Here is a 53,010-nt window from a genome sequence, read left to right as displayed (position 1 = left end):
AACCTCCAGCAGCTCCTACAGGTCTCGCGGCAGTCAGACACCTTGGTCTGCCCGATCTGGGCGTGAGTCTTCCAACTGTTTGAGGCATGCCACAGGGCTTGATTGCAAAGCAGGACCTGTGGGAGACGTCCGAGGTTACGAGGGCAGCGAATGCGGCGTGTCGGTCACCGCCGATGTACCTGTCCCACCGCATTCGCCACTGTCGTAACCTCCAGCAGCTCCTACAGGTCTTGCGACAGTCTGACACCTTGATCTGGGCGTGAGTCTTCCAACTGTTTGAGGCATGCCACAGAGCTTGATTGCAAAGCAGGACCTATGGGAGACGTCCGAGGTTACGAGGGTATGGGCCGCACTTCGGACGAATGCGATAGGTCAGCTACATCAATGGTGAATGACAGTCCGCATTCGCCAGCAAGCCGGCTTACAGGTTTGTGTTCGCCACGTAGCGTTACACGCCGTAACACCGATAAAGGCCTTGCTGCTAAACTCGCACGCCCTTATTCCCGCACCAAGGCGCCGTGCATGTCTTCGTTGAATCAGGCGCTCAGCGTCGCCCTCGAGAACCGTCAATCCCTGCTCGCTGAGCTGCATGCCCAGGGCACCGACTGTTATCGCCTGTTCCACGGCAGCCAGGAAGGTGCGAGTGGCTTGACCATCGACCGGTATGGCCCGCAACTGTTGGTGCAAAGCTTTCACACCAGCCTTGATCGCGACGCGCTGCTGGCGCTGCACAGCGCCGTCAACGCGCATCTGGGTCTGGAGCTGCTGCTGGTCTACAACGACCGCTCCCAGGGCAACTCCCGGATCGACCGCAGTGATGCCGTTTACAAGGCAGACGATGCAGCGCTGGCGGATCTGGTCGGCCATGAATGGGGTTTGAACTATCGCGTCCGTGGCCGCCATGCCGGCCAGGATCCTCTGCTGTTTCTTGACCTGCGCAACGCCCGGGGCTGGGTCAAGGATCACGCTAAAGGCAAAAGCGTACTCAACCTGTTCGCCTACACCTGTGGCGTTGGCCTGAGTGCTGCTGCCGGTGGCGCGAGCGAGGTCTGCAATCTGGACTTCGCCGAGGGCAATCTGGCGGTGGGTCGCGAGAACGGCCATCTCAACCCGCACTTGGCGCCAATGCAGTTCATTCAGTCCGATTACTTTCCGGCGATCCGCCAGCTCGCGGGCCTGCCCATCGCATCGCGCCGCGGGCAGAAGCTGCCGTCGTATGCGCGACTGGATCAACGCCAGTTCGACCTGGTGCTGCTCGACCCACCGGCGTGGGCGAAGAGTGCCTTCGGCACTGTGGACTTGCTGCGCGACTACCAAAGCCTGCTGAAACCGGCGTTGCTGACCACCGCTGAAGACGGCGTACTGATCTGCTGCAACAACCTGGCAAAAGTGAACATGGATGAGTGGCGCGACCAAGTGCTGCGGTGTGCGAGCAAGATCGGCCGTCCCGTGCGTGACTGTCAGACCCTCGCACCCGGCGCCGACTTTCCGTCGTTGGACCAACAACCACCGCTCAAGACGTTGATCTTGCAGCTCTGATCACTTACTGACTGCAAGGAAATTTCCCACACGGATTGCGGACGACGCCTTCGGAACCAGATTGACGTGCCATACTCCAAGGCACCTCACATCGAGAGAGTTGGCGACCTACATGCCCAAAGGATTGAAACGCGCCATTGGCGCCTTGCTGGCCGTCTTCGCAATTTACAGCGTGTTGGGATTTCTGATCCTGCCGGGTATTGCGTTGCGGGTGATCAACCAACAGCTGGCCAATTACGCCACGGTCCCGGCCAGGCTGGAGCGTCTGGAGCTCAATCCCTACAGCCTTGAAGTCACGTTGTGGGGCCTGAACATCGGTGCGCCGGGCAAGGAGCAGATTGGTTTCGAGCGCCTCTACGCCAACCTGCAGATCGACAGCCTGTGGACCAAAGCGCTTCACCTGGACGCTGTCGAACTCGACAAACCCAAGACCGAGCTGCTGTTCTCCAAGGACGGCACGTTAAATTTGGCCGGCCTGTTCAAACTCCCGCCAAGTGACCCCGCCAAACCTGACGAGCCACCGAGCAAGCCGTTTCCGTTACGCATCGGTGAAATCAAACTGGCGAACGGTTACGTGCACTTTCAGGACATGCGCCCCAGCGAGCCGATCGAATTCCTCTACGACGAGCTGAATTTCGAACTGAAAAACCTCAGCACCCTGCCCGAAGACAATGCCGACATGACCCTGGTGGCCGCTGGCCCCGCAGGTGGACAGATCGACTGGGTAGGTCGAATCAGCCTGGTGCCGATCTCATCCGAAGGCACGTTGAAAGTCACTGACGGCCAGATGAAAGTCTGGTGGCCGTACGTGCGCGATGCGTTACCGCTGGTACTGAAAGACGGCGTGCTCAACTTCAATACCCATTACAAGCTCAGTCTGGCCAAGGAAACCGAGCTGCTGCTGGACAAGACGTCCCTCAGTGTCGCGCCCTTCGCCATCGACGCGCCGGACGGCCGCCCTCTGGTGCGCCTGAAGAATCTGGACGTGAGCGATACCTCGATCGATCTGGCGAAACAACTGGTGACGGTAGGAAAAATCCGCAGTCAGGGCCTGGAAACCTGGGCCGCCCGTGAGTCCGACGGCCAGCTCGACTGGCAAAAACTGTTCGCAAGCCAGCCGTCAAAGACCCAGGAAAAGAAAGCCGAGGCGGCTAAAAAGGAGCCCGCCACGGCAACCGGTTCCGAGACCACAGCGAAAACCGAAGCCGCAGCGCCGAGCAAACCCTGGCAGGTGTTGCTGCGTGATACCCAACTGCGCGATTACCGCATCCATCTGGCGGACAAAGTGCCCAAGGAGCCCGTGGCAATCGACGTCGGGCCTCTGAATCTGGACCTGACCAACTTCGACAGCCTCAACAAATCGCCCTTCAACCTCAAGCTCGACACCGGCTTGGGCAAGCAAGGCAAGCTGACGGCCGAGGGTGAAGTGAATCTGGCGCCGGTTCGCGCCAAACTCAACGTGACCACACGCGACATCGACCTGCGCGTCGCGCAATCCTATGTCACACCGTTCATTCGTCTTGAAGTGCGCAGCGGCATGCTCAACACCGACCTGGCCGTGGACCTGAAAAGCACCGAGCCGCTGGCGCTGGGCATCACCGGCAAGGCGCAGGTGGATCAGTTGCACACGCTGGATACCCTCAAGTCGCGGGACTTCGTGAAATGGGAGCGCGTCAACGTCGAGGGGCTGAACTTCCAGCTGGGCGACAGCCTGAGCATCGCCTCGATCAACCTGGAACAACCGTACGCGCGCTTCGTGATCGCCGACGACCGCACCACCAACATCGACGATTTGTTGATACCGCAGCCTGCTGACAGCAAGCCAGCGGCCGCCAAAACCAAGTCAACCGCCAGCGCCGACAAACCGATGGGCATTCATATCGGTGAAGTGAACATCAACAACGGCTCGGCCAATTTCGCCGACTTCAGCCTCACGCCCAATTTCGCGACAGCCGTGCAGCAGCTCAACGGGAAAATCGGCACGCTGGACAACCGTCAGGACAAACCGGCCGCTGTGGACATCAAGGGCAAGGTCGACCGCTATGCGCCTGTGACGATCAAAGGCGCGCTCAACCCGTTCAACCCCCTCGCCAGCCTGGACATCGCGACCAGTTTCAAGCGTGTCGAGCTGACCACATTGACGCCCTACTCTGGCAAGTTCGCGGGTTATCGCATTCGCAAAGGCCGACTGAACCTGGACCTGCATTACCTGATCACCAAGGGTCAGCTCAAAGCCGAGAACAAGGTTGTGGTCGAGCAACTGCAACTGGGTGAAAAGGTCGACAGCCCGGATGCCGTGAACCTGCCGCTAAAACTGGCGATTGCCTTGCTCAAGGACGTTGACGGCAAAATTTCAATCGAATTGCCGGTCACCGGGGATTTGAACAACCCGCAGTTCAGTGTGATGCCGATCGTCTGGCAGACCCTGCGCAATCTGGTGGTGAAAGCCGCTGCCGCACCGTTCAAATTCATCGGCGGTTTGATCAGCGGAGGCGGTTCGGAAGACTTGGGCACCGTGTCGTTCGCTGCAGGTTCCGACGCGTTGTCCAGCGACGCCCAGGCCTCGCTGGACAAGCTGGCTGCAGCGCTCAAAGCACGCCCGGCACTGCGTCTTGAGATCGAAGGCACCAGCGCGGAAGCGAGTGACGGCCCGCTGATCGCCCAACAACGTCTTGAGCGCGAATACCAGAGCACCTACTACAAGATTCTTCAGCGCCGAGGCGACAAGGTGCCAGCGCAAGCCGCCGACCTGAAAGTGCCGGACGATGAAAAGGCGCCGATGCTCGAAGGCATTTATCGCACGCGCCTGAAGGGTCAGCCGCCAGCCGAGTGGGTTGATCTCGGTAAGGAAGAGCGGCAGAACAGGATGCGCGACGCCGTGCTCAAATCCTGGAGTTCAAGCGCGCTGTTGCTGCGTCAGCTTGGCCAGGCCCGTGCCGGCAGTATCAAGGACTATCTGGTGGACAAGGGACAATTGGCGGACGAGCGGGTCTACTTCGTTGACGCCAGTCTCGGTCAACCGGAAAAAGACGGTCGCGTCGTCAGCCCCCTGCATCTGGACAGTGAGTAACGACTTTTGAAGAAGGTGTTAGCGAAGACCGTGCTGATGCTCGGTCTGACAGCAACGGCGGTCGTCGCCCATGCGGCGACCGACACGTTGAGGTGTGGCAGTCAGCTGATCAGCGTCGGCGACCGGATGTTTGAAGTGCAACAGAAATGCGGCCAGCCCGTCAGCCAGGACATCGTTGGCTACAAGGAAACGGTCAACCACTTCCGTCAGGTCGATCAGGTGCAGGTCCAGGAATGGATCTACGGCCCGAACAGCGGCATGTATCAGTATTTGCGGTTCGAAGGTGGCCGGTTGGTTCGGATCGACAGCAAGCGGGGACGGTAAGCCTCCACAGGACTTCGAACATCACTACCGTCCGTGTGGGAGTGAGCTTGCTCACGAAGGCTGAGTTCCATCCGATGAAGATGTTGCGGATGTACCGGCGTCTTCGCGGGCAAGCGTGCTCCTACAAGGGCTGGCGGCGCCCAAGCACGCGTTAAATCCTGAACTGCTTCACCAACCCGCCCAGCCGATCACCCAGTTCCGTCAGGCTGCGTGCCGTTTGCGCGCCGCTTTGGGCGTCGTCGGCCACGGTGTCCACGGCTTGGGCAATCTGGGTCATGCTGCGGCTGATTTCCTCAGCGACCGCGGTCTGTTCTTCCGATGCGCTGGCGATCTGCGCGTTCATGTCGTTGATGGTCTCGATCAACTGGCTGATCGCGTCCAGCGACGTCCCCGCCTCGTTTGCCAAATCACCCGTGGTCTTGCCGGTGTCGCTGGAACGGCTCATGGCAACCGTGGCTTCCTGCGCGCCGCGTTGCAGCGAGGTGATCATTTCGTGGATTTCCTGGGTGCTTTGCTGAGTACGGCTGGCCAGGGCGCGAACCTCATCGGCGACCACCGCAAACCCACGCCCTGCGTCCCCTGCCCTCGCCGCCTCAATGGCAGCGTTCAGCGCCAGCAGGTTGGTCTGTTCGGCCACCGAGCGAATCACATCCACCACGGTCGCAATGGACTGCACATCCTGGCGCAAGTGATCCAGCGAGGAACTGCTTTCGCCGATCTCGCCGATCAGCGCATGAATGCTGTCGATGCTCTTGTTCACGACAGACTTGGCGTCCGAGCCGACGTCGCTGGTCTTGCGTGCTGCCTGGGAAGCGCCTTGCGCACTGATGGACACCTGATGCGCTGCCGACGACATCTCATGAATGGCCGTCGCGACCTGGTCGGTTTCCTGACGTTGACGACCCATCGCCTCTTCCGACCGCTGCGCCTGCGAGGACATGTCGTTGACCAACCCGTTCAACTGGCCGGTCATTTCAGCAATCTGCCGCACCAGCCCGTGGATTTTCTCGACGAACTGGTTGAACGACTTGGCCAATGCACCCAGTTCGTCGTTGCTGGTTTCCGGCAGACGGCGAGTCAGGTCACCGTCACCTGCGGCGATGTCATCCAGGTTCTGCTTGATCACCAGCACCGGCTTGACCAGCCCGTTGCCAATCAGCACGCCGACCAGCGCCACCACCGCCAGGAACACCGCCACAATAGCCACGATCAGCGCGGCCGAAGAGCCAATCCGGCTTTGGGTCGACGCCTCGATGGCAGCCACCTGATTGTCGATGTCGTCCAGGTTTGCCTGCGTCCCGAACGCCAAGTCCCATTTCTGTAGATAGCTGGTGTAGCCCAGCTTCGGGATCGGCTTGTCGCTGCCCGGCGTCGGCCAGTCGTAGCGGAAGAAATGCGTCCCGTCTTTGGCTTTGTCCACCAGGCCACGAATCACGTACACGCCGTTGGCGTCTTTGGCTTCGGAGAAGTTCTTGCCGATGTCCAGGTCCTTGTCCGACCAGAACACCCGCACGTACTGCGAGTTGTAGCCAAAAAAGTAACTGGCCTTGTCATATTGCAGGCTCTTGAGCACTTTGAGCGCCCGATCCCGGGCGTCCATGTCGCCCGGCGCTGAGGCGTCGTAGATCGGCTTGATCGCCGCTTCGCCAATCTGCTGATAGTTCTTGAGCGACAGCTTGCGCTCCTCCAGCAACAGCGCGCGGGTCTGCTCGACTTCCTGAGCAGCGAGTTTTTGCAGCACGACCCAGGTGATGCAACTGATCACTGCGGCCAGCAAGAGGCTCGGAATGATGGCGAGGAGAATGACCTTACGGCGTAGGTTCAACGTCACGACGATTTCCTTTGTATGCAGGAAGTATCATTTTTGATGATAAAAAATGACCAGTAGCTCTTGTGGTTAATGGCCGCGTTGACGACAGGTTCAACTCACCGTATCGCTGGTTTGCCCCAGATCTTTAGGGGAAAACGCAATAAATTACGACCAAAATATGTCACAAGGCTACTATCCATCAGGATGATCGACAGCCGTGATGGAAGCGTGATGGGTAGGGGTTGGATGAGGGAGTGTGGCGGGATGATACGGACTGCTGTTGATTCTGGCCGCAGCCCGCAGGGCCAAGCTTGCCCGCGAAGACTTGGTATCAGTCACTGAATGCGTGTCTGATTACCGACCTCTTCACGAGCAAGCTCGCTCCCACAGGATCGCGTGACGCAAAAAAATTCAGGCGATCAACGCTCGTGCAACGCCTCGGCGCGTGCCTTCAGGACCGGCTTGAGCAGGTAGCTGAGGATGCTTTTCTTGCCGGTGATGATGTCCACCGACGCGACCATGCCGGGAATGATCACCAACGGATGCTCATCGGTGCCCAAATGGCTGCGGTCGGTGCGCAGCTTGATCACGTAGAACGTGTTTTTCTTTTCTTCGTCTTGAATGGTGTCGGCGCCGATCTGTTCCAGCTTGCCTTTGAGGCCACCGTAAATGGTGTAGTCATAGGCCGTGAACTTGATCATCGCTTCTTGCCCCGGATGCAGAAACGCAATGTCCTGCGGACGGATGCGCGCCTCGACCAACAAGGTGTCGTCCAGCGGCACGATTTCGGCGATGTCGCTGCCCGGCTGGATGACGCCACCCACGGTGTTGACCAGCATTTGCTTGACGATACCGCGCACCGGCGAGGTGACCATCGTGCGGTTCACCCGGTCTTCCAGGCCTTTGGCCGTCGACTGAGCCTTGGAAAGATTGGTGCGTGCCTCGTTCAACTGGGTCAGCGCGTCGCTGCGAAACTTGCCGCGCGTCTCGTCGATCTTGCGCTGCACTTCGGCAATCGCGGCCTGGGCGCGGGGAATCGCCAGCGTGGTGCCGTCCAGTTGACCGCGCGTCTCCACTTCCGAACGCTTCAGACGCAGGATGTCCACAGGCGAAACAGCACCCTGAGCCACCAACGGCTCGGACATGCCGATCTCCTGACGCAGCAGGCCCAGGCTGTTGCGGTATTGCTCCTGCTTGGAACCGAACTCACGCAGTTCCTGCTGGCGCTGAATCAGTTGCTGTTGCAGACCGCCGACTTCGTCGACCAGTTGCTGACGACGACTCTGATACAGGGACTCTTCGTTGGCGGCCTGTTTTGGCGCCGACTTGCGAGCGTCGGCACTAATGTTCAACGGGCGATCATCGACCTCGGCGCTCAGGCGCTCGACGCGCAGTTCCATGGCCACGCGATCAGCCTCGGTTTCACCGACGTTGGAAGCGAAGCGGGTGTCGTCCAGACGAATCAGCGGCGCGCCCGCGTCAACGATCTCGCCATCACGGGCATAGATCTGCGCGACGATACCGCCTTCAAGGTTCTGGATCTTTTGGATCTTGGTCGACGGGATCGCCTTGCCCTCGCCCTTGGTCACTTCGTCGATGACGGCAAAGTTGGCCCAGAGCACCAGGAAGGTGAAGAACAGAATGACCGCCCAGATGGTCAGCCGGACGATACGCGGGGCGTCATCGACCAGGGCTTTTTTGACTTCAGGCATCGGCTGCCCGTCAAGGGACGGCGAGCCTTTGAAATAGCCGAACAGACCACCGCCGGAATTTGGACCCGATTTAAGCAACACTGATCTGCCCCTTCTTCAACGCTTCCATCACGGCGGCTTTCGGGCCGTCGGCGAGAATCTGGCCACGGTCGATGACCAACAGGCGGTCGACCAGCGTGAGCAGCGAGGCTCGGTGTGTCACAAGAATCACGGTCTTTTTCTCGATAACGGCTTGCAGACGCTGCTTCAAGCGCTCCTCACCGGTGTTGTCCATGGCGCTGGTCGGTTCGTCCAGCAACAGAATCGGCGGGTTCAGCAACAGGGCCCTGGCCAGCGCAACGTTCTGACGCTGACCACCCGACAGGTTCTGCCCACGCTCGCCGACTTGCAGCTCGTAACCTTGCGGGTGCAGACGGGCAAACTCATGCACGCCTGCCAGCTCACCGGCTTGCAGCACCATTTCATCGTCCACATAGCGCGCACCGGAAATCAGGTTGTCGCGCAGCGTACCCGCCAGCAACTGAATGTCCTGAGCGACGTAACCGATGTTGTGGCGCAATTCACTGACGTCGATCTGGCGAATGTCCACGCCGTCGACCAACAGCGAGCCTTCGTCCGGCTGATACAGACCGACCAGCAGCTTGGCCAGCGAGCTTTTGCCCGAGCCGCTGCGGCCGATGATGCCGATCCGCTCGCCCGGACGAACCACCAGGTTGATGTTCTTCAGCGCCAGGGTTTGCTGGTTCGGGTAGGTGAAGTCGACGTTGCGGAATTCCATCGCGCCCTGCAGCACCTGACGGCTCAGCGGACGCTCTTCGAAGTTGCGCTCTTGAGGCAACTCCATCATCTGGTCGACCGACACCATGGTCACTTTGGCTTGCTGATAACGCGTCAGCAGACCCGACAACTGCGCCAACGGGCCGAGTGCGCGACCACTGAGCATGTAGCACGCCACCAGGCCGCCCATGCTCAGATTGCCGTCGATGATCATGTACACACCGAAGCAGATCATCGCCACGCCGGCCAGTTGCTGGATGAGCAACGTGATGTTCATCGCCAGGCCGGACAAGATCTTGACTCGCAGCTCCAGGCGGCTAAGGGTGCCGATGGTCTGTTCCCATTGGTACTGACGTTCGCTTTCAGCGTTGTTGACCTTGACCGCGTCCAGCCCGGACAGGGTTTCGATCAGACTCGACTGACGCTCGGCGCCCAGCGCCATGGTGCGTTCCAGAGTGGCGGTCAGCGGCTTCTGCAGCAAATGGCCGATGCCCAGCGCGAGCGGGAACGCGACAATCGGAATCCACACCAGGTGCCCACCGAGCAGCGCGATCACCAAGAGGATGATCAGGGTGAATGGCAGGTCGATAAGGCTGGTCAGGGTCAGCGACGTCAAAAAGTCGCGCATGCCCTGAAACTCATGGATGTTCTGGGCGTAGCTGCCGACACGTGCCGGGCGGAATTTCATCGCCATGCCGACGATGCGTTCGAACAGCGTGGCGGAAATGATCAGGTCGGTTTTCTTGCCCGCCAGGTCCAGGCACAGACTGCGCAGGCCTTTGAGCAAGAGGTCGAACAGGTAGGCGCCGCAGATACCGGCCGCCAACACCCACAACGTCGCGGTCGCCTGGTTCGGCACCACGCGGTCGTAGACGTTCATGACAAACAGAGGCGCAGCCAGCGCGATCAGGTTGATCACCAGGCTTGCAGCGATCGCGTCGGCGTAGAGCCAGCGCGACAGCTTGAGGGTGTCCTTGAACCAGGACCGCGCTCGAGGAATGAGCGAGCCTTGGGTCACGTCGAATTTGTGTTGCGGTTGGGCGAAGAACACCTTGCCGCTGTAATCCTGAGCCAGCGCTTCGCGCTCAACCCGGACTTCGCCGCCGTCGCTTTCGCTGATCAGCAGCCGCGCCGCATCGCCTTCCCAACCCAGCAATACCGCGCAACGCCCTTCCTTTAAAAGAAGCATCGCAGGCAAGGCAATGGCGGGAATCTGTTCGAGCTTGCGCACCAACAGACGCCCTTGCAAACCGGCCCGAGCGGCTGCGCGTGGCAGCAGATCGGGGCTCAGGCGCTGGTCCGGCAACGGCAGGCCGGTGCTCAGCATCGCCCGGCTCGCCGGTTTGTGGTGCAAGGCGCAGAGTGTCAGCAGGCCATCCAGCAACGGATCATCATGCTGGCTGCGTGGGTCATGACCTAGTTGGGCAGAAGGTAATTCCAAATCCACGCTGACACTCTCTTTAGCTCTAACAGTTAGAAGAAGCTGGCTCCTGACACACGCGCGTCAAGAATCAGTTCATGCCCGGCAGTTTTACCGTCGGTTTAATATCGTTCTGCACAACCGATGCCAGCGGAGCCACGACGCCCTGGCTTTTCAGCAAGGTGCCGATGTCGGCTTGAATGCGGTATTGGGTGTACGTTTTCAGGCTCTGCAGTTGCACCAGACGCTGTTGCGCGGTGAACAATTCGTTCTCGCTGTCGAGAAGATCGAGCAGAGTACGCTCTCCGAGGCTGAATTGCTGCTGATACGACGTACGGACGCTCGTCGCCCGATCAACGTACTGCTGAGCGATCGGCACTTGCTGGGAGGCGTTGTTGAAGGCGTTCCAGGCCAGGCCCAGTTCTTCGTTCAACTGACGCAGTGCGTTGTTGCGGATGTCCAGCGCCTGCGATGCCAGGTACGACTTGGACGTCAGGTCGGCCTTGTTGCTGCCACCGGCATACAGGTTGAACTGCATGCGCACCATCGCTTCCCAACCATTGTTGTGGCCTTCGTCGCCGCCGACGTTGTTGTCGGCGTTACGGCCCAGGTCCAGGTCGAAGCGCGGGGAAAAGGTCGACTTGGCCGCGCTGTACTGCTTCTCGGCCGCGGCGATGTCCGCTTCAGCCGAGCGCAGCACAGGGCTGTTGTCCAGCATCTGACGACGCGCTTCCTGCAGATCGGCTGGCATCAGCGCGAACGGCGCCGGCTTTTCCAGCTGATCCGGCACGATACCCACGGCGCTCAGGTAGTTGGTCTGGGCGTCAGCCAGGTTGGTCTGTTCGGTGATCAGGTTGTTCTGGGCCTGTGCCAAACGGGCGTCGGCCTGATCCATGTCGGCCATTCGTCCGACACCACGACTGGTGCGCAACTTGATCTGGTCGTAGATACGCTGGTGACTTTTAAGATTTTCTTCGGCCAGGCGAACCATCTCGCGCTGTGTAAGAACATCGATATAGACCTGCGCAACTGTCAAAGCAGTGCGCTCGGAAGTATTCAACAAAGAGTACGCCCGAGAATTGGCGGTGGCTTGTTGACGCCCAACTTCGTTACTTGTCGCGAACCCATCAAAGAGCATCTGACGAAGACGTATGGCAGACTCGCCGCGGTTCATGGTCTTCCAGTCGTTGTTGCCACTTTCCGCACGCGTCGACGGGGTGTCAGATCCCGCACGGCCGTACCCCGCTGTCACATCGACACGCGGCAGGTAACCCCCCTTCGCTGCACGAACCGCGTAGTCCTGCGCGATACGGGCGTTGACGCCTGCCTGGACCTCAGGGTGTTCCTGCATGGCCTTCTGCATGGCTTCTGGCAGGGTTTGTGCCTGCACGAAGCCGACTGTCAGAACAAAGGGTACAGCAGTGAGAAATTGCACACGCATGTTGGTTCTTCCCGAGAACGTACTTGTTCGAAAACGCAGTATTGATAACTGCATTGCAAGAGAGGCTTGTGTAGGAGATCGGCGGCGTCAGGCTGTTCTGAAGGGTCTCTGGGAGCGAACAACAGAAATACACGATCTCAGAAAATATCAATGTGACATTACGGGGGCGATTGTTTAGGATGTCGCCGAATAGGTCAATAGTTTGGCAGAAAGTTAATGAGTATCCGGAAAAAAGGATGCTAATAAATTGACGTCAAATAATTAACAACAACTAAATCAAACCCTTAGTTGTTTGACGTCAATGTTTTGAACAATTTACGTACTCCAATATGAAGCAGCCCACCTTGGGCAGGCCGGCATGATGGATACCAACTGATCGGTAATCTCGGAGAGTCACCCCCATGAGCAGTGTTGTTGCCATCGTCAAAAGCATTGTTGGCCAAGTAGTCGCAGTCTCCCCGGAAGGGATTCGTCGTGTGCTGATCGAGGGTGACCGGCTGTTGGCCGGCGAGCAGGTGCTGACCGGGCCGGAAGGTTCGGTCACCCTGCAACTGCCTGATGGTCGTCAATTGGACATGGGCCGTGACAGTCAGTGGAGCTCAGACGCCCCGACGTCCACCACCAACCTGGCGGAAGCCACCGAGCAGGCCGCGCCTTCGGTTGCTGAACTGCAACAAGCCATCGCCGCGGGCGCCGACCCGACCAAAGACCTGGAAGCCACCGCTGCCGGCCAGACCACCGGCTCTACCGATGGCGGCAACGCCGGCGGCGGTCACAGCGTCGTGATGCTGACCGAAACGGCAGCCGTGGTGAACCCGAACATCGGCTTCAACACCAACGGCTTGGGCAACAACGCAGCCACCGCCACCGAACAGGACGCTGGCGTTCCGCAGCGCGCCTCGACGTTGAGCCTGACCGCAACGCCAACCCTGACCGAAGCCGGCGGCGCGCTGGTGTACACAGCATCCGTCACCCAGGCGCCGCTCAGCGACCTGACCATCACCCTGTCCAACGGCTCGGTGATCGTGATTCAGGCAGGCCAGACCTCCGGCAGCGTGACTGTGCAGATCCCGAACGGCAACACGCCGTACCTGGACGCCCACGACGTCACCACCACCATCACCGGTACCACCGGCGGTTCGGGCCTGGTGCTGACCACCAATCCGGCCCCAGCGGTCACGACGATCACTGACACCATCGACACCACCGTTGCCACGATCACCGGCAGCACGCAGGTCACCGAAGGCCAGACGGCGACGTACACCATCAGCCTGAGCAACCCGGCGCAGACCGAGGTCACCGTTAACCTGACCTACAGCGGCACAGCGGCCGACGGCAGCGACTACACCAAAGTCGTCAGCGTGAAGATTCCGGCCGGTGCCAGCAGCGCCACGTTCGATCTGGCAACGCTCAACGACACGATTCCGGAAGGCGTTGAAAACGTCACGGTCTCGATCGGTGGCATCACCGGCGGCAACTTTGAAAACGTCGTCGTCAGCGGCACTAACGGCAGCGTCACCACCACCATCGTCGATAACGATGCGCTGCCCGTGGTTGACCTGAACGGTTCCGCAAATGGCATCAATAGCGAAACCACCTTCACCTAAGGCACCAATGCCGGTGTTCCGATCGCCGCAGACATCAAGGTCAGCGACGTCGACAGCCCTAACCTGCAAGGCGCCAAGGTCACCCTGACCAATCCCCAGGACTCTGACAGCCTGGTCGTCGGCAGCCCGAACCCGAACATCACGGTCACCACGACGACCGTCAATGGCCAGATCGTTCTGACTCTGACCGGCACCGCGACCGCTGCCGAATACGAAGCTGTGATCAAATCGATCACCTTCCACAACGACAGCAACAACCCGAGCGTGGCCGACCGCAACATCACGGTAACCGTCAACGACGGCCAGAATGACTCCGTGCCGGTGAACAGCACCGTTCACGTAGTCGCTGTCAACGACGCGCCGACCATCACCTTCGAAAACGCGACCTACGTCGAAAACGCCGAAGCTCAATCGCTGGTCAACAACCTGCAGATCAAAGACGTCGATGGCGACACCCTGAGCGGCGCGAAGATCACCCTGACCGGCATTCAGGCTGAAGACCTGATCGCTTCCGAGTACTACAAGGGTGGCACCGAAGGCAATACCGGCCTGGGCATCAGCTACACACTGAGCAATGGCCCGGACGGCAGCATCATCATCACCTTGAGCGGCAATGCCTCGGTCGCCGACTACACCAAGCTGATCAACTCGATCACCTACGCCAACAACAGTGACGACCCATCGGCCACGCCACGCGGCGTGAAAATCGAAGTCACTGACGTCGACGCGCACGGCACCAACAACCAGTCTGGCAGCCACACGGGCGAAATCGACATCACGCCGGTCAACGATGCACCGACCGTGGCTGCTGCTTCGGGCAACGGCGACGAAGACGGCATGATCAAAATCGTGCTCGGCGGCGCAGACGTTGACGGCAAGATTGACCATTTCAACCTGGTCGACATGGCGGAACACGGCAAGTTCTACGCCGACGCGGCCGGCACTCAAGAGCTGACCAGCGCCAGCGACATCGCGGCCGCCAACAACAGCGCCACCATCTACTTCAAGCCGGACAAAGACTGGAGCGGCAAAACCGACTTCACCTACACCGCTGTCGATAACCAGAACCTGGGCGCCGTCAAGCCAGCCGCCGGAACCATCAACGTTGCGCCTGTCACCGACATGCCTGACCTGGTGCTGGTCGGCGACAAGACCGTTGCCTCCCTCAACGTCAACGGCCACACAACCGGCTCGATCGGCGACATTTCGGGCGGCGCATGGCACACCGATAACAGCGGCGACGTCGTTGAAATCAGCCAGCCGGGCACCTATGGCGTCGCAGGCAACGCGCAAAATACCGCCGTTATCGAGCTTGAGCGCAACCCGGGCGACCCGAGCAACCTGTACACCAACATCGATGCCAAGGCGGGTGCGACCTACACGATTTCGGTCGATTACTCCGTGCGCGCAGGTGCAGAAAGCAACTCCCTGATCAACGTTTACTGGGGTGGCAAGCTCGTCGGCACGCTGAACAACTCCGTCACCGGCATCAAGACATACACGTTCGACGTTCCGGTGACGAGCGACGGCAATGCCAAACTGGAATTCAAAGCCGGTGACAGCAACTCCCTCGGCGGCGTGATCAACAACATCAGCGTCACCGAGCACCTGAACACCGGGCTTGAAGACAACGCCATTCTGTTGTCGACCATCAAAGCCAACACCACCGACATCGACGGTTCGGAAACCCTGACTCTGAGCCTGAAAGGCCTGCCGGCGGGTTCGACCCTGACCGACGGCGTTCACACGTTCAGTGCCACTGCCGGCAACACGTCCACCGACATCACCGGCTGGAACCTGAGCGCGCTCAAATTCACGCCGCCGTCCAACCTCAGCGGCGATATCCAACTGACCGTGACCGCCACGGCACAGGACGGCGCGGCCGCACCGGTCAGCAAAGACCTGAACTTCAACGTGCATGTCATCGCCGTGGCAGACGCCCCGACCGTCACCACCACGACCGCACTGGGCGCTGAAGATTCGCAGATTCACCTGAACATCGGCACCGCGCTGGTCGACACCGACGGCTCTGAGTCGTTGAACCACTTGACCGTGTCCAACATTCCGCTGGGCGCCACGTTGACCGACGGCGTCAACAGCTACACCTCCATCAAGATTGGCGACGGTGCCGTCATCATCGACGGCTGGGATCTGAGCAAACTGACGATCACACCGCCGAAGGATTTCAACGGCCAGTTCACCCTGCAGGTCAGCGTCACGTCGACCGAAACCACCGGCCAGTCGGCGACGACCACCAAGCCCTTGACCGTCACCGTTACCCCGGTCAACGACGCACCGGTTCTGGACCTGAACACTGCCGACGGCGCGGATCAGACCGGCTACGCCCTGACCTACGTCGAAAACGGCAAGCCTTTGAGCATCGCCGGTAACGTGTCGATCACCGACGTGGACAACACCACGCTCAAAGGCGCCACCGTTACCCTGACCAATGCTCAGGCCGGCGACGTTCTGGCCATCAGCAGCCAGTTCGGCATCAAAGCCACTGTCAGCGGCATCGTGAACGGCCAGATCACCATCACCCTGAGCGGTGAGGCGAGCAAGGCGTCTTACGAGAAGATCATTCAGTCGATCACTTACAAGAACACCAGTGACAACCCAAGCACCGCTGACCGCACCCTCACCGTGCAGGTCAACGATGGTCAGTCCGAGCACAACCTGTCCAACGTCGCGACCACCACCATCAGCGTGACCGCCGTCAACGACGCACCAGTTGTCGACCTGAACGGTCCGTTCCTACCGGGCAACAACACCGTCACTCTGCCGTACGTCGAGAATGCAGCGCCGGTCAAACTGATGCCGCTGCTGACCCTGAGCGACCCGGACAGCCCGAACCTGCAAAGCGCCACCGTGACCATCAAGGACGCGCAGGCCGGCGACAAGCTGGTGTTCGACACCACCAACAGCAAGATCACCATCACCTCGGAAACCGTCAACGGTCAGCTGGTCTACACCCTCAAAGGTGCGGCAAGCCAGGCTGAATACGCGGCCGTGCTGAAATCCGTGGCCTTCGTCAGCGAAGGCGAAGACCCGGTTGGCGGCAACCGTGCGATCACCGTTCAGGTCAACGATGGCCAGGACAGCTCCAACGTCGCGACCGCCAACGTCACTGTGATTCCAGTGAACGACGCACCGACACTGGATCTGGACCCGAACGCCTCGGGCACCGGTTTCACCACCGCGTACACCGAAAACGCGCCAGGCGTCAGCATTGCCGGCACCAACGTCAAGATCGGCGACGTCGACAACACCAACATGAAAGGCGCGGTCATCACCCTGACCAACGCCAAGGCCGGCGACGTGCTGTCGGCGCTGGATCAGTTCGGTATCCACGCCACCGTGCTGGACACCCGTGTCCTGAACGGCAAGATCACCGTGATCCTGAGCGGCTCCGCTGACCTGGCTTCTTACCAGAAGATGATCCAGTCGATCACCTACAGCAGCACCAGCGAAAACCCGGACACCACACCCCGCAAGATCACCATCAGCGTCAACGATGGCGAGGTGCTGAACAGCCAGTCGAACACCACGACCACCACGATCAACGTGACCGCAGTGAACGACAAGCCGGTGGTCGTCGTCGGCGACAACACCTACGTGGAAAACCACGACGCAGTGTCCATCGCCAATGGCCTGGTGATCAAAGACGTGGACAACTCCACGTTGAGCAAAGCGGTCATCACCCTGACCCACATGTCGCCTGAAGACCTGATCGGCTCCGGCCACGATCTGGGCGGTGGCAAGACCGACCTGGGCATCGACTACAGCGTGTCCGGTCCGGACGCCAACGGCACCCTGACCATCACCCTGACCGGCAACGCCAGCGTCGCCAACTATCAGGCGCTGATCCAGTCGATCCAGTTCGTCGCGTCCGGCAACAACCCGACGCCGGGCGACCGTGGCGTGCAGATCAGCGTCACCGACACCGGCCTCAAGGGCGACAACGTCGGCACCGAGACCTCGGTTCTGGTGGACGGCAAGATCACCGTCGTGGCGGTCAACGACGCACCTGAAGTCAGCTTCAGCAGCGTGTCGTACACCGAAAACGGCGCGCCGATCCAGTTGGTCAAAGACCTGCAGATCACTGACGTCGACAGCGGCCAGCTGAGCGGCGTGAAGATCACCCTGACCGGCGTTCAGGCTGAAGACCTGATCGTGTCCAAGTACTACAAGAACGGCACCGAGGGTGTCACCGAGCTGGGCATCGCCTACAAGCTGAGCACCGATGCGAAGGGCAACGTCGTCATCGAGCTGAGCGGCAAATCGTCGATCGCCAACTACGAAACCCTGATCAACTCGCTGACCTACCAGAACAACAGCGACAACCCGAGCACCGCGCCACGCGGCGTGACCATTGCCGTAACCGATGCCGATGCCCATGGCACCGACAACCAGACCGTGACCGTGGGTCACGCTGATCAGGTCACGGTGATTGCCGTCAACGACGCACCGGTTCTGGACCTCAACGGCCCGGCCGGCGGCACCGCCAGCACCACGACGTTCACCGAAAACGGCACCGCGCTGAAAGTCATGCCGTACATGACCATCACCGACCCGGACAGCCCGACGCTCAAAGGCGCGACGGTCAGCTTCACCAACCCGCAGGACGGCGACAGCCTGTACTTCGCCAGCACCAACGCGAAGATCACCGTCACCTCGGCCACCGTTGACGGCAAGCTGGTGTTCACCCTGACCGGCGAGGCGACTCAGGCCGAATACAACGACCTGCTGAAATCGCTGCGTTTCATCAACACCAGTGACGACCCGTCGTCCCTGAACCGCGTGATCAACGTCACCGTCAATGACGGCGTGGTCGACTCCGCACCGGCTCAGGCCGTGATCAAGGTCGTTCCGGTCAACGATGCACCGGTTCTGGACCTGGACAACAGCCCGGCGGCGACCGGCACCGGTTACAGCGTCGGCTACACCGAAAACGGCGATGCAATCAGCATCTCCAGCGCCAACGTCGGCATTGTCGATCCGGACAACGGCACGCTCAAAGGCGCGACCATCACCCTGACCAACGCTCAGGCCGGGGACATGCTGGCGGCTGCCGACCAGTTCGGTATTCACGCCGTGGTCAACGACACCCGTACCACCGATGGCAAGATCACGGTCACCCTGACCGGCGAAGCCACGCTGGCTCAGTACCAGGCGATGATCGAATCGGTCACGTACAAGAACACCAGCGATGATCCGAGCACGATCGACCGCACCATCACCGTTCAGGTGAATGACGGCTCGGCTCAGCACAACCTGTCCAACGTGGCGACCAGCACCATCAAGGTCACCGCGGTCAACGACGCACCGGTTCTGGACCTCAACGGCCCGGCTGGCGGCAGCGCCAGCACCACGACGTTCACCGAAAACGGCACCGCGCTGAAAGTCATGCCGTACATGACCATCACCGACCCGGACAGCCCGACGCTCAAAGGCGCCACGCTCACCTTCACCAACCCGCAAGACGGTGACAGCCTGTACTTCGCCAGCACCAACGCGAAGATCACCGTCACCTCGACCCTCGTCGATGGCAAGCAGGTATTCACCCTGACCGGCGAAGCCACTCAGGCTGAATACAACGACCTGCTGAAGTCGCTGCGCTTCATCAACAACAGCGACAATCCATCGGGCGATAACCGTGTGATCAACGTGACCGTCAACGACGGCGTCGTTGACTCCGCGCCTGCGCAAGCGGTGATCAAAGTCATTCCGGTCGACGATGCACCGGTCATCCACGCGCCGGTCGTTACCCAGACCATTGCTGAAGACACCGTGCTGACCTTCTCGTCCGCCAACGGCAACGCCATCACCGTGACCGACGCCGATGCAGGCAGCAGCCAGCTGCGCATTTACGTCAACGTCACGGGCGGTACGCTGGTGCTGGCCAACGGTGACAGCAGCGCCCTGCATAACGGCGCCGTGTCGCTGACCGGTACGCTGAAAGAAATCAATGCGGCACTGGAAGGCGCCAAGTTCACCCCGACGCAGGACTCGAACAACACCACCGGCACCGCTGGCTTGTCGATCTCGGTCAACGACCTGGGCAACACCGGCGCACTGCCGACGGGCTCCACCGGCCTGACCGACAGCACAACCATCAAAATCGACGTCACGCCAGTGAACGACGCACCGGTCGCCCGCGATGACGTGGGCAGCCCTGTCGTCGGCACGCTGCAAGGCAACTACTACGGCTACAAAGAAGGCACAGACGGCGGCAACCTCGGCACCATCAAGCAGGCGCTGGACTTCATCGCCTCGCACAAAGCCGATGCCACCTTCGACGCCAAGACCCTCAACTACGGCGGCAGCGCGTTCAGCAACAACCTGGGCCAATCGGGCAACCTGGGCACGTTCCTGGGCGGCGACAAGGCCTCGTTGACCTACACCAACGGCAGCAGCACCCAGACCACCACCTCCGACGCCATCGTCGAACTGGCGGGCAAGGTCTCCATGGCCGCTGGCACCTACTCGCTGAAAGTGACGGCAGACGATGGCTACATCGTGCTCATCGACGGCAAGCAAGTGCTCGCCGTTGACGCCAACCAGTCTTCGGCCAGCAAGACCGCCAGCTTCTCGGTCACTGGCGACGGTCCGCACGACATCCAGATCGTTTATTGGGATCAGGGCGGCTACGCGCAGCTGAAAGTGGAAGTCGCGGCTGTTAATTCGAACGGCAGCGTCGGTCCTTACAGCGTGTTGGGCACCAGCAACGCCATTGCGCTGGGCCACGACACCCTGACCACCCTCGAAGACCAGCCTTTGGTCATCAAGGCCGCGACCCTGTTGGCCAACGACAGCGATGTCGACGGCGACAAGCTGACCATCAACACCCTGCAAGGCCATGACCCGAAAGTAGCCTCTGCGGTCTACGACCTCTCGGGCAAGGTGGTTGGCTCCGTCATCATGGACGCCAACGGCAACGTGGTCTTCACCCCGGGCAAAGACGTCAATGGCCTGGTGACCTTCAGCTACACCGTGACCGATGGCCACGCGACCTCCAACACCGCGACCGTTACCGTCAACGTGACGCCGGTCAACGACGCGCCAGTGGCCGCCGTCACTGCCGGCAATGGTGTTGAAGACACCACAAGCACCGGTCAACTGCAGGCCTCCGATGTCGATGCTGGCGACGTTCTGACCTACGCTGTCAAAAATGCCGACAAACCAGCCGGCTTCAGTGTCGATGCCTCGGGCAAGTGGACACTGGACGCCAGCAACGCGGCGTATCAGCATCTGGGTGCCGGTCAGACGACAACCTTTACCGTACCGTTTACCGTCACTGACAAAGCGGGCCTGAGCAGCACCTCAAACCTGACCCTCACCGTTACCGGCACCAACGACGCGCCAGTGGCCAAAGTCAGCACGGGCTTGGGTGTTGAAGACACCACGAGCACCGGCCAGCTCCAGGCTTCCGACATCGACGACAAAGACGTGCTGTCCTACACCGTCAACAATGACGACAAGCCGGCAGGCTTCACTGTCGATGCCTCGGGCAAATGGACCCTGGATGCCAGCGATCCGGCGTATCAGCACCTGGGCGCAGGCGAAACAACGACTCTGACCGTGCCGTTCACCGTCACTGACAAAGCCGGCCTGACCAGCACCTCGAACCTGACCATCACTGTCACCGGCACCAACGACGCGCCTGTCGCGAAAGCCAGCACCGGCACAGGTCTTGAAGACACCACGACCACTGGCCAGCTGCAGGGTTCGGACGCCGATAATGGCGATGTTCTGACCTATACCGTCAACGATGCCGACAAACCGGCGGGCTTCAGCGTTGATGCCTCTGGCAAGTGGACGCTGGATGCCAGCAACCCGGCGTATCAGCACTTGGCCGAAGGTGAGAAGACGACAATCACCGTACCGTTTACCGTCACCGACAAAGCCGGTCTGAGCAGCACTTCGAACCTGAGCATTATCGTTACAGGTACCAACGATGCCCCGGTTGCTCAAGCGGCCACCGCTTCGGCTGTCGAAGCGCAGCACATCACCAGCGGCATCAATAACGGCGCAGCGGTCGATGGGTCGGCACTGGTCGCCACCTTTACCACCACCTCGGCTAACCAGACGATCTCCTTCGACTGGAATTTCACCGCCAAGGATTACTCGCCTTACAACGACTTCGCCTTCGTTCAGATCAACGGCCAACAAGTCGCGGTGTTGTCCAACGTATCAGCGGTAGGCGACTACGGGACTTCCGGTACGCACACCTACACGTACACGTTCTCGACGCCTGGCACCTATCAGATCGTCGTCGGCGTGGCGAACGTTTCGGACAGCTCAAACGATTCGGTCCTCACCGTTGGCAACCTGACCGGCGTTACCCTCGATACGCTGGTCGCCAATGGCACCGTCGTGGAGAACAACGGGAAGTGGACACTGACCGCAGAGGGTGCCACCGCGCAGCAAATCAGCGACTTGATCAATAAGCCGCTGCTGGTCACCGGCCAATTGGTCGCGAACGATGTCGATGACGGTTCGCACCTGACCTATGGCCTGAAAACCGGCGCTGCGGCCATTGACGGTTTCAACCTGAAATCCGACGGCAGCTGGACCTTCGACAGCAGCAACCCGGCCTATGACAGCCTGGCAGCGGGCGAAATCAAGACCATCACCATCCCGTACACAGCGACCGACGAGCACGGCGCCACCGGCAACAGCACGTTGACCATCACCGTCACCGGCACCAACGACGCACCTGTGGCAACCGTCAGCACAGGCGCGGCCGCCGAAGACGCCAAGGCCACCGGCCAGCTCCAGGCGTCCGACGTCGACAATGGCGATGTCCTGACCTACACCGTCAAAGATGCCGACAAGCCAGCAGGCTTCAGTGTCGATGCTTCTGGCAAGTGGACGCTGGACGCCAGCAACGCGGCGTATCAGCATCTGGGTGCCGGTCAGACGACAACCTTTACCGTACCGTTTACCGTCACGGACAAAGCAGGCCTGAGCAGCACCTCGAACCTGACCATCACCGTCACAGGTACAAACGATGCGCCAGTTGCCGCTGTCAGCACAGGCACGGCCGTCGAGGATGCCAAGGCCACTGGTCAGCTCCAGGCTTCCGACATCGACGACAACGATGTACTGACCTACACCGTCAAAGACGGCGACAAGCCAGCAGGTTTCAGCGTCGATGCCTCGGGCAAATGGACGCTGGATGCCAGCGACCCGGCTTACCAGCACCTGGCCGCCGGCGAAACAACGACCATCACCGTGCCGTTCACCGTCACTGACAAAGCGGGCCTGACCAGCACCTCGAACCTGACGATCACCGTCACCGGCACCAACGACGCACCTGTCGCGGGCAATGACGTGGGCAGCCCTGTCGTCGGCACGCTGCAAGGCAACTACTACGGTTATAAAGAAGGCACCGACGGCGGCAACCTCGGCACCATCAAGCAGGCGCTGGACTTCATCGCCTCGCACAAAGCCGATGCCACCTTCGACGCCAAGACCCTCAACTACGGCGGCAGCGCGTTCAGCAACAACCTGGGCCAATCGGGCAACCTGGGCACGTTCCTGGGCGGCGACAAGGCCTCGTTGACCTACACCAACGGCAGCAGCACCCAGACCACCACCTCCGACGCCATCGTCGAGCTGGCCGGCAAGGTCTCGATGGCCGCTGGCACCTACTCGCTGAAAGTGACGGCAGACGATGGCTACATCGTGCTCATCGACGGCAAGCAAGTGCTCGCCGTTGACGCCAACCAGTCTTCGGCCAGCAAGACCGCCAGCTTCTCGGTCACTGGCGACGGTCCGCACGACATCCAGATCGTTTATTGGGATCAGGGCGGCTACGCGCAGCTGAAAGTGGAAGTCGCGGCTGTTAATTCGAACGGCAGCGTCGGTCCTTACAGCGTGTTGGGCACCAGCAACGCCATTGCGCTGGGCCACGACACCCTGACCACCCTCGAAGACCAGCCTTTGGTCATCAAGGCCGCGACCCTGTTGGCCAACGACAGCGATGTCGACGGCGACAAGCTGACCATCAACACCTTGCAAGGCAAGTCGACACTGACCACGCCTGCGGACGTCTTCGACAGCGCAAACCACAAAGTCGGCACCGTGGTCATGGACGCCAACGGCAACGTGGTTTTCACCCCGGCCAAAGACGTCAATGGCCTGGTGACCTTCAGCTACACCGTGACCGACGGCCACGCCAACTCCAACACGGCGACCGTGACCGTCAACGTGACGCCGGTCAACGATGCGCCTGTGGCTGCCAACAACGCTCAGAGCGTCGCAGAAGATGCGACAGCACCGAACAATGCCGGTCAACTGGTGGCAACCGACGTCGATACGGGCGACACGCTCACCTACGCCCTGACCGCGACAACATCGACCGCCAGCGGCGCCATCACCGGCAACGCACCGACCGGCTTCGTGCTCGACCCGGCCACTGGCAAGTGGGCTATCGACACCAGCAGCGATGTCTATCAGAAACTGGGTGTCGGTCAGTCGATCACCTTCGACGTGGCATTCAATGCCACCGATAAGGCAGGCGTCGTCAGCAACACCGGGCATCTGACCTTGACCGTCACCGGCACCAACGATGCACCTGTGGCGTCCGCGACCAGCAAAGCCGTCACCGAAGACACCGTGGCGACCGGTCAACTGCAAGCCAGCGATGTCGACAGCAACGACGCCTTGACCTTCACGGTCAAGGACACCGACAAGCCAGCCGGTTTTACCGTCGACGCTTCCGGCAAGTGGACCCTGGACGCCAGCAACGCGGCCTATCAGCACCTGGCCGCGGGCGAGACCGCCACCCTGACTGTGCCGTTTACCGCCACTGACAAGGCCGGTCTGACCAGCACCTCGAACCTGACCATCACGGTCACCGGCACCAACGATGCGCCGACCGTCAACACGGCCTCGGGCGCCGGCAACGAAGACACGTTGATCACCGTCAACCTGTCCGGTGCCGATGTCGATGGCACGGTGAATCACTTCAGCCTGACGCCTTCGGCGACCATGCACGGCAGCTTCTTTACCGATGCAGAAGGCCTGCACGCGGCCGACTTGAGCAACATCGCGGCCACCAGCAACACGGCGACCCTGTACTTCAAGCCGGATGCAGACTGGAGCGGCAGCACCGCGTTCACCTACACCTCGGTCGATGACAAAGGCCTGGCGAGCGCGGGCAGTGCAACGGGCACCATCAAAGTCGCACCGGTGGCCGATACGCCAATCGTCAACCTGACTGGCGCCCAAGTGCATTCAACCGGCCTGGTCAAAGATGTATGGGTAGGCACGCTGACCGGCCTGGGCAATGGCGGTAACGGCGCTGACGCGGCGACCATCAAGTCGGGCTTCAACACCACGACGCCTGCGACCACGCACACCACCGCCAGCTCCGCGGCGGAATCCGATGTGGTGCAAGGCACGGGTACCAAGCTGTCCGGCCTGATCTACCTGGAAGCGGGCCACACCTATAACTTCACCGGTTCTGCGGATGACAGCCTGTTGATCACCCTCGGTGGTAATCAGGTTGCCAGCGCTACCTGGGGTGCGGGTGCGGCAGTGACCAACGTCGGTTCGGGCTTCACGCCAACGGCGTCCGGTTACTACACACTGGATATCTACCACTACAACCAGGCGGGCCCGGGCAATTACAGCATTGGCCTGAGCGACAAGAACAACAGCACCAACGCTGTGACCACGGTCGCGCTGGACAGCGCCCATACCCCGATCTACGCAACGGTCGACGATCTGAAGGTGTCGGGGCTGAACGGTGTCACGCTGCACGAAAACGGTACCGGCACAGGCGAGGGTTACTACACCGCCTACGAGTTGAACCACGGCACCGAGAACAACCCGATCAAACTGAGCGGCATCACGACGCAGTTCGGCGACAGCACGGACGGTTCCGAAACTCACACCGTGACCGTCACCGGCGCCCCTGCGGGTTCCGTACTGACAGACGCGGCAGGCCACAGCGTGACCATCACCGGCACCAATACGCCGGCAGATGTCAGCGCGCTTGACCTGACCAGCCTGGTCATCAAGACACCTGATTACTACAGCGGCAACTTCACCCTGCATGTCACCGCGACAGCGACCGAGGCGATCCTCACTGGCAATCCAGCGGCGGTTCCGACGGCGTCTGCCAGCCAGGACATCGTGGTGAAGGTCGACGCGGGTGTTTACAAGTCCACTGAAGGCACCGCGGGCAACAGCGTTGTCACCGGCACTGCCGCCAACGACGTGGTCGTGGCCGATGTGTCGGCGATGAAGCTGGTCCCCGGCCAGAACTACGACATCGCGTTCATGGTCGACACGTCGGGCAGCATGTCCGGCAGCCTCAGCACCATGATTGCGCAGATGAAGTCGGTGTTCTCAACGCTGTCAGCCGCCGCTCAAGGCACGGGATCGGGCACGGTCAAGATCTACCTGACCAACTTCGACACCAGTGCTCATACAGGCATCACGGTTGACCTGACTCACGGCGGGCAGGCAGCGCTCGATACGCTGAACAAGTACCTGACCAACCTGCAGGCCAGTGGCAACACCAACTATGAGTCGGTGTTCAACCAGACCAGCGCGTGGTTCTCCAGCTCTGCGGCCAGCAACCCGGGCGCACAGATGCTGACGTACTTCATCACCGACGGTGAGCCGACCTACCACGACAACGCCAATGGCAAGGCCGTGAGCGGTGCGGCGCCAACCGAAACCATGGCGGCCTACAACGACCTGGCCACTAAAACGGCGATTGAAGCGATTGGTATCAAGACCACCACCTCGCTGGATCAGTACGACACCAACAACCACTCGCAGACCGTCATCGACGTCAGCAAGCTCAAGGATGCAATCCTGAGCAACGAGACGCTCGTCGGTCCAGGCGCTGACAACGTGAACGGCGGTGACGGCAACGACATCCTGTTCGGCGACATGATCAACTACGGCACGCTGGAAGGCACCGCCGCGCTGAAGGCATTCGCGGCCGCGACGTTGAACGTCAACGTCTCGACCATCGATGACAAAGCGCTGCATCAGTTTGTCAGCACCCACGTTGATGACGTCGCCCACCTGGCCAATGCGTCGAACACGTATGAAGCCAAGTACACCCTGCTGCAGGATGGCAGCGACTCGCTGCTGGGCGGCAATGGCGATGACATCCTGTTCGGTCAGGGCGGCAGTGACCTCCTCAACGGTGGTAACGGCAACGACTTGCTGATCGGCGGTAAAGGCAACGACACCCTCATCGGGGGCGCTGGCGCCGATACCTTCGCCTGGAAAGCAGGCGACACCAACAGCGGCGGCTTTGACGTGATCAAGGACTTCAACTCGAGCGAAGGCGACAAGCTTGATCTGAGCGACCTGCTGCAAGGCGAGAATGGTAACAACGTGACGGATCTGACCAAGTACCTGCAGATCACCAACGATGGCAAAGACACCACCATTCAGGTCAGCAGCACCGGCCAGTTCGCGACCAACCCCTCGGCTACAGCAGCGGCCAACACGGCCGATGTACACATCAAGGTGGAAGGCGTGCAGTGGAACAACTCCATGATCAACTCGCTGGTCAGCGGTGCTGATCCGACCATCAAGGTCGATCATCACTGATAGCTGAGTCGCGAGAGCTGATGTACTGTGCTGGCAGCCGTCACCGATGGCTGCCAGCCTTTGCATTCATTGAGGAATGAGCCATGTTTTACGTTCAGCGCGATCCAGGTGGAGTGCTTGTTCGGGTAGAGGCGACGTCGTTTGCCGAAGCGACCGGGCAACTACCCGCCGACGATCATGAAATCCAGGCCTGGTTTGCCAACGAAGTGGTGGAAAAGAGTCTGAATCAACTGAAGTTGAGCGACATGGAGATGATCCGTGTACTCGACGACTTGATTCAGGTGCTGACCAGCAAAGGCATCCTAAACGTCACCGATCTGCCTGCCGCCGCGCAGGCAAAGTTGATGGACCGTAATCAGGCCCGTGAAACACTGGGCGGCCTGAGCGACCTGATCAACGACGATGAAACGCGGCTGATTTAACCCTGGCTAGACCCTTAACCCTTGGTTTCCTTGATCGTTCCAACGCTCCGCGTGGGAATGCCTGGCAAGACGCTCTGCGTCCACAGTGACGCGGAGCGTCAATCCCTGCGTCACCACGCGAAGCGCGGGAACGATCTACAGATGTAGGAGCGCGCTTGCCCGCGATCTGCCGGGAACCGGCAGCAAAACCAGCGAACGCGGTATGCCTGATACAACGCGGCGTCTGGATTTGCTGCCGCTGCGCGCCAGATCGCGGGCAAGCGCGCTCCTACGCCTTCGGCAGAATCAAAAGCCCCTCGGCATGTCACTGTTCTGCTTCTGCCGCAGGCCGTGGGGCGGGCCGCAATCCGGCTTCTGCCCGCAGGGCAGCAACTGTATTCATTGCGCCACCTGCGCGCCCCTCGGCGGCGTTTACCCGCAAGGTGTAGGAGCGCGCTTGCCCGCGATCTGCCGGGAACCGGCAGCAAACCCAGAGAATGCGGTTTACCTGATGTAACGCGGCGTCTGGACTTTGATCGCTCCAACGCTCCGCGTAGGAATGCCTGGCAGGACGCCCTGCGTCCACAGTGACGCGGAGCGTCAATCCCTGCGTCACCACGCGAAGCGCGGGAACGATCAAGACACGTCACCCTGTAGGAGCGTGGCTCGTCCCGCGATCTGCTGCGCAGCAGCAGTAAAACCATGCGCCTTGGCAGTGTCAGGTGAACCGCACTCACCAGATTTACTGCCGCTTCGCGTCAGATCGCGGGACGAGCCACGCTCCTACAGCTTTAGCGAACTGCTGATGACTTCCACGGCGCCGGCTCGCCGATCAACTGCCCCTGCACCCCTTCAATGCCCATCTCGGCAATCACCTGACGTTCGCCCTCGGTTTCCACACGTTCGGCGATCAGTGGCAGGTCGATACTGTGCGCCGCACGCTGCACCGCTTCGATGAACAGGCGTTTGTGGCTTTCTTCGTCGATGGCCCGGATATAGCTGCCGTCGATCTTCAGGTAGGCCAGGCCCAGATGCGCCAGGTTGCCGATCATGCTGAAACGCCCGCCGAACCGTTGCAGCGCCAGCGTAAAGCCGGCTTCTTGCAAACGACGGGTCAACTTTTCCAGCACCGCCTGCTCAGGCAACTGTTCCTCTCCGATTTCGAAGGTCAAACGACCCGCCAGCTTCGGATGCTGACGCAGGGCGTCGAACACCTGATTCAACGCGGTTGCATCGTTCAGCGTCGCTGCGGAAAGGTTGAAGGCCAGCGATTGGTCATGGGTCTGCAGGTGCGCCAATACCTGTTTGAGCATCAGCAAATCCAGCCGGCTCGACCAGCCAAAGCGCTCGATCCAGCGCAGAAAGCGCCCCGCCGCAATGGCCTCGCCCTGCTCATTGACCAGTCGCGACAGCACCTTGTAATGCAGCACCCGTCCGGTATTGCCAGTTTCGACCACCGGCTGGAAGAACAGCTCGAAGCCGCCGGTGGTCAACGCATGATCCAGCACCCGACGCCAGGTGTGCTCATCGTCACCGGTGCTCTTGACCGCGCCATCCTCCACGCAACTCCAGGTCTGTTCGCCTTGGGTTTCGGCCAGGGAAAGCGCCTGATCCGCGAGGCCCAGCAAGCTCAGCGGGGCGTCGCCTGGGGCGTAAGGCGCCAGGCCCATGTGAGCGACAGGTGACACATCGCAAGCGCCCGTTTCGCCCAATGCGCGCAGCGCCTGTTCGAGGTCGCGCGCCAGCTCGAGCGCTTCATCACGATCCATTCCCGGCGCCAGCACCGCGAACTCGCCGCCCCTTGAGCGACTGATGAGGTTGCGGGTTTCAGGGTATTTATCGCAATGCTTGAGCAGCAGTTGCGCAACAGCGATCAACAACGCATCGGTACGCTTGCCGCCCAGACGCAGGTTCAACCCCGCCAGGTCCTGCACACGCAACAGCAACAGGTAACCGGATCGCTCCTCTTCCTGATGACTCACATGCGCCTTAAGCTGCATGTCGAAATAACGGCGGTTGGACAACCCGGTCAGGCTGTCGTGGTACGAATCACGACGCAACTTTTCGCTGCGCTCGGTGCTTTCCTGAAACAACGCCTTGAGCTTCTCGACCATCTGGTTCATCGCCTGAACGACCCGACGCAGCTCCGGCGTGCGTGGCAGTTCGGTGATGGTGGTGAACTCCCGGCGACCGATGGCATGAGACTGCGCCACCATGTCATCGAGCGGCTGCAACCGACGCTTGAGCAGCAAGGCGCCCAGGACCGCACTCACCACGCCACACGCCAGCAACCAGCCAAGACTGCCCAGCGCGCTCTGCCACAACTTCGCCAGCGCGAACATCGGATGGCTCACCACCTCGACCCGCGCGGTCTGCTGCCAGCCCTTGCTCACAATCGCCTCGCCGCCTGCCGGCTCCAAGCCGATCGCGTTGATGAACCACTGCGGCACGCCCTGATTGTCCGGCGTCGCACTGCGCTCCACGATCACCGCATCGGAAGCCAGATCCACCACGCGGATGCTGGCGTAGTAACCGCTGTCGAAGATCGACGTCACCATCAGCTCGACCATCGCCGGGTCGTCGATGTTGGCGGTCAGCGACAACGCCAGCGACGTCGCGGCATCCTGGGCATGGGAGCGCAACTGGTTCACGTACTGCGCACGCGAACTCTCCAGGCTGACAACGAAGCTGCCCGCAAACGCGACCACCAGAAACAGACAGATAGCGATCAACAGCTGTTTGAACAGAGACATCAGTACTCCTAATTCGCAGGCTCGGCCGGGAAGCCTTCGGCGTTCATTTTCTTCAGCACGTCCAGCCACCGGGACAGACGCTTGGTATCGCCCACTTTTTTATTGCCTTGCGCACCCGGCAGCCACAGGCCTTCAGCGTTGAAGGCATACACCGGCAACAGATCCTGTCGCTCGCTGGCGGGTTTGATTTCATTGATAAGGCTGTCGAGGACCAACGGCATCGCGTTCGGGCTCGAATAATAGGTCAGCACCATGTGCGCCCGGTTCAGGCGCAGTGCCTTGACGTACGTGATCAGCAGCTTCTCACTGGGAACGCCCAGACGGCGCAGGCTGAAATACTTGGCGATGGCGTAGTCTTCACAATCGCCTGCGCCCTTGATCAGCGATTCGATCGGCGTCGCCCAATAATCGACCTCGTGCCACAGGTCGATGTCTTCCTCATAGCGCATCTGCTTGTTGAAGAACTGGTTCACCACCGTCAGCTTGTCCAGCTCGCTGATCTGCTTCTCGGTCGAAAGCAGATTCTGCCACGCATCAATGCGCTGCTTCCCCGCCCCCAACGGCCCATACAACGCCTCGGCCCGACGACTGATCAGGGAAAAGTCCCAATCGGCATTCAGATAGCTCGCACACGCCGTGCACGTCAGTGCAAGCGCCAGAAGCAACCAAAAACCAGGGCGCTTGTGAGCTGAACGTACTGCCAATTCGTCTAGTCCATCAGGCAAACGGATAACCGGAAAGCGATGGTGACGGGTTGGAAGGGGAAAGACAATGGCGTGACGAGATCACTGAGCGCTTATTACCCGCTAAACGGGCTTGCGTTTAATGACCATGTAGTCAAAATGCCAGCCGTTAATTTTTATCAACTCCGCGAGTAACAAACTGAAGGCTGACGCAAGGTAGTCCGGAAGTTAAAATGTCGCGTTTTTACCAGCGAAGATTCTCTTGAAAACCCAGCTTACGGAAAAGGACCGAGGTGACGGCGCAGACCTCAGCTGGAAGGGCTGGCCGTAGCAAATGTCGTCACCCACAATCAGCCAGCTCGGATCTTTGCGGATGAACGTTTCACGGATGATGAATACTTGCGCGAAGCCGTCCGGGCCCTTCCGATCGGCATGAGTCAGCTGACGTGGTGGCTAACCTCCCCTCGCAGCTTGCGAAAACAAGGCAAAACTTCCGGCGTGGAGATCATCAGGATCTCACGCACCCCCGTCAGCACCAGCACCGAGAGCAAATAAGATCATCGGTTTATGTAAATTGGCAGCATTTGCTTGGAGACGCCAAGCGCAAACGCGGGCCAGAACGATGCCCTTGCGATTGGCCGTGTTCATTTGTTCAGAGCTTCCATAAGCATTCGGGTCACACCACTTTGCCAGTCCGGCAAGTGTAAAGAGAAAGAATCGCGGAGCTTTTCCGTAGCAAGACGCGAATTCAACGGCCTGCTGGCAGGCGTCGGGTATGCCGTCGTCGCAATAGGGTTGATCGCGTTCACCGCCAGCCGTTCACCGTTGGCGCGTGCGAACTCAATCACAAACGTCGCATAGGCATGCCAAGAGGTTTCGCCTGCGGGCACAAGGTGGTAAATCCCGCACAGTTCAGGGTTGACCAACGTCTTCTGCAGAGCAGCGACAGCGATATCGGCCAACAGATCGGCACCTGTGGGCACCCCGATCTGATCGGCAATGACATTCAGCGTCTCGCGGTCCTTTGCCAGCCGGAGCATGGTCTTGGCGAAATTATTTCCGCGTGCCGCATAGACCCAGCTGGTACGGAAGATCAAGTGCTTGCATCCGGACGCAACGATCAGTTGTTCGCCTTCCAGCTTGGTTGCGCCGTAGTAATTCACCGGGGCAACGGCGTCGGTTTCTTTCCAGGGCTCGGTGCCTGTGCCGTCGAACACGTAGTCGGTTGAGTAATGCACGAGCAGAGCGTCAAGGCGCTTGGCTTCTTCAGCCATCACATAACTCGCCAGCGCATTCACCGTATGCGCCAGCTCCCGCTCCGTCTCGGCCTTGTCGACGGCGGTGTAAGCCGCGGCATTGACGATGACGTTCGGCGCAATGCGGCGGATGCTTTCACGCAGTGCTGCCAGGTCCGACAGATCGCCAGCAAACGGGCCATAAGCCGTCGGCGCAACGTGACGATCCAGGGCGACCACTTCACCGAGCACATTCAGCGCGCGTTGCAGCTCCCAGCCCACCTGACCGTTTTTGCCCAGCAAGAGGATTTTCATACGGTGTCCGCACGCGTTGCGTAGTTCTTGTCGATCCATTGCTGGTAGCTCCCGCTCTTCACGTGGGTGACCCACTCCGGGTTTTCCAAATACCACAGGACGGTCTTGCGGATGCCTGATTCGAAGGTTTCTTCTGGCACCCAGCCCAGCTCACGCTGAATCTTGCTGGCGTCGATAGCGTAGCGCTGATCATGGCCGGGACGGTCAGTGACATAGGTGAGCAAATCAACATGCGGACGGAACGCCGAATCCGGGCGCAGTTCATCGAGCAACTCACACACGGTGCGCACGACTTCGATGTTCTGCTTCTCGTTATGCCCGCCGATGTTGTAGGTCTCGCCCACTTCACCTTCAGTCACGACCTTGTAGAGCGCGCGCGCATGATCTTCGACGAACAGCCAGTCGCGAATCTGGTCGCCCTTGCCGTAGATGGGCAGCGGTTTACCTTCCAGCGCGTTGAGAATCACCAGAGGGATCAGCTTCTCGGGGAAGTGAAACGGGCCATAGTTATTCGAGCAGTTGGTGACGAGTGTCGGCAGGCCGTAGGTACGGGCCCAAGCGCGAACAAGGTGATCGGAACTGGCCTTGCTCGCGGAATAAGGGGAGCTTGGCTGGTAAGGCGTGGTTTCGGTGAAGAGGTCTTCCGGCCCTTCCAGATCGCCATACACTTCGTCAGTGGAAATGTGATGAAAGCGAAACGCGGATTTGCGCGCTTCGTCGAGGGTCGTCCAGTAGCCACGGGCGGCTTCAAGCAACACGTAGGTGCCGATGATGTTGGTCTGAATGAATTCGGACGGCCCGGTGATGGAGCGGTCGACGTGAGACTCCGCGGCCAGGTGCATCACGGCGTCAGGCTGATGCTCACGGAAAACACGATCAAGCGCGTCGCGGTTGCAGATATCAACATGCTCAAACGCGTACCGCTCGCTCTGGTCGACTGACTGCAGCGACTCCAGATTGCCGGCGTACGTGAGCTTGTCGACGTTGATCACCGAATCACGGGTATTGGAAATGATGTGCCGAACGACCGCTGAACCGATGAAGCCTGCGCCGCCAGTAACTAAGATCTTCACGCGAATTCATATCCTGAGTAGTAGGCAACTGTAGAGCTACCTGTCCATGAAAGGCTGGGTTGAATGTAGTTAATCTTGAAGCAATGGTTTGCCGAGTACGTCTACAGCGCACCCACGCGACGGGGAAGAACAGAGCGGCATTTTAGCGGCAAGTTCTGTTCTTGCTAACCCGTTAGTCCAAAAAGCTTATTTAAGGCTTACGCTTCCTCGGCCCCGTATTGAAAGCCGGCACTTTCCTCACAGGCTTCGCAGCTGGCGCTTCAGCCACGGTTTCGCCGCTGTCGACCCATTTGCCCAGGTTGCGTTTACCGCCACCGCCGCTGACTTTCGGTTTCTTTGGTTTTTTCGGCTTTTTGAGGATCTGGCCGGTTGCGTCGGTCGCCGGGACGCGGTGTTCGGGGATGAAGTCGGGTTCTTCACGGCGTTGGAGGGTCTGACGGGTGAGCACTTCGATGGCGCTGAGCAGTTCGACTTCGTCAGCGCACACCAGCGAAATGGCTTCGCCGGTCTGGCCCGCACGACCGGTGCGGCCAATGCGGTGGATGTAGTCTTCGGCGACGATCGGCAGGTCGAGGTTGACCACGGTCGGCAGGTCGTCGATGTCCAGACCGCGCGCGGCCACGTCGGTGGCGACGAGGATCTGCACTTCACCGGCCTTGAAACGATCGAGCGCCCGCTGACGCGTCGCTTGCGGTTTGTCGCCGTGGATGCCGTCGGCATTGATACTCAGGCCTTGCAGGCGTTCGACCAGTTGATCGACGCCGACGCGGGTCTTGGCGAACACCAGCACCTGGCTCCAGCGCTGTTTTTTTAGCAAGTGAATGAACAGCTCGCTTTTGCGCTTCTTGTCGACGGTCACGACCCATTGCTTGACCGAAGACGCCGCGACGTTGCGCGGGCTGACTTCGATGCTCAGCGGGTTGTCGAGCATCTGCCCGGCCAGCGCGCGGATCGAGTCGGAGAAGGTTGCGGAGAACAGCAGGGTCTGCCGACGCTTGGGCAGCGCGGCATAAATATCGCGCAGCTCTTCGGAGAAGCCGAGGTCGAGCATGCGGTCCGCTTCGTCGAGGATCAGGGTTTGAACCTGAGAGAACTTCACCGCGTTCTGGCGATACAGGTCGAGCAGACGTCCCGGCGTTGCCACCAGGACGTCGACGCCACGGCGCAGCTTCATCATTTGCGGGTTGATGCTCACGCCGCCGTAGACCGCGTAGGTCGTCAGTGGGAGGTGTTCGGCGTACTGGCGGATCGCCTCGTGAACCTGCTCGGCCAGCTCGCGGGTCGGCACCAGCACCAGCGCGCGCACGGAGTTGGCAGCGACTTTCGGGCCTTCCATGGTCAGGCGTTGCAGCAGCGGCAAGGCGAAGCCTGCGGTCTTGCCGGTGCCAGTCTGTGCGGCCGCCATCAGGTCGCGGCCTTCCAGCACAGGCGGGATCGCCTTGGCCTGAACGGGGGTGGGCGTCTGGTAGCCAAGCGCTTCAAGCGCGCGCAGCAAGGGTTCGATCAGGCCAAGAGAGGCGAATGTCATGTGTATACCGTTGGAAAAGGGTCGTGCGTTGCGCAATGGCGCGCAGTTTACCCGGTTTGCACCGGGTTCTGCTTGCGCCACTGTGGCAAGCCGATCAACACCACGGCGCTGATGATCACGGCCATTGCCGCCGCCTCGGCCGGGCCGATGTGCTCGTCGGCGAACAGCATGCCCAACAGAACGGCAACCGCCGGGTTGACGTAGGCGTAACTGGTGGCCGCGGCGGGCCGCACGTTCTTCAGCAAGTACATATAAGAGCTGAACGCGACGATGGAGCCGAACACCACGAGATACGCCATCACCAGCCAGCCGGACATGCCGGGCGACTGGGTCATGCGCTCACCGCTGACGTAGCTGCCGATCAGCATCATGGCCCCGGCAACCAACATTTCGCAGGCGCTGGCCATGGGCCCGGCCGGCAACGGCAGATAGCGACTCCACACCGAGCCGAAGGACCACGTGGCGGCCGCGAAAATCACCAGTGCCGCGCCCATCGGGCTGGCTTGCAGGTTCGAACCCAGGTTGAGCAGCGCGATACCGATCAGGCCCAGCACGATCCCCGCCCACTCCAGCCGTGTATTGCGATGGCCCCAGATCAGGCCAAACAGCAACGTGAACAACGGCACCACGGCCACCGCCAACGCTGCGACACCGGAGGCCACACCGGCATGTTCGGCCAGGGTCACGGCGCCGTTGCCGCAGGCCAACAACAGGAAACCGATCATCGCGGCCGCCTTCCATTGCTGCCAGGTCGGCATCGGCGCACCGCGCCAGCGCATGAACGCGAACAAGATCGACCCGGCAATCGTGAAGCGAACACCGGCCATCATCAGCGGTGGCCAGGTTTCGATACCAATGCGGATGGCCAGATAGGTGGAGCCCCAAATGACATAAAGCGCGAAAAAGGCGCCGATGAGGAGCAAAGGAAAACGGCGGGAAGCAGGCATGAGGGGCTCGAGGGCTAAGAATTTATTATTGGAATGATTCTAAAAATGTCGGCCCGGACAATGTCAGTAACAACTGAGGTTTATTCGACCCGTACACTTTTTACACAGCAGCAATACATCAGGCATCACGCGCCACGATGTTTGCTGATCGCTTCGGCCATTTTCTTCGCCGGGACTTTTTGCAGTGTGCACAGCAGTTGATGGGAGACACCGGCAATGCCGTGGGTATTGCGCAGTTCATGGCTCAAGTGCGCCGTCAGGTTGGCCGCCATCTCGGCATCGGCCATGGCCCGGTGAGCCTTCCCTGTGTGCGGCAGGCCAGCCCAGCTCGTCAATGTGCCGAGCTTGTGATTCGGCGCGCCGGGCATCAGGCGTCTAGCCAGCAGCATTGAGCAGGCAAAGCTCTGTTCACGATTGCGTTTGATGCGTGAGAGTTCGAAATCCCAGAACTTCTGGTCGAAGGAGGCGTTGTGGGCGACCAACGGGGTCAGGCCGACGAACTCGGCGACTTCATTCATGACGCGCTCGGCCGGTGGCGCCGTGCGCAGCATGCTGTTGCTGATGCCGGTCAGCGACTCGATGAACGACGGAATACGCACGCCAGCGTTCATCAGGCTCTGATAACGCTCGACGATGACGCCCTGCTCCATGATCACCACGGCAATCTCGGTGGCCCGGCAACTGCTGCTCGGGGAGATGCCGGTGGTTTCAAAGTCGATGACGGCGATGCGTTCAAGCATGGTGTAAACCTTTCTTCAAATGACTCAATAGCCTGTAGGAGCGCGCTTGCCCGCGAAAAATGGAACAGACGATAGAGAGTTATCAGCCATGCCAACGATTTCGCGGGCAAGCGCGCTTCTACAGTTCGATGTTCAGCTTTTGAGCAAAAAACTGCCTTCGATCGGCACATACCGACTGGCCGCGCGGATCAGGGAATTGGCGGTCAGGCCCGGTACGCCGTAAGCCACGGCTTCGACGCCGTGCTTGCTGATGATGCGCTCAAGCAACAGGTCGAAATCGCCGTCGCCGGAGGCCAGCACAACTTCGTCGACGTTCGGCGCGACGTCCATGATGTCGATGGTGATCCCCACGTCCCAGTCGCCCTTGGCCGAGCCATCGCTGCGCTGGATGTAGGGTTTGAGTTTGACGGTGAAGCCGAGATTGCGAAGGATCTGCTGGAATTGCTGCTGCTTGCTGTCGCCACGGTCGATGGCGTACGCATAAGCCTCGACGATTTGGCCGCGCTGGCTGATGTCCGCCCACAGAGCGGCATAGTTGAAGTGGCAACCATGAGCCTGACGCACGGTGTAATACAGGTTCTGTACGTCGGCGAACACCGCGATTCTTCTCACCCGAACTCCTCGATGCGCTGACAAGCGACGATGGTCCGACAGCCGGACCGGCGCTCAGTATGCCAGTTTGAGGAGGGGATTGAAGACTTCAGTATTAAACGGGGAGTACGTATCAACGCAGAATTGAGCTGCGAACCAAAACCTGTGGGAGCGAATTCATTCGCGATAGGCCAGGCCCGGCAACACAACTGCGGCGCCTGGGGTATTTTTCGCGAATGAATTCGCTCCCACAGTGGTCCGCGTGCGGTCAGGCAGACCGCAAGCGGTTTGAATCACAAATCAGACGTAGTAATCGTCGTCATCGCCGCCAAACAGGCCGCCGCTGTCGCCGTTGCCGTAATCGGTATCGGCAAAACCGCCTGAGTCATTGCCCCAGCCATCATTGCTGGTCACGCGTTGTTGATCGTCACCCCAACCGCCGCTGTTGCCATTGCCGAAATCACTCTCGGCCGCCGGCTGGGCAGGCTGTTGTTCGATGATCTCGACAACTTCCTGAGGCTGGCTGTTGTGGTGGAACAGGCTGCTGATACCTTCTGCCAGCATCACACCGCCGGCCACGCCGGCTGCGGTTTTCAGCGCGCCGCCCAGGAAGCCACTGCCGATTGGCGCAGCAGGAGCCTGTTGTTGCGGCTGGGCATAGTTGCCCTGCGCAGGTGCGTTATACGGTGGAGGGCTGGCAGGGCCGCTGTCACGCCAGCCACCTGCAGAGGGCTGCGGACTGGACGGACGTGAGAACGACGAGGCGGGCTGTTGCGCCTGTGGCTCGCGAGAACCGCCGCCGAAGATGCTCGACAGAAACCCGCCACCGCCCTGAGCCGGCGCGGTCTGCGCCTTGGCACGCTGGAGTTCAGCCTGCAGTTGCTGGATCTGCTCGTCGCGTTGACGGTTTTGCGCTTCCATCTGTTTGAGCGCAACTTCCTGGACCAGGATCGCCTGCGCCATGTAATAAGGTGCGGTAGGCTGCCGGGTCAGGTGCTCCTTGATCAGCGCCTCGGCCTGGGCGTCGCGGGGGGCCGAATCGGTTTCTGCTTGCTTGAGTTTGGTAAACAAGCCGTCGATCAGGGTTTGCTCTTCGCTGTTCATGGCGACCTCGTTAGATTGCCGTAGGAATTCTGTGACTGACCACAGTGTCAGACATAAACAGTAATGGGGCGTTTCAAGGGCGTTTCAATAGGATGTAAAAAAAGTTAAGAACCCTTGAAGACGTGTGTCACGTTGGCCCGCTCACCGGCTCTACGTTAAAGTGTCGGCCTGCTTTTTCCCTGTGAAGCCTTCATGAATCCTCTGACCATCATTCAAGACTCGCTGTATTTCTTCCGGCGTAATTTCGCCAGCATTCTGACGTTGTGCCTGCCGCTGGTGATCCTTGAGGCACTGACCAAACAGTTGCTGGGCAGCGCGGTGGGCGATGGATCGGCGAGCTGGCAATTGCTGATCGGCCTGCTGTTCTATCCGCTGTACACCGGCGCGCTGATTCTGTTTCTGGACGCGAAAAGCCGGGGCGAAGAACCTGCCAAGCGCAATCTGCTGGCGGCGACGCTGCGCATGTGGCCGACCTTTGCGGTGCTGACAGCCTTGAGCACCCTGCTGATCATGGCGGGCCTTTCACTGTTCATCGTTCCTGGCGTGTGGGTCATGATCAAGCTGGTGTTCTCCGAATACCTGCTGGTGCTGCGCGGCCTCGGCCCGCTGGAGGCGATGCGTGAAAGCTTCAAGATGAGCAAGGGCCACGTGGTGCGGATTCTGGTCTGCGTGCTGTTCGTCTACATTCCGCTGTCGGTGCTCGAGGGGCTGAGCTTCTACGTACTGCCCGACCAACAAAGCCCGCTGCTGTCGCTGATCGTCGACAGCGTTTCCAGCTTCCTGCAGCTGTTCATCAGTGTGGTGATGTTCCGCCTGTTCATGCTGATCGACGAGCCCGCGCAGCCGGCCTGAGGAACGCCGATGTCCCGGTTATTGCGCGCTGCCATCTGCCTTGCCCTGCTTGCCGCATTGATGGCCGGCTTGATCTACGAAGTGACCTGGCATCCCGCCCGGCATGAGCGCATGCCGGTCAGCTGCAATGCCAAAGACGCAGCGCCGCCGACGCTGGTGCCTGGCCAGGCGCTCAAGGTGATGACCTGGAACATTCAGTACCTGGCGGGCAAGCGCTATGTGTTCTGGTACGACATGGCAGACGGCAGCGGCCCGGACGAACGTCCCACCCCGGAAGACATCGCCTATAACCTGGACGAAGTCGCGCGGGTGCTTCGTGACGAACAGCCGGACATCGTGCTGTTGCAGGAAGTCGATGACGGCGCCAAGAACACCGACTACGTAAACCAACTGGCGCTGCTGCAGGAGCGGGTGACGGACCTTTACCCGTGCAGCACCGAGGCGTTCTACTGGAAATCCGACTTCGTGCCGGACAGCCACATTTACGGCAGCGTCGGCACCAAGCTGGCCACGCTAAGCCGCTTTCAGATAGACAAGGCCGAACGCCTGCAACTGCCTTCGCCGGACGGCAATCTGATCGGGCGACAATTCGAACCCAAGCGTGCGCTGTTGGTGAGCTATCTGCCACTGAGCAATGGCAAGCATCTGGCGGTGGTGAATACCCATCTGGGCGACTTCAAGCCAGGCGACGACACCGTGCAGCGTCAAGTCGCGGCCACGACTCAGTTATTGAATGCGTTCGAGCACGCAGGTACGCCGTGGATCAGCGGCGGCGACTTCAACCTGCTGCCCCAAGGTCAGTATCAACGTCTGCCGGCCGGGCAGCGCGAGCATTATGCCCCGGACAGCGAGCTGCACACCCTGTGGGATAAGTACCCGATGATCCCGAGCAACGAAGACGTCAACGGAGACGAACCGCGCAAGTGGTACACCCGTTTCCCCAACGACCCACGCGTGAGTGGGCCTGATCGCACGCAGGATTACCTCTTCTACAGCCCGGCGCTGAAGCGCATCGACGCCCAGGTTCGTCAGGCGGACACCTTGCTGATTTCCGATCACCTGCCGGTGATCGCGCGGTTCTTGTTGCCTGCGGGGCAGTAGATGGCCTGTTGACGGTTGACGGCGACTGCTTTGATTCTGGCCCGAGGCCGTAGCAACTGTCTTCCTCACACCACATGTGCAGCCTCTTCTGGAGGCTTTGATGCTGCCCGCAGGGCGTAGGAGCGTGGCTTGTCCCGCGATCTGGCGCGAAGCGGCAGTAACGTCAGGCAACTCGGTGTGTCAGCTAGACCGCATCAGCCGGGTTTGCTGCCGGTTCCCGGCAGATCGCGGGGCAAGCCACGCTCCTACGCCCTCCGGGCAGACGCCGTTTTCCCATAGGCCGCAGTCCGGCTTGCCGACGATCTGCCGGTGCCCGGCAGAAGCGGACTGAGGGTGAGACCAAGTCCCACACCCCTCGGGCGGAATCAAAAGCCGACGGCCGCCTCCGACTCTATTTCCTCGGCTTCACCCGCGCGGTCGGCTCTGCGATCAAAGGATCGTCCGGCCAGTAGTGCTTTGGATACCGACCTTTGAGATCCTTCTTCACCTCCGCATAGGTGCTGCGCCAGAAGTTGGCGAGATCCTGCGTCACCTGCACCGGGCGCCGTGCGGGAGACAGCAGGTGCAGTTTGACGATCTGTCGGCCATTGGCGATGCGCGGGGTGTCGGACAGGCCGAACAGCTCCTGCAGCCTGACCGCCAGAATCGGCGGGTATTCGCTGTAATCCAGACGGACTGACGAGCCCGAAGGCACGCTCAAATGATGCGGGGCCTGTTCGTCCAGCCGTTGCGGCAAGGGCCAGGGCAACAGGTTGTGCAGGATCGACGACAGGTCCAGATTGCCGAAATGACTCAACCGCGTGACCTTGCCCAGATACGGCAGCAACCAGTGCTCAAGCCTCTCCAGCAGCGCCGCGTTGCTGACGTCCGGCCATTCGCTGCTGCCCTGTTGCTCAAGGTCCAGATGACGCAGCAACCCTACTCGCGCCTGCCACTGACGCAACTCTGGCGTCCATGGCAAAAGCTCCAGCCCTTTGCGCCGCACCAGCGCCAGCAGCGCTTGACCCCGTGCAGAATCGTCCAGGCCGGTCAGCGGCTCGCGACTGATGATCAACTCACCCGCCTTACGCTGCCGCTCGGCCCGGAAGACACCTTCGCGTTCGTCCCAGTCCAGCTGATCAAACGAGGTGACCTGCTCCGCCAGCACTGAATCGAACAGCGCAGGATCGAACTCGGCCGCCAGGTAAATACGTTCTTCTTTCTGCCCCTGACGACTGCCCAGGTCCGCGATCACCAACCAGGGCTCTTTCATCAGCGCATCGGGTTCCGAGAACAACGCGGCCCGCCCGTTAGCCAGGCGGTATTCGGCGCCGCCTGCTCGACGCTGTTGCGCCACCCGGTCGGGGTACGCCAACGCCAGCAAGGCGCCGAGCCAGCGGGGATGGTCCGGATCGGTCACGGGTGTTTTCGCGGCCCCTCTGAGGTAACCGCGATACTGCCTGGACTGCTGTTTCGCCCGCTGCACGCCACCTTGCGCCCCTCGGGTTGCCCGTTCTGTCCCGGCGAGCAAGGTCAGGCGGCTGTGCAGGTCGGCGCCCGCGCCACGCAGGATGTCGCGCTCGCCCAGTAACGCGGCGACGTCGCACGCCAATGGCCCCAGACCCAGCTCCTGCCCGCGAAGCAATAAATGCCCGATGCGAGGGTGGGCGGGCAATTCCGCCATCGACTGGCCGTGCGGCGTGAGTGTGTAGTCTTCACCCGGCTTGCGGCTCAGGGCGCCAAGGCGACCGAGTAGATCCTGCGCCTGCGCATAAGCCGCTGCCGGTGGCGCGTCCAGCCAGACCAACTGCGCAGGCTCAACGCCCCAGCGTGCCAGTTGCAGCGCCAGGCCCGCGAGGTCTGCTTGCAGGATTTCCGCCGCACCGTAGGCCGCGAGCTGCTCATGCTGCGCTTCAGACCACAGGCGATAACACACGCCCGGCTCCAGACGGCCTGCACGGCCAGCCCGTTGCGTCGCGCTGGCCCGGGAGATGCGCTGCGTGTCGAGTCGCGTCATGCCACTGCCCGGATCGAAACGCGGCACGCGCGCCAAGCCGGCATCGATCACCACCCGCACACCGTCAATGGTCAAACTGGTTTCGGCGATGTTGGTCGCCAGCACCACCTTGCGTTTGCCGCTGGGCGCCGGTTCGATCGCCGCGCGCTGCGCGCTCAGGTCCAGCTCGCCATGCAGCGGGCAGAGCATGACATCGCTACGCTCGCCCAGCGCGTCGGCCAATTGCTGATTGACCCGGCGAATCTCCGCCTGCCCTGGCAGGAACACCAGCACACTGCCGGACTCATTGCCCAGGGCGTCGAGCACGGTTTGCACTACGCGCGGTTCGATGAACTCGCCCGGCTGGAAGGGACGGCCCCACTGTATCGACACCGTGAACATCCGCCCTTCGCTGCTGACCACTGGCGCGTCATCGAGCAGACTCGACAGCCGTTCACCCTCCAGCGTCGCCGACATCAGCAGAATTTTCAGCGACTGCTCGTCCCTGAACAGCGCACGGCCATTAAGACTTAACGCCAATGCCAGGTCTGCATCGAGACTCCGTTCGTGAAATTCGTCGAAAATCAGCAATCCGACGCCCTCAAGCGACGGGTCTTCCTGCAGGCGGCGCGTGAGAATGCCTTCGGTCACGACTTCGATGCGGGTGTTGGGCCCCACCTTGCTGTCGAGGCGAATCCGGTAACCCACGGTTTCCCCGACCTGCTCGCCCAGCTCCGACGCCAGCCGCTCCGCCGCTGCCCTGGCCGCAAGGCGCCGGGGCTCAAGCATCAGGATCGTCTGCCCTGCCAGCCACGACTCGTGCAAAAGCGCGAGCGGAACACGGGTGGTCTTGCCTGCGCCGGGTGGTGCTTCCAGGACGGCTTCGTCACGGTCGGCAAGGGCCTGGCGCAACGCAGGCAGAACGGCATCAATGGGCAGAGAAATCATGAGGGCTCCTGAAACAGACCGCGATTATACGGACGCACGTCGCGGTTTGTTTACCCAGCCACAGAACCGTCTCTTCGGTTGGATAGTCTTATTGATTAGGCATTTGCCTTGTATAGTTGCGACTTCCTCTGAGGAGATCTCCATGCGCATCCCTTCCCGTTTGATCGGCGGTGTTCTGATCGCCAGCCTGCTGACCCAACTGACCGCCTGCGGCAGCATTTTCTACCCTGACCGCCGCGGTCAGATTCAAGGCAGCGGCAGAATGGACCCCGCCATCGTGGTGCTCGACGCCATCGGCCTGCTGTTCTACATCATTCCCGGCGTGATCGCCTTTGCGGTCGACTTCGCCACGGGCGCCATCTACTTGCCGAGCGGCAAGCAAGCGCAGATCGATCCGCAAAAGCTGCAGCCTGCGGTGCGCGCTGACGGCACGGTGGACAACGCCAAACTGCAAGCCATCATCCAGACTGAGCTGGGCCGTACGTTGCCACTGGACGACCCACGCTTGATCCAGCACAAAGGCAGCACCGAGCAACTCGCATCGCTGGGCCTGGTGCCGTCGGCCTGATGTTTTCAATGCTGTCATTTAAGGAAGCGCCATGAGCAGCAGCCCTGAACACGCCCGGTTATTGCGTCTGGCGACGCGGGCCTCGCTGGCCGTCGCCAGTATTCTGATCGTCGCCAAGGCCGTGGCCTGGTGGCTGAGCGGCTCGGTCAGCCTGCTCGCGGGCCTGACGGATTCGCTGCTCGATGGCGCGGCCTCGTTTCTCAATCTGCTGGCGGTGCATTACGCGCTGCGTCCCGCCGATGACGACCACCGTTACGGGCACGGCAAGGCCGAAGCGTTGTCAGGCATGGCTCAGGCGCTGTTCATTGCGGTCAGTGCCTTCCTGATCGGCTTTCAGGCCATTGAACGCATTCAGCATCCGCAACCGTTGGGCGCGCCGGGCCTGGGTATTCTGGTGATGGTGCTGTCGATCGCCCTCACGGTGATGCTGCTGATGTTCCAGCACAAAGTCGTGAAGGAAACCGGCTCTGCGGCTATTCGCGCCGACTCGTTGCATTACCGCTCCGACCTGCTGCTGAATGCCAGCATCATGGTTGCGCTGGGCCTGGCGTATTTCGGCTATGACCAGCTGGATGCGTATTTCGGCCTGGTCATCGCGGTGTACATCCTGTGGAGCGCGATCTCGATTGCACGGGAAACCATCTCGGTGCTGATGGATGCCGAGCTTGATCCCAGCGTCAGCGCTCGCATGCTGGACTTGGCACAGAACGTACCGGGCGTGCTCGGCGCCCATGATCTGCGCACCCGAATCTCGGGCAATCACTGGTTCGTGCAGTTGCACCTTGAGTTGCCCGGCGAGTTGACGCTCTCCGTGGCGCACGATCTGTGTGAGCAGGTTGAACGGGCGATTATGGCTGAATTCCCGAAGTCCGAAGTGCTGGTGCACGCGGACCCTCAGGAAGTGGTGAACAGGGCGAACAGTCCTGTGTTGAATTGAGTTGCGGTGCGGTGACCACTTGCTGATCTGACTGCTGACCTGTGGGTGCGAGCTTGGTCTGGGCGGCATTCCGACGTAGGCGGTGGGTCATCGACATTGAGGGTGAGTGATCCACCGCATTCGCGGCCCTCGTAACCTCGGACTGCTCCTACAGGGATTGCGGTGCTCTGATGCTTTGCGGCATTCCGACGGAGGCGGTGGGTCATCGACATTGAGGGTGAGTGACCCACCGCGTTCGTCCGAGTGCGGCCCAGACCCTCGTAAACTCGGACTGCTCCTACAGGGATTGCGGTGTTCCGAAGACTTGGGGACGACGCTGACACTGTAGGAGCGCGCTTGCCCGCGATTGCGGTATGTCAGTCGACGGCAATGCTGAATGACCCACCGCGTTCGCGGCCCTCGTAAACTCGGACTGCTCCTACAGGGATTGCGGTGATCCGAAGCTTTGCGGCATGGACACAACCTATAGGAGTGACATAGTCCTACTGCTGAACGTTGTACCCACGGCTCGCATAACATCCCGCCATCGCTTGCCGGTAAATGCCGACGACTTCGGGCGCGGGTTGATAGCTTGCGTTGGCCGGATCGAAGTTGCTCTGCTGCACGGCATAGCGATAACAGTCATAACGATCCTGCTCGACCTGCTGCTGCGTCTGGCCATTGGCCGGATACGCAACCACGTCGAACGGGTCGGTGGGCTGCTGAGGCGGTTGCGGCAGGGTTTCCGGGCTGTACACCGGTTCGACGCCCTGCGGCGGTTCGGCGACCACGTATTCCTGAGTGCTTTGCTCGTAGGTGTAATAGGTGCCGGCCGCGAGGAAGAACAGCGCGCTGCCTAACCAGACCTGCTGCGCATAGTCAGGCAGATAACGCACCCGAACCCCACGGGGCGGAGCGACCACGACATAACGGGGGCCTTGCGGGCGATACCAATAACCACCCGAGTAGAAGTAGTCGTTGCCGCGATAGGGCACGCGGGAATAGCCACCCGGCATACGGTCTATTTCATAACCAGGGCGATAGCGCGGTCCGCCGCCCCAACCGTCGCCATGACCACCCGGCCGACCGGCCTGCCAGTTTCCATGGGGTTGCTGGTCGCGCGGGAGGTCGCGGTAAAAACCCTGGCGCGGCTGTTCGGTCTGACGCACGGTGTCGGGCCGACTCTGGATCGGCAGATTGCCCTGGCGGTCCTGTAACTGGCGCTGCTGCAACTGCTGTTGTTGATGGCGTTGTTGCTGCTGAAGCTGCTCCTGACGCTGCTGCTGTTGCATCTGCTGCTGTTGTTGCTGATTGCGCTCGCGCTCCTGCTGCTGACGCTGCTGATCGAAGCGCTGCTGCTGGTTCTGCTGAATCTGGCGCTTCTGGTTGAGTTGCTCCTGCTGGCGTTGCTGCTGGTACTGCTGCTGTTGCTGCTGGCGTTGTTGTTGCTGCTGTTGCTGCTGTTGTTCGCGCTGCTGATTCTGCTGGCGATCTTCATTGAAGCTGCGTTGCTGGTTCTGTTGCTGCTGACGCTGATTATCGAAGCTACGCTGCTGTTGCTGACGCTGCTCATTGTGTTGTTGCTGTTGCTGTTGCTGCTGATTATTATCGTCGGCCAGCACCTGAGCACTGATGCTCAAGGCCAAAAGACTGACACCTGCCAAACGCCAGATGCGCATGTTCATGCTTTCCTCACTGCGGCGCGGATACCTGTTGATAGGACTGCATTCTGGGTGCGCCGTTCGCCGCACTCTATCAGCGTGCCGGATGAAACTGTAGGCGTGCGCGTGCGCCCGATGCGATGGCTCTGTGCCGAAGCGCTCGCTAAAAATCGCAGGCACAAAAAAGAGGGCTCATGGGCCCTCTCTTGAATACTTCGTCCTGGCTCGACGCTTTTGACGCCGGCTCACCTCGCATCGTCTTCTGAACAGTGCGTAGCCCGGTGGCCTGGTCAACCCTGTTGGGCTGGAGGCCGCGGCTGGCCTGATTCGGCGGGCCGCGCTGGACGCTGTGTCCGGGCAGTGATTCTGGTTAAAAGAATAGGCTTTGACGGGCGACAGAGGATTGCGAATGTTGCTGGTGAAAACACCACTTGCGCAATTTTTCACTTCGGATGAATAATTCAGCGCAATCTATCCAATAAAGGTGTCAATCGTGAGCAAGCTCGACAGATATGACCTGAGCATTTTGGCGGAGCTGCAACGCGACGCGCGTATTTCCAATCAGGAGCTGGCCGAACGCATCGGTCTTTCTCCCTCGCCCTGTTCGCGCCGGGTTAAACAATTGGAAGACGACGGCTATATCGTGCGCCAGGTCGCCCTGCTCGATCGCAAAAAACTGGGGTTGAGCCTGACGGCGTATGTGCTGATCGGCATGGACCGACACGCGCCCGACCGCTTCGAGAACTTCGAACAGCACATCCGCAACCTGCCGCAAGTGCTGGAGTGCAGCCTGGTCACCGGCATCGATGCCGACTATCAGCTGAAGGTCGTGGTGCCGGACATGGACCACTATCAGAAATTTCTGCTCGGCCACCTGACCCGCATCGATGGCGTGACCAGCGTGCGCTCAAGTTTCGTGCTCAATCAGGTGCTGGCCAGCACCGAATTACCCCTGGTGCATCTGCGCAGCTGACGCGCAACCCGACAGACCTATAATCGCCAGTCATACCGACTCACCGGAGACGCCCGATGGAACCCGAAGTGTTCGAAGAATGGATGATGACCATTCTGGTCACCGTGTTGATCGGCTTCATGTGTTTCATCGTCTGGGACCTGGCGAAGAAATCCAAAGCCGGACGCTTTGGCACGATGATCCTGTTCGGTGTCCTGGGCCTTGGGGTGTTGGCGTTCGTGATCAAGAGCGTGGTGATTGCCTATCTTGAGCAGCATGGCTGAAGTCGTTAGCGCCGACAGTCTGTTTTTTGTAGGAGCGCGCTTGCCCGCGATAGCGGTATATGAGCGACATCATCGGTAACTGACAGATGGCAATCGCGGGCAAGCGCGCTCCTACAAGGGTTCGCACCCAGCGCGGGATTTTCGGCGAATGCTGAGCCCAAGGCCTACAGTTTTGCCGGCACTTCCTTCCACTGCCCTTGATCCAGCCCCTCGATGCTCCAGTCGCCAATGCGCACACGCACCAGCCTCAACGTCGGCAACCCAACGGCCGCAGTCATTCGGCGTACCTGCCGATTACGCCCTTCCTTGATGATCAACTCCAGCCAGCTAGTCGGCACGCTCTTGCGAAAGCGGACCGGCGGGTTGCGCGGCCACAGCTCTGGTTCATCCAGTAGTCGCGCCTGCGCCGGTAGCGTCGGGCCGTCGTTCAGTTCGACGCCGTCGCGCAGCTGTTGCAGCTGCGCTTCAGACGGCTCGCCCTCGACCTGCACCCAGTAGGTTTTGGCCAGTTTGTGTTTGGGGTCGGCAATGCGCGCCTGCAACTGTCCGTCGTTGGTCAGCAGCAACAGGCCCTCACTGTCGCGATCGAGCCGGCCTGCCGGGTAAATCCCGGGGATGTCGATGAAATCCTTGAGCGTGGCCCGCCCTTCTCCATCACTGAACTGGGTCAGCACGTCGAACGGTTTGTTGAACAGAACCAGTCGCGGTTCGGCGGGAGGCGCCTTGGCGACACGACGGGGTGCAGCAGAGGCATTGGGCGCGGGACGGCGCGAGGCGGGACGTTGAGTGCGAGGCATGTGGGCTCAGACTGACGGAGGTAAGCGAAAACAGAAAGGGCCACTTTAGTGGCCCTTTCGCTAAACGCCTAGCCGATTAACGGAACGGCGGCTCGTCGAAGCTGCGCAATTTGCGCGAGTGCAACGAATTCAGCTGGGTCCGCATCAGGTCCAGCGCCGCGATGCCGATCTTCAGATGCTGGGTGACCGCGCGCTCATAGAAGGCATTGGCCGAACCCGGCAGCTTGATTTCGCTGTGCAGCGGCTTGTCCGACACGCAAAGCAGCGTCCCGTACGGCACGCGCAAACGATAACCCTGAGCGGCGATGGTGCCGCTTTCCATGTCCACGGCGACCGCGCGCGACAGGTTGATCAGCGGTCGTTCCTGAGCCCAGCGCAGCTCCCAGTTGCGGTCGTCGTAGGTCAGCACGGTGCCGGTGCGCAGGCGCTTCTTCAAGTCGTCGCCACGTTCGCCGGTGATCTGCGCCGCCGACTCCTGCAACGCTAGCTGCACTTCCGCCAGTGCCGGGATCGGGATGTTCGGCGGCAACACGCGGTCAAGAATACCGTCGCGGCGCATGTAGGCGTGGGCCAGCACGTAGTCGCCAATGGTCTGCGACTGACGCAAGCCGCCGCAGTGACCGATCATCAGCCAGCAATGCGGACGCAATACGGCCAGGTGGTCGGTGATGTTCTTGGCGTTGGACGGACCGACACCGATGTTGACCAGCGTCACGCCGTGACCGTCTTCGGCAATCAGGTGGTAGGCCGGCATCTGATAGCGGTGCCAGACCACGCTGGAAACGATGGCCTGAGCCTCGCCGTAATCCATGCTCTTGTCGACGACGACGTTGCCCGGCAACACCATTTTCACGAATCGCGGGTCGTCGCGCAGTTTCTCAAGCCCGTGAACGATGAACTGGTCGACGTAGCGGTGATAGTTGGTCAGCAGGATCCACGGCTGAACATGACGCCAGTCGCTGCCGGTGTAATGCACCAGACGACGCAGCGAAAAGTCGACACGGGCGGCGTCGAACAGCGCCAGCGGCAGCGGATCGGTGTTGGCCCAGTCGTACAGGCCGTCAGCGATGCCGTCGGTGGCGGCGGACAGGTCGGTGCTCGGGAACACGCGCGCCAGCGTCGCGGCGGTCACGCCTGTGCCGGCCAGTTCGTCCCCCTGCTCGACCACGTAGGGGTAAGGAATGTTCTGCTCGCTGACGCCGACTTCCACCGTCACGGTGAAATCGTTCATCAGCGGCACGAGCTGTTCGATCAGGTATTTACGGAAGGCTGCCGGGTGGGTCACGGTGACGCTGTAGGTGCCAGGCAGTTGAACCTTGGCATAGGCGCGCGTGGTCAGCGGCACTTCGCCGTGACAGTGATAGGTCAGGCGTAATTCGGGGTAGCGGAACAGCTTGCGCTCAACGGCGTCGGGCTCGACGCGGTCTTTGAGATAACGCTTGAGCGCCTGGCTCAAGGCTGTGGTTGCACGTCCGTGCAGCTCGGCAAGCCGGTCCACAGCTTGCTCGGCGGTTTCTACGACAATAAAAGCTTCGGTCACGATGCGCATCCTTCTGATCTTGCAAGGCTCCATCTTGCCTGCAACGGAAGGGGAAGGCACGAGTTGTGTCAGGGACACCGCTTCGCGACCGTCGTAACCTCCGATGGCTCCTACAGGGACTTTCACCCGCCGCACGATCACCGGCCGACCGAAAACCGGTGTAGGAGCGTGGCTTGTCCCGCGATCTGGCGGGAACCGCCAGCAATGGCTGCAAACTCAACAGTCCTGACACCACCAAGGCGTATGGTTCACGACTGCTGCGCAGCCGATCGCGGGACAAGCGACGCTCCTACGGGCAGAAGCAGATTTCCTACATCTCAGCTCAACGTTTCAGACTTGCGGCGAGGACCTGGCTACCAATGCCTCGACATTCACCCCTCGCGGCAGCGCGCCGTATACCCGTCCCGGCTGCTCGATACGCCCGGCGATAAAACCGTCGCTGACCACCGCGTTTCCCGCTTCCAGCAGCAACTTGGCCTGCAGCCCGACGGCGATGTCTTCGGTCAACTGTCGCGCGCGGTACTGAATGTCGGAGGTGTCCTTGAACGCCGTCTTCAACTGCTCGATGTGCGCCGCCAGACGCATGTCCCCGTGACCATCGCCCAGTTCGTCGAACAGCGCATCCAGCACGCCAGGCTCCTTGGACAAGGCCCGCAAGACATCCAGGCACTGCACGTTGCCAGAACCTTCCCATGTTGAGTTGACCGGCGCCTCTCTATACAGGCGCGGCAGGATGGTGTCTTCGACATACCCCGCCCCGCCCATGCATTCAGCCGCTTCGTTGATCATCGCGGGGGCGCGTTTGCAGATCCAGTACTTGCCCACCGCCGTCACCAGCCGGGCAAACCGCGCCTCATGGGTATCGTCCAGACGCTCCAGCGAGCGCCCCATGCGCAGGCTCAGCGCCAACGCCGCTTCGCTTTCCAGCGCCAGGTCGGCGAGTACGTTCTGCATCAACGGCTGCTCGCTGAGCAGACGGCCGCTGACGCTGCGGTGCGCGCAGTGGTGCGCGGCTTGAGTCAGTGCCTGGCGCATCAAGGCGCTGGAACCGGTCATGCAATCGAAGCGAGTCATGGCGACCATTTCAATGATCGTCGGCACCCCGCGCCCTTCCTCACCGACCATCCACGCCAAAGCGCCACGGAACTCGACTTCGCTGGAGGCGTTGGACCAGTTACCCAGTTTGTTCTTCAACCTCTGAACGTAAAACTCGTTACGGGTGTCGTCCGGGCGATGGCGCGGCAGCAGGAAACAGGTCAGCCCTTTGTCGGTCTGCGCCAGCGTGAGGAAGGCGTCGCACATCGGCGCCGAGCAGAACCACTTGTGGCCCACCAGTTCGTAGGCCTGGCCAGGCCCCGGTTGACCCACCGGATACGCCCGCGTGGTGTTCGCACGCACATCGGTACCACCTTGTTTCTCGGTCATGGCCATGCCAATGGTGGCGCCCGCCTTGTGGGCGATGCCGACGTTACGCGGGTCGTACTGGGTCGCGAGAATCTTGGGCAACCAGACGTCTGCCAAATCAGGCTGCAGCTTGAGCGCAGGCACACTGGCGAATGTCATGGTCAGCGGACAGCCACTGCCCGCTTCGGCTTGCGTGTGCAGGTAACTCATGGACGCGCGGGCGACGTGGGCGCCTTCGCGAGGGTCGGTCCAGGGCAGCGAGGGAATGCCGTGCTCGACGGCGGTTTGCATCAACTGGTGATAGGCGGGATGGAACTCGACCAGATCGATGCGATGGCCGTAACGGTCATGGCTGGCGAACACCGGTTTGTTCTGGTTGGCGAGAAAGCCGGCTTCCATCAATGGCCCACCCGCCAGGGCACCGTAAGCATCGATCTTCGACTGCGCCCATCCTGCACCGAACCGCTTGGACCACTCCTGCAACGGCAGGTCGATGCGATACAGGTTGGCGCCCTCCAGTGACGGGGGCTGGTTGGTGACCTCGTGGGTCTCGGCGAACTGATGCAGGTTCATAAGGCGACTCCGGTCCGGCCATTGCGCAGCGAGCGCAGATGAAAGCCAGTGAATCACGCACCCGACGTTGAACAAAGCGCCATAGACGACTAAATAACGGCGCTTTTGCCCTCTTTCGCCCGCACCACATCCAGGCTCAACCGGAACTGGCTGCCATTGCCCGGCTCGGACTGATGGCTCAGGCGACCGCCCTGCAACTCGATCAACTGCCGACAGATCGCCAGCCCGATGCCCAGGCCGCCGTACTCGCGCGTCATCGAACCGTCCACCTGATAGAAGTTGGCGTAGAGCGTTTCTTCGTCCAGGCGATTGAAGCCGATACCCGTGTCGATCACATCGACCAGCAGGCGCACGTGATGGGCGTCGGTGCACTGACCGTTGACGCGAATCCTGATCGAACCCACCTTGGTGAACTTGACGGCGTTGTCCATCAGGCAATCCAGGCATTCGCGCAGCTTCAACGCATCGCCTTGCAGGCTGTCCGGCAAGTGCTCGGCCAGCTCGACGCTCAACGTCAGTGCCTTGCTGCGCGCAAGGGGTTCGAATGCGCTGCGCACCTGAAACAACAGATGCCGCAGGCTGAAGGCTTCGTTCTGCACACTGATCCTTCCGGCCTGAAGCTCGGTCAGGGTCAGGATGCCGTTCACGATGCCCATCATGTTTTGCGCAGAATCCGCGGCGGTCTGACGATACAACTCGATGTCGTCTTCGGCGCCTTCCATTTGCATCAGTTCCAGCGACCCAATGACGCCGTTCATCGGTGTGCGCAGCTCGTGGGT

The 53,010-nt window shown here is 60.7% G+C and carries 31 protein-coding genes and 3 pseudogenes (1 of these 34 cut by a window edge); 13 read left to right on the top strand and 21 right to left on the bottom strand.

Features of this window, described 5'->3' with window-relative positions:
* Nucleotides 1-522 precede the first annotated feature (522 nt).
* The 3 genes from BLS87_RS25965 (at nt 523) to BLS87_RS25955 (ending at nt 4,933) form a co-directional block, all read left to right on the top strand.
* Nucleotides 523-1,539, top strand: coding sequence for a class I SAM-dependent rRNA methyltransferase (locus BLS87_RS25965; protein WP_074757106.1), 1,017 nt, complete (start codon nt 523-525; stop codon nt 1,537-1,539).
* Between the two features lie 112 nt (nt 1,540-1,651).
* Nucleotides 1,652-4,609: a DUF748 domain-containing protein gene (locus BLS87_RS25960; RefSeq protein WP_074757104.1), complete on the top strand. Its 2,958-nt coding sequence runs from the start codon at nt 1,652-1,654 to the stop codon at nt 4,607-4,609.
* Nucleotides 4,610-4,645: 36 nt separating this feature from the next.
* Entirely contained in the window at nt 4,646-4,933 is a 288-nt protein-coding gene (locus BLS87_RS25955) for a DUF2845 domain-containing protein (RefSeq protein WP_074757119.1), read from the top strand.
* A gap of 151 nt (nt 4,934-5,084) precedes the next feature.
* Here BLS87_RS25955 and BLS87_RS35365 read toward each other — a convergent pair.
* The 5 genes and pseudogenes from BLS87_RS35365 to BLS87_RS25935 form a co-directional block, all read right to left on the bottom strand.
* Nucleotides 5,085-5,600, bottom strand: a pseudogene (locus BLS87_RS35365) (methyl-accepting chemotaxis protein); the annotation flags it as partial.
* 342 nt (nt 5,601-5,942) lie between these two features.
* A pseudogene (locus tag BLS87_RS35360) lies at nt 5,943-6,674 on the bottom strand (cache domain-containing protein); the annotation flags it as partial.
* A gap of 488 nt (nt 6,675-7,162) precedes the next feature.
* Nucleotides 7,163-8,536 (bottom strand): HlyD family type I secretion periplasmic adaptor subunit, encoded by a 1,374-nt coding sequence (locus BLS87_RS25945; protein WP_074757100.1) that lies wholly within the window; start codon nt 8,534-8,536, stop codon nt 7,163-7,165.
* A complete protein-coding gene (locus BLS87_RS25940) occupies nt 8,526-10,679 on the bottom strand; it encodes a type I secretion system permease/ATPase (protein WP_074757098.1) in 2,154 nt (717 codons plus the stop codon). Before BLS87_RS25940 ends, BLS87_RS25945 begins: the two co-directional genes overlap by 11 nt.
* Nucleotides 10,680-10,743: 64 nt before the next feature.
* On the bottom strand, nt 10,744-12,093 hold the full coding sequence (locus BLS87_RS25935) for a TolC family outer membrane protein (RefSeq protein ID WP_074757096.1): 1,350 nt from the start codon (nt 12,091-12,093) through the stop codon (nt 10,744-10,746).
* A gap of 401 nt (nt 12,094-12,494) precedes the next feature.
* Here BLS87_RS25935 and BLS87_RS25930 point away from each other — a divergent pair, with 401 nt between their 5' ends.
* The 3 genes from BLS87_RS25930 (at nt 12,495) to BLS87_RS25920 (ending at nt 27,712) form a co-directional block, all read left to right on the top strand.
* Complete coding sequence (locus BLS87_RS25930) at nt 12,495-13,700, top strand: retention module-containing protein (protein WP_074757094.1); 1,206 nt, start codon at nt 12,495-12,497, stop codon at nt 13,698-13,700.
* Nucleotides 13,701-13,919: 219 nt separating this feature from the next.
* Complete coding sequence (locus BLS87_RS25925; RefSeq protein WP_074757092.1) at nt 13,920-27,290, top strand: tandem-95 repeat protein; 13,371 nt, start codon at nt 13,920-13,922, stop codon at nt 27,288-27,290.
* Nucleotides 27,291-27,373: 83 nt separating this feature from the next.
* Nucleotides 27,374-27,712 carry a tryptophan synthase subunit beta gene (locus BLS87_RS25920; protein ID WP_074757090.1) on the top strand — a complete coding sequence of 113 codons (339 nt, stop codon included), beginning with the start codon at nt 27,374-27,376 and terminating at the stop codon, nt 27,710-27,712.
* 770 nt (nt 27,713-28,482) lie between these two features.
* Here BLS87_RS25920 and lapD read toward each other — a convergent pair.
* From lapD to BLS87_RS25875, 10 genes and pseudogenes are all read right to left on the bottom strand, one after another.
* The gene (lapD, locus tag BLS87_RS25915; RefSeq protein WP_074757088.1) at nt 28,483-30,444 is read right to left on the bottom strand and encodes a cyclic di-GMP receptor LapD; all 1,962 of its coding nucleotides are present in this window, start codon (nt 30,442-30,444) and stop codon (nt 28,483-28,485) included.
* 8 nt (nt 30,445-30,452) lie between these two features.
* Entirely contained in the window at nt 30,453-31,148 is a 696-nt protein-coding gene (gene lapG / locus BLS87_RS25910; protein WP_074757086.1) for a cysteine protease LapG, read from the bottom strand.
* A 273-nt stretch (nt 31,149-31,421) separates the two neighbouring features.
* Nucleotides 31,422-31,775 (bottom strand): annotated as a pseudogene (locus tag BLS87_RS34770) (sugar phosphate nucleotidyltransferase); the annotation flags it as partial.
* Nucleotides 31,772-32,677, bottom strand: coding sequence for a dTDP-4-dehydrorhamnose reductase (gene rfbD, locus BLS87_RS25905; RefSeq protein WP_074757084.1), 906 nt, complete (start codon nt 32,675-32,677; stop codon nt 31,772-31,774). The pseudogene BLS87_RS34770 and the gene rfbD, both read right to left, overlap by 4 nt.
* On the bottom strand, nt 32,674-33,750 hold the full coding sequence (gene rfbB, locus BLS87_RS25900) for a dTDP-glucose 4,6-dehydratase (RefSeq protein WP_074757082.1): 1,077 nt from the start codon (nt 33,748-33,750) through the stop codon (nt 32,674-32,676). Before rfbB ends, rfbD begins: the two co-directional genes overlap by 4 nt.
* A 190-nt stretch (nt 33,751-33,940) precedes the next feature.
* Nucleotides 33,941-35,278 carry an RNA helicase RhlE1 gene (gene rhlE1 / locus BLS87_RS25895; RefSeq protein WP_074757080.1) on the bottom strand — a complete coding sequence of 446 codons (1,338 nt, stop codon included), beginning with the start codon at nt 35,276-35,278 and terminating at the stop codon, nt 33,941-33,943.
* Between the two features lie 47 nt (nt 35,279-35,325).
* Nucleotides 35,326-36,225, bottom strand: coding sequence for a drug/metabolite exporter YedA (gene yedA, locus BLS87_RS25890; protein WP_074757078.1), 900 nt, complete (start codon nt 36,223-36,225; stop codon nt 35,326-35,328).
* A gap of 125 nt (nt 36,226-36,350) precedes the next feature.
* The gene (locus tag BLS87_RS25885; protein WP_074757076.1) at nt 36,351-36,965 is read right to left on the bottom strand and encodes a 3'-5' exonuclease; all 615 of its coding nucleotides are present in this window, start codon (nt 36,963-36,965) and stop codon (nt 36,351-36,353) included.
* Between the two features lie 132 nt (nt 36,966-37,097).
* On the bottom strand, nt 37,098-37,577 hold the full coding sequence (locus tag BLS87_RS25880) for an NYN domain-containing protein (RefSeq protein WP_074757074.1): 480 nt from the start codon (nt 37,575-37,577) through the stop codon (nt 37,098-37,100).
* 279 nt (nt 37,578-37,856) lie between these two features.
* A complete protein-coding gene (locus BLS87_RS25875) occupies nt 37,857-38,660 on the bottom strand; it encodes a DUF2076 domain-containing protein (RefSeq protein ID WP_074757072.1) in 804 nt (267 codons plus the stop codon).
* A gap of 192 nt (nt 38,661-38,852) precedes the next feature.
* Here BLS87_RS25875 and BLS87_RS25870 point away from each other — a divergent pair, with 192 nt between their 5' ends.
* Complete coding sequence (locus tag BLS87_RS25870) at nt 38,853-39,512, top strand: YciC family protein (protein WP_074757070.1); 660 nt, start codon at nt 38,853-38,855, stop codon at nt 39,510-39,512.
* A 9-nt stretch (nt 39,513-39,521) separates the two neighbouring features.
* A complete protein-coding gene (locus BLS87_RS25865) occupies nt 39,522-40,613 on the top strand; it encodes an endonuclease/exonuclease/phosphatase family protein (RefSeq protein ID WP_074757068.1) in 1,092 nt (363 codons plus the stop codon).
* Nucleotides 40,614-41,004: 391 nt separating this feature from the next.
* Here BLS87_RS25865 and hrpB read toward each other — a convergent pair whose 3' ends face one another.
* Nucleotides 41,005-43,536 carry an ATP-dependent helicase HrpB gene (gene hrpB, locus BLS87_RS25860; RefSeq protein ID WP_074757066.1) on the bottom strand — a complete coding sequence of 844 codons (2,532 nt, stop codon included), beginning with the start codon at nt 43,534-43,536 and terminating at the stop codon, nt 41,005-41,007.
* A gap of 142 nt (nt 43,537-43,678) precedes the next feature.
* Between hrpB and BLS87_RS25855 the strand changes: the two genes are divergently transcribed.
* Together BLS87_RS25855 and BLS87_RS25850 are read left to right on the top strand one after the other, a co-directional pair.
* A complete protein-coding gene (locus tag BLS87_RS25855) occupies nt 43,679-44,104 on the top strand; it encodes a polyribonucleotide nucleotidyltransferase (RefSeq protein WP_074757064.1) in 426 nt (141 codons plus the stop codon).
* Nucleotides 44,105-44,135: 31 nt separating this feature from the next.
* On the top strand, nt 44,136-45,041 hold the full coding sequence (locus BLS87_RS25850; protein ID WP_074757062.1) for a cation diffusion facilitator family transporter: 906 nt from the start codon (nt 44,136-44,138) through the stop codon (nt 45,039-45,041).
* A gap of 482 nt (nt 45,042-45,523) precedes the next feature.
* Here BLS87_RS25850 and BLS87_RS25845 read toward each other — a convergent pair whose 3' ends face one another.
* Nucleotides 45,524-46,312, bottom strand: coding sequence for a DUF6515 family protein (locus tag BLS87_RS25845; RefSeq protein WP_083370763.1), 789 nt, complete (start codon nt 46,310-46,312; stop codon nt 45,524-45,526).
* Between BLS87_RS25845 and BLS87_RS35015 the strand changes: the two genes are divergently transcribed.
* From BLS87_RS35015 to BLS87_RS25835, 3 genes are all read left to right on the top strand, one after another.
* A complete protein-coding gene (locus BLS87_RS35015; protein WP_341845439.1) occupies nt 46,265-46,891 on the top strand; it encodes a hypothetical protein in 627 nt (208 codons plus the stop codon). The two genes, BLS87_RS25845 and BLS87_RS35015, sit on opposite strands and share 48 nt — an antisense overlap.
* 283 nt (nt 46,892-47,174) lie before the next feature.
* A complete protein-coding gene (locus BLS87_RS25840; RefSeq protein WP_074757058.1) occupies nt 47,175-47,654 on the top strand; it encodes an Lrp/AsnC family transcriptional regulator in 480 nt (159 codons plus the stop codon).
* A gap of 56 nt (nt 47,655-47,710) precedes the next feature.
* Complete coding sequence (locus BLS87_RS25835; protein WP_074757056.1) at nt 47,711-47,917, top strand: DUF2788 domain-containing protein; 207 nt, start codon at nt 47,711-47,713, stop codon at nt 47,915-47,917.
* A 164-nt stretch (nt 47,918-48,081) separates the two neighbouring features.
* Here the strand turns inward: BLS87_RS25835 and BLS87_RS25830 are convergent, their stop codons facing one another.
* The 4 genes from BLS87_RS25830 to BLS87_RS25815 all read right to left on the bottom strand — a co-directional run.
* On the bottom strand, nt 48,082-48,714 hold the full coding sequence (locus BLS87_RS25830; RefSeq protein WP_074757054.1) for a pseudouridine synthase: 633 nt from the start codon (nt 48,712-48,714) through the stop codon (nt 48,082-48,084).
* A 76-nt stretch (nt 48,715-48,790) separates the two neighbouring features.
* The gene (gene amn, locus BLS87_RS25825; protein WP_167362105.1) at nt 48,791-50,263 is read right to left on the bottom strand and encodes an AMP nucleosidase; all 1,473 of its coding nucleotides are present in this window, start codon (nt 50,261-50,263) and stop codon (nt 48,791-48,793) included.
* A 321-nt stretch (nt 50,264-50,584) separates the two neighbouring features.
* Nucleotides 50,585-52,231 (bottom strand): acyl-CoA dehydrogenase family protein, encoded by a 1,647-nt coding sequence (locus BLS87_RS25820; RefSeq protein WP_074757052.1) that lies wholly within the window; start codon nt 52,229-52,231, stop codon nt 50,585-50,587.
* An 89-nt stretch (nt 52,232-52,320) separates the two neighbouring features.
* On the bottom strand, nt 52,321-53,010 hold the end of the coding sequence (locus tag BLS87_RS25815; protein ID WP_074757050.1) for a sensor histidine kinase. The gene runs 1,278 nt beyond the window's last position; 690 of the gene's 1,968 nt are visible here — the last part of the coding sequence; its start codon lies beyond the right edge, outside the window; the stop codon is at nt 52,321-52,323.

The sequence above is a fragment of the Pseudomonas abietaniphila genome (genome assembly GCF_900100795.1).
Classification (GTDB): domain Bacteria; phylum Pseudomonadota; class Gammaproteobacteria; order Pseudomonadales; family Pseudomonadaceae; genus Aquipseudomonas; species Aquipseudomonas abietaniphila.
Note: the sequence above shows the minus strand (reverse complement) of the source record. Positions and strands in the feature narration are given on the sequence as shown.

Excerpts from the sequence above, each read along its gene's own strand:
- BLS87_RS25965 (WP_074757106.1), top strand. The coding sequence starts at position 523 with ATGTCTTCGTTGAATCAGGCGCTCAGCGTCGCCCTCGAGAACCGTCAA.
- BLS87_RS25960 (WP_074757104.1), top strand. The coding sequence starts at position 1,652 with ATGCCCAAAGGATTGAAACGCGCCATTGGCGCCTTGCTGGCCGTCTTC.
- BLS87_RS25955 (WP_074757119.1), top strand. The coding sequence starts at position 4,646 with ATGCTCGGTCTGACAGCAACGGCGGTCGTCGCCCATGCGGCGACCGAC.
- BLS87_RS25935 (WP_074757096.1), bottom strand. The coding sequence starts at position 12,093 with ATGCGTGTGCAATTTCTCACTGCTGTACCCTTTGTTCTGACAGTCGGC.
- BLS87_RS25930 (WP_074757094.1), top strand. The coding sequence starts at position 12,495 with ATGAGCAGTGTTGTTGCCATCGTCAAAAGCATTGTTGGCCAAGTAGTC.
- BLS87_RS25920 (WP_074757090.1), top strand. The coding sequence starts at position 27,374 with ATGTTTTACGTTCAGCGCGATCCAGGTGGAGTGCTTGTTCGGGTAGAG.
- lapD (WP_074757088.1), bottom strand. The coding sequence starts at position 30,444 with ATGTCTCTGTTCAAACAGCTGTTGATCGCTATCTGTCTGTTTCTGGTG.
- rfbD (WP_074757084.1), bottom strand. The coding sequence starts at position 32,677 with ATGAAAATCCTCTTGCTGGGCAAAAACGGTCAGGTGGGCTGGGAGCTG.
- rhlE1 (WP_074757080.1), bottom strand. The coding sequence starts at position 35,278 with ATGACATTCGCCTCTCTTGGCCTGATCGAACCCTTGCTGCGCGCGCTT.
- yedA (WP_074757078.1), bottom strand. The coding sequence starts at position 36,225 with ATGCCTGCTTCCCGCCGTTTTCCTTTGCTCCTCATCGGCGCCTTTTTC.
- BLS87_RS25885 (WP_074757076.1), bottom strand. The coding sequence starts at position 36,965 with ATGCTTGAACGCATCGCCGTCATCGACTTTGAAACCACCGGCATCTCC.
- BLS87_RS25875 (WP_074757072.1), bottom strand. The coding sequence starts at position 38,660 with ATGAACAGCGAAGAGCAAACCCTGATCGACGGCTTGTTTACCAAACTC.
- BLS87_RS25870 (WP_074757070.1), top strand. The coding sequence starts at position 38,853 with ATGAATCCTCTGACCATCATTCAAGACTCGCTGTATTTCTTCCGGCGT.
- BLS87_RS25865 (WP_074757068.1), top strand. The coding sequence starts at position 39,522 with ATGTCCCGGTTATTGCGCGCTGCCATCTGCCTTGCCCTGCTTGCCGCA.
- hrpB (WP_074757066.1), bottom strand. The coding sequence starts at position 43,536 with ATGATTTCTCTGCCCATTGATGCCGTTCTGCCTGCGTTGCGCCAGGCC.
- BLS87_RS25855 (WP_074757064.1), top strand. The coding sequence starts at position 43,679 with ATGCGCATCCCTTCCCGTTTGATCGGCGGTGTTCTGATCGCCAGCCTG.
- BLS87_RS25850 (WP_074757062.1), top strand. The coding sequence starts at position 44,136 with ATGAGCAGCAGCCCTGAACACGCCCGGTTATTGCGTCTGGCGACGCGG.
- BLS87_RS35015 (WP_341845439.1), top strand. The coding sequence starts at position 46,265 with ATGGCGTTGTTGCTGCTGAAGCTGCTCCTGACGCTGCTGCTGTTGCAT.
- BLS87_RS25845 (WP_083370763.1), bottom strand. The coding sequence starts at position 46,312 with ATGCAACAGCAGCAGCGTCAGGAGCAGCTTCAGCAGCAACAACGCCAT.
- BLS87_RS25835 (WP_074757056.1), top strand. The coding sequence starts at position 47,711 with ATGGAACCCGAAGTGTTCGAAGAATGGATGATGACCATTCTGGTCACC.
- BLS87_RS25830 (WP_074757054.1), bottom strand. The coding sequence starts at position 48,714 with ATGCCTCGCACTCAACGTCCCGCCTCGCGCCGTCCCGCGCCCAATGCC.
- amn (WP_167362105.1), bottom strand. The coding sequence starts at position 50,263 with ATGCGCATCGTGACCGAAGCTTTTATTGTCGTAGAAACCGCCGAGCAA.
- BLS87_RS25820 (WP_074757052.1), bottom strand. The coding sequence starts at position 52,231 with ATGAACCTGCATCAGTTCGCCGAGACCCACGAGGTCACCAACCAGCCC.